General features: G+C 26.2%; 39 protein-coding genes. 25 read left to right on the top strand and 14 right to left on the bottom strand.

From position 1 onward, the window contains the following. Positions 1-920 precede the first annotated feature (920 nt). Entirely contained in the window at positions 921-2,762 is a 1,842-nt protein-coding gene (locus HF862_RS08200; protein WP_370456854.1) for a chromosomal replication initiator DnaA, read from the bottom strand. 868 nt (positions 2,763-3,630) lie between these two features. On the opposite strand from HF862_RS08200, the gene rpmH reads away from it, so the two are divergent. The 8 genes from rpmH (at position 3,631) to eis (ending at position 11,037) form a co-directional block, all read left to right on the top strand. Next, a complete protein-coding gene (gene rpmH / locus HF862_RS08195; protein ID WP_027128566.1) occupies positions 3,631-3,768 on the top strand; it encodes a 50S ribosomal protein L34 in 138 nt (45 codons plus the stop codon). Positions 3,769-3,815: 47 nt separating this feature from the next. Next, a complete protein-coding gene (gene rnpA / locus HF862_RS08190; protein ID WP_170187384.1) occupies positions 3,816-4,157 on the top strand; it encodes a ribonuclease P protein component in 342 nt (113 codons plus the stop codon). 7 nt (positions 4,158-4,164) lie between these two features. Further along, complete coding sequence (gene yidD / locus HF862_RS08185) at positions 4,165-4,401, top strand: membrane protein insertion efficiency factor YidD (protein WP_027128564.1); 237 nt, start codon at positions 4,165-4,167, stop codon at positions 4,399-4,401. Next, on the top strand, positions 4,402-5,007 hold the full coding sequence (locus HF862_RS08180) for a YidC/Oxa1 family membrane protein insertase (RefSeq protein ID WP_170187383.1): 606 nt from the start codon (positions 4,402-4,404) through the stop codon (positions 5,005-5,007). 6 nt (positions 5,008-5,013) lie between these two features. Continuing rightward, positions 5,014-5,874 (top strand): R3H domain-containing nucleic acid-binding protein, encoded by an 861-nt coding sequence (locus HF862_RS08175; protein WP_170187382.1) that lies wholly within the window; start codon positions 5,014-5,016, stop codon positions 5,872-5,874. Positions 5,875-5,885: 11 nt separating this feature from the next. Further along, positions 5,886-7,256, top strand: coding sequence for a tRNA uridine-5-carboxymethylaminomethyl(34) synthesis GTPase MnmE (gene mnmE / locus HF862_RS08170; RefSeq protein ID WP_170187386.1), 1,371 nt, complete (start codon positions 5,886-5,888; stop codon positions 7,254-7,256). 372 nt (positions 7,257-7,628) lie between these two features. Continuing rightward, entirely contained in the window at positions 7,629-9,488 is a 1,860-nt protein-coding gene (mnmG, locus tag HF862_RS08165) for a tRNA uridine-5-carboxymethylaminomethyl(34) synthesis enzyme MnmG (RefSeq protein WP_170187381.1), read from the top strand. A 397-nt stretch (positions 9,489-9,885) separates the two neighbouring features. Further along, on the top strand, positions 9,886-11,037 hold the full coding sequence (eis, locus tag HF862_RS08160; RefSeq protein ID WP_170187380.1) for an enhanced intracellular survival protein Eis: 1,152 nt from the start codon (positions 9,886-9,888) through the stop codon (positions 11,035-11,037). 198 nt (positions 11,038-11,235) lie between these two features. Here the strand turns inward: eis and HF862_RS08155 are convergent, their stop codons facing one another. The 6 genes from HF862_RS08155 to HF862_RS08130 all read right to left on the bottom strand — a co-directional run bounded on the left by HF862_RS08155 (position 11,236) and on the right by HF862_RS08130 (position 15,007). Continuing rightward, positions 11,236-11,955, bottom strand: coding sequence for an MBL fold metallo-hydrolase (locus HF862_RS08155; protein WP_170187379.1), 720 nt, complete (start codon positions 11,953-11,955; stop codon positions 11,236-11,238). Positions 11,956-11,966: 11 nt separating this feature from the next. Next, entirely contained in the window at positions 11,967-12,830 is an 864-nt protein-coding gene (locus tag HF862_RS08150; RefSeq protein ID WP_170187378.1) for a DUF2156 domain-containing protein, read from the bottom strand. Between the two features lie 177 nt (positions 12,831-13,007). Then, positions 13,008-13,355: a hypothetical protein gene (locus HF862_RS08145; RefSeq protein WP_170187377.1), complete on the bottom strand. Its 348-nt coding sequence runs from the start codon at positions 13,353-13,355 to the stop codon at positions 13,008-13,010. 169 nt (positions 13,356-13,524) lie between these two features. Next, entirely contained in the window at positions 13,525-13,704 is a 180-nt protein-coding gene (locus HF862_RS08140; protein ID WP_170187376.1) for a dihydrolipoamide acetyltransferase, read from the bottom strand. A gap of 119 nt (positions 13,705-13,823) precedes the next feature. Continuing rightward, positions 13,824-14,162: a hypothetical protein gene (locus tag HF862_RS08135; protein ID WP_170187375.1), complete on the bottom strand. Its 339-nt coding sequence runs from the start codon at positions 14,160-14,162 to the stop codon at positions 13,824-13,826. 23 nt (positions 14,163-14,185) lie between these two features. Then, on the bottom strand, positions 14,186-15,007 hold the full coding sequence (locus HF862_RS08130; protein ID WP_170187374.1) for a MerR family transcriptional regulator: 822 nt from the start codon (positions 15,005-15,007) through the stop codon (positions 14,186-14,188). A gap of 283 nt (positions 15,008-15,290) precedes the next feature. On the opposite strand from HF862_RS08130, the gene HF862_RS08125 reads away from it, so the two are divergent. From HF862_RS08125 to HF862_RS08095, 7 genes are all read left to right on the top strand, one after another. Beyond that, positions 15,291-16,619, top strand: coding sequence for an MATE family efflux transporter (locus tag HF862_RS08125; RefSeq protein ID WP_170187373.1), 1,329 nt, complete (start codon positions 15,291-15,293; stop codon positions 16,617-16,619). A gap of 162 nt (positions 16,620-16,781) precedes the next feature. After that, the gene (locus HF862_RS08120; protein ID WP_170187372.1) at positions 16,782-17,366 is read left to right on the top strand and encodes a hypothetical protein; all 585 of its coding nucleotides are present in this window, start codon (positions 16,782-16,784) and stop codon (positions 17,364-17,366) included. Between the two features lie 18 nt (positions 17,367-17,384). Next, positions 17,385-17,753: a hypothetical protein gene (locus HF862_RS08115; RefSeq protein ID WP_170187371.1), complete on the top strand. Its 369-nt coding sequence runs from the start codon at positions 17,385-17,387 to the stop codon at positions 17,751-17,753. Between the two features lie 286 nt (positions 17,754-18,039). Further along, entirely contained in the window at positions 18,040-18,468 is a 429-nt protein-coding gene (locus HF862_RS08110; protein WP_170187370.1) for an Hsp20/alpha crystallin family protein, read from the top strand. Between the two features lie 112 nt (positions 18,469-18,580). Further along, positions 18,581-18,865 carry a helix-turn-helix domain-containing protein gene (locus HF862_RS08105; protein ID WP_170187369.1) on the top strand — a complete coding sequence of 95 codons (285 nt, stop codon included), beginning with the start codon at positions 18,581-18,583 and terminating at the stop codon, positions 18,863-18,865. Continuing rightward, a complete protein-coding gene (locus HF862_RS08100; RefSeq protein WP_170187368.1) occupies positions 18,852-19,997 on the top strand; it encodes a type II toxin-antitoxin system HipA family toxin in 1,146 nt (381 codons plus the stop codon). The genes HF862_RS08105 and HF862_RS08100 overlap by 14 nt, the downstream gene beginning before the upstream one ends. Positions 19,998-20,429: 432 nt before the next feature. Further along, positions 20,430-22,535: an exo-alpha-sialidase gene (locus HF862_RS08095; protein WP_170187367.1), complete on the top strand. Its 2,106-nt coding sequence runs from the start codon at positions 20,430-20,432 to the stop codon at positions 22,533-22,535. A gap of 230 nt (positions 22,536-22,765) precedes the next feature. On the opposite strand, the gene HF862_RS08090 is transcribed toward HF862_RS08095, so the two are convergent. Both HF862_RS08090 and HF862_RS08085 read right to left on the bottom strand, forming a co-directional pair. Further along, a complete protein-coding gene (locus HF862_RS08090) occupies positions 22,766-24,130 on the bottom strand; it encodes a sodium:alanine symporter family protein (protein WP_170187366.1) in 1,365 nt (454 codons plus the stop codon). A 20-nt stretch (positions 24,131-24,150) separates the two neighbouring features. Continuing rightward, positions 24,151-24,879: a glycerophosphodiester phosphodiesterase gene (locus tag HF862_RS08085; RefSeq protein WP_170187365.1), complete on the bottom strand. Its 729-nt coding sequence runs from the start codon at positions 24,877-24,879 to the stop codon at positions 24,151-24,153. Between the two features lie 436 nt (positions 24,880-25,315). On the opposite strand from HF862_RS08085, the gene HF862_RS08080 reads away from it, so the two are divergent. Then, entirely contained in the window at positions 25,316-26,029 is a 714-nt protein-coding gene (locus HF862_RS08080) for an MgtC/SapB family protein (RefSeq protein WP_170187364.1), read from the top strand. Between the two features lie 79 nt (positions 26,030-26,108). On the opposite strand, the gene folP is transcribed toward HF862_RS08080, so the two are convergent. The 5 genes from folP to HF862_RS08055 form a co-directional block, all read right to left on the bottom strand. Next, positions 26,109-26,930 carry a dihydropteroate synthase gene (gene folP, locus HF862_RS08075; RefSeq protein ID WP_170187363.1) on the bottom strand — a complete coding sequence of 274 codons (822 nt, stop codon included), beginning with the start codon at positions 26,928-26,930 and terminating at the stop codon, positions 26,109-26,111. A gap of 237 nt (positions 26,931-27,167) precedes the next feature. Beyond that, positions 27,168-27,998: a 2-amino-4-hydroxy-6-hydroxymethyldihydropteridine diphosphokinase gene (folK, locus tag HF862_RS08070; protein WP_170187362.1), complete on the bottom strand. Its 831-nt coding sequence runs from the start codon at positions 27,996-27,998 to the stop codon at positions 27,168-27,170. A 60-nt stretch (positions 27,999-28,058) separates the two neighbouring features. Further along, positions 28,059-28,619 (bottom strand): GTP cyclohydrolase I FolE, encoded by a 561-nt coding sequence (folE, locus tag HF862_RS08065; protein ID WP_170187361.1) that lies wholly within the window; start codon positions 28,617-28,619, stop codon positions 28,059-28,061. Positions 28,620-28,633: 14 nt separating this feature from the next. After that, positions 28,634-29,032, bottom strand: coding sequence for an ImmA/IrrE family metallo-endopeptidase (locus tag HF862_RS08060; RefSeq protein WP_170187360.1), 399 nt, complete (start codon positions 29,030-29,032; stop codon positions 28,634-28,636). Positions 29,033-29,042: 10 nt separating this feature from the next. After that, a complete protein-coding gene (locus HF862_RS08055) occupies positions 29,043-29,459 on the bottom strand; it encodes a helix-turn-helix domain-containing protein (protein ID WP_170187359.1) in 417 nt (138 codons plus the stop codon). 199 nt (positions 29,460-29,658) lie between these two features. Here HF862_RS08055 and HF862_RS08050 point away from each other — a divergent pair, with 199 nt between their 5' ends. From HF862_RS08050 to HF862_RS08010, 9 genes are all read left to right on the top strand, one after another. Then, complete coding sequence (locus tag HF862_RS08050) at positions 29,659-29,919, top strand: hypothetical protein (protein WP_170187358.1); 261 nt, start codon at positions 29,659-29,661, stop codon at positions 29,917-29,919. Further along, positions 29,903-30,166 carry a hypothetical protein gene (locus tag HF862_RS08045; RefSeq protein ID WP_170187357.1) on the top strand — a complete coding sequence of 88 codons (264 nt, stop codon included), beginning with the start codon at positions 29,903-29,905 and terminating at the stop codon, positions 30,164-30,166. The genes HF862_RS08050 and HF862_RS08045 overlap by 17 nt, the downstream gene beginning before the upstream one ends. Before the next feature lie 70 nt (positions 30,167-30,236). After that, positions 30,237-30,533: a hypothetical protein gene (locus tag HF862_RS08040; RefSeq protein WP_170187356.1), complete on the top strand. Its 297-nt coding sequence runs from the start codon at positions 30,237-30,239 to the stop codon at positions 30,531-30,533. Between the two features lie 123 nt (positions 30,534-30,656). Next, the gene (locus tag HF862_RS08035) at positions 30,657-30,962 is read left to right on the top strand and encodes a hypothetical protein (protein ID WP_170187355.1); all 306 of its coding nucleotides are present in this window, start codon (positions 30,657-30,659) and stop codon (positions 30,960-30,962) included. Positions 30,963-31,052: 90 nt separating this feature from the next. Further along, positions 31,053-31,208 carry a hypothetical protein gene (locus tag HF862_RS08030; protein ID WP_170187354.1) on the top strand — a complete coding sequence of 52 codons (156 nt, stop codon included), beginning with the start codon at positions 31,053-31,055 and terminating at the stop codon, positions 31,206-31,208. Continuing rightward, positions 31,205-31,495, top strand: a complete 291-nt coding sequence (locus HF862_RS08025; RefSeq protein ID WP_170187353.1) for a hypothetical protein — start codon at positions 31,205-31,207, stop codon at positions 31,493-31,495. The genes HF862_RS08030 and HF862_RS08025 overlap by 4 nt, the downstream gene beginning before the upstream one ends. 314 nt (positions 31,496-31,809) lie before the next feature. Further along, on the top strand, positions 31,810-32,142 hold the full coding sequence (locus tag HF862_RS08020; RefSeq protein WP_170187352.1) for a hypothetical protein: 333 nt from the start codon (positions 31,810-31,812) through the stop codon (positions 32,140-32,142). Positions 32,143-32,181: 39 nt separating this feature from the next. Further along, positions 32,182-43,596, top strand: a complete 11,415-nt coding sequence (locus HF862_RS08015; RefSeq protein WP_170187351.1) for an OmpA family protein — start codon at positions 32,182-32,184, stop codon at positions 43,594-43,596. Between the two features lie 338 nt (positions 43,597-43,934). Beyond that, complete coding sequence (locus HF862_RS08010; protein WP_170187350.1) at positions 43,935-48,617, top strand: autotransporter outer membrane beta-barrel domain-containing protein; 4,683 nt, start codon at positions 43,935-43,937, stop codon at positions 48,615-48,617. Positions 48,618-48,791: the final 174 nt, after the last annotated feature.

The raw sequence follows: 48,791 nt of genomic DNA, 5'->3' as shown, positions 1-48,791 counted from the left end.
ATTAAATACTTTAATATTCTTTAATTCTCAAGATATTTATATTATCTATATTTAAATTATAATGGTTATTTTTTATTTGATATTTTTTTATAAAAGATTAACTTTTTATTTAGATACTGTCAGTATTTTATAATTTTAATCATTTAATAATTGATTAAATTATTATAATGATTAATTAGAAATTAAATACTTTTTCTATATTTTTTATTTAGAAGATTTATATGTAAACTTAAATAAAATAATTTCTAAAAAAAATCGAACTACTATATTAATCACTTTAAAAGTATTTAAAATAGGAAGTTAGACAGTATAATACAAATAATTACATTTTTATAATTTACAATTGAATAATATTATCACCAAATAAAATATTCTTTAGACTAGATTGAAAAAAACATTATATTTTAAAATTACTCGAATTTTTTTATATCTTAGAGTAGAGATAAAAAGGAAAAAATGAATAATCTTGAGATAAATAATTATTTATTAATGTATATATACATTAATATTTTAATTGATTTTTATAAACGTATCTATTTGTATTTATTATATTTAAATAAATTTTAATATGAATTTAAAATTGACTTTTATTTATATTTTTCTTAAAATTTGTTAGAATCTAGAAATTATTCTGTTTTTAATAGCTATTTTATCTGGAGGAAAAATTTATTTATTGGGAAGTTAATTTTGATGGTTATTTTTAAGAATTATTTTTTTGGAAGATTAGTAATAAAAAAAGTTGTTATATGTAATATTGTTGTAAAATAAAATTTTCTTTGCATAGATTTTTTATTTATTTTATTAAAAATAACAAAGTTCCTTAAAAACATTGATATTATTTTTTATAAACCATAAAATATCTTAAATTATAAAAATTCTATTTCATTAACAACTTTTAAAAATAACAACCTTTTTAATGATTATTTTCTTTCTAATATTTGACCTATATATTTTTTTATAGTATTTAAATATATAAGTTTAGAAGTATTTTTCATGAGAAGTAGGAAATTTTCATCTGTTCCTGTCTCATTAGAACAAAGTTTAATTGCTTCCTCTTCCACTTTTAATTTTTCATAGTCATCTAATTTTTCAAATTCTTTAATTATATCTTTAATATCATTTGGAATATCAACATCTTCTTTTAATGTGTTAATATCAGATATTACAGATTTTTTAATACTCTTTCTAGCTTGTTTTATTTTCTTTTTACTGATGATTGTTTTCTCTTTAACTTCGTTATTAAATAAAGTTAAGTTTTGTTTCTCTGTAAATTCACCCTTATCTATATTTTTTAGGATACCATTTATATATTGAACAAGGGTAGTTCTAACATTTTTATTTAAGTTTTTGTAAATAATTTTTAAAACTTCAGCAGCTAATTCCTCTCCATCTTCGTTATATATTTTCCTAATCTTAGTATCTGTTCTCTTATCCCAAGCTCTTGAAGCATAGATATTTCTCTTAGCTTTATGAATAAGTTCTACTAAAGAGATAGGTAAATCTTTATAAGGGTCTGATTTTGGTTTAGCTTTTTCTTTTTTAGGTTTATCTTTAATTTCTATAATTTCAGCTTCTTGAATATCCTCTGGATTGTATTCTATATCATCTATATCTAAATTTTCTAAAGATTTAGATTTAATTTTATCAGATTTAGAAGAAGTATTTTTATTTTTGTTTGTAATCATTTTTGTTTTATTAGATTCTATGAAAGTTGAGATATGACATTCACCATCTTTTTCAACATTGAACGTATAATTTATATAGTAAGTATCTTCTTTTTTAGATTCATCATAGGAGTATTCTAATATGTATCCCAATTCAACTAATATATCAAAGGCTTTTAAAACTCTTTTTAACACCTGTTTTGCTCTGTTTAAAACATAGATTTTAGTTTCTCCTGTTTTGGTAATTCTCTCTGTTTCTTGCTCCATTCTAAGAGGTATAATAGCAGCTAAGGTTCTTAAATTTATCCGTCCATCAGTTTCTTCATATCTCACTTTACTTATATATTTATAAATTCTACCAGCTATAGGGTCTTTTGTAATTATTTCCATAAGAGCTTTTGAGTTATATTTAATATATCTTTTATCTTTTATTTTTTGTCTTATATTTTTATTTAATAAAACCCTATAAAATACTTTTTTCCCTTTTTTTAGTTTTTGGTAAGTAAGGAGTTTAAACTCTTCATCTTCAAATCTATATTTACCAAACTTTGTATGATTTGAAACAACAAACTGATATTCAGTACTTTTTAAATTTTTAAGAGCTTGTTCTACTTTGGTGTAATAAACTCTATTCATTTTATTTCCTAAGAAGTTGACTATAAAATCTGAAATCTCAAATTCTATATACTCACCTTCCTCTGTAGGAGAATCTTTTTTCCCTTCATACATACAGATTAGAAAATTGTATATCTTTTCTTCAAACATAGATGGCTGATAAACCATATCATTATTGTCTTTAGCAACTAAAGTACAATACATAGTAACTCCTAAATCCTCAAAAGAGTATTGAAAGTTAATTCTCTTATTTTGTTTTTGAGGGGTAAAAAAAGGAAATACTATCATTTCAACAGGGATATTTATAATATTTCCCTGAAGGTTTAAAAAGTTTCCAGCCCCTTGAATAACAACCTCTTTTACTTCAATATCAGGAAGATTTTTCATCTTCATATCCATTTTGTTGATATCTTCTATAAGGGAATCAGATGAAACAATATTAAAACTTTCTAATGCATCTTCAACTTCTTGATTTTTTTTTATATTGCTCATATGATACAGCTCCTATTATTTTTGATTTTTATATGTATATCATCATTAATAATTTTTCTTAGGTATCATATTATAAATCTAAATATATTTTATTACAAGCTTTTTTTGAAAAATTTATAAAAATATGTTTATACTCAATAATAATTTATATGTTTGTTTTTTCTTATTTCAATAAAAAACTAATTTTAAATATAAAATAATAGGATTAAAAAATATATTTTTATTATGAATATTATCTATATAATCCTTGAAAATACAAAAAAATTTATTAAAATTTTTATGTATACTCTCAATAATAATTAATTTTTTTATGAAATTCTTTGATATCAATAAAAATCTTTAAAATATTTTTTTTCTTTCTTGTAAAATCAATATAAAAATTTTTGTATATACTCAATAATATTTTTGGGTATAAATAAATCTTTGAAATTACTAGATAAATATTTTTTTGAAAATAAAAACTACAATAAAACTAAGTTTCTTTTTTGTGTATATATTCAATAATAATTTTTTATAGTAAAAAATTATTGAAAATATTAGATTTTTTTATTAAAAATTTTATAATATCCTTAAAAATCCCTTATGAAAATCATTGTATATGAATAATAATAAAAAAATTTTTTTAATTGTTGAAAATCAATAACTAACTAAAATTTTTTTAATAACTTAGTCTTTACATTATACATATAAACATATAAACAAAAAACAACTAAAAGAGCTGTTGTTTTTTTAATTTTTATTTTTTTATTATTTTTTGAAAAATATAAAAATAATAATAAATCTACTTGACAAAATCAATTTTTTCTTTTAAAATAATATACTGTAATATAGAAAGTTTTTAGGAGGTGAATTTTTAGAGATGAAATTCCATACATATCAACCAAATAATAGAAAATACAAAAAAGACCACGGATTTAGAGCAAGAATGAAAACTAAAGGTGGAAGACAAGTATTAAAAAGAAGAAGAGCTAAAGGAAGAAAAAAATTATCAGCATAGAACCCGGTGTAGCAAATCACCGGGTTTTTTGAAATAATGGAGTTATTATGGAAAAATTAGTTAAGAATGCTGAATTTCAAAAAGTTTATAATTATGGAAAAAAAACTTATGGAATTTATTCCCTTGTATTTTTTTTGAAGAATAATTTAGAATATAATAGATGTGGATTTGTAGCTAGTAAAAAAATTGGAAATGCTGTTTGTAGAAATAGAATAAAAAGATTATTTAGAGAGTATTATAGAAATTCTGAAGATAGAATACAAAAAGGGTATGATATTATTTTTGTTGGTAAGAAAAACGCAGGAGAAAAATTTAAGGAACTAAAGTTTCAGGAGATGAAGGAAGACCTTGATAAAGTTTTTTATAAAGGAAAGCTTTTTAAAGATTAAATTAATTTTGAAAAAAATAGTTTTACTATTAATTAAGGGATATCAAAAATTTTTGTCCCCTTTTTTAGGTAAAAATTGTATATTTATTCCAACTTGTTCAGCTTATACCTATGAAGCGATTGAAAAATATGGTATAATAAGAGGAGGTTTTTTAGGGATAAAAAGAATATTAAGATGTCACCCTTACAGTCAAGGGGGATATGACCCAGTACCAGAATTAAAAAATAATAAGGAGAAAAGGTAGATGAATTTTTTATACGCAATTTTTGAAAAACTTTTAGTTATGTTTCATGGAATGACAGGAAATTTTGGAGTAGCAATTATATTACTTACAATATTTATTAAGATTGTATTATTACCTCTTACATTAAAACAAGATAAGTCAATGAAAGAGATGAAAAAATTACAACCAAAAATTGAGGAGATTAAAAAGAAATATGGTTCTGACCCTCAATTAATGAATCAAAAAACAATGGAACTTTATAAGGAACATAAAGTTAACCCAGCAGGTGGATGTCTACCTATTCTTATTCAATTACCTATTTTATGGGCTTTATTTGGTGTATTAAGAAAAGAGGGAGTTGTACCAGATGAGTCTTTCTTATGGTTCTCTCTAGTAACTCCAGACCCTTATTTTATTTTACCAATATTAAACGGGGTAGTATCATTTGTACAACAAAAAGTTATGGGTACTAGTGATAATCCTCAAATGAAAAATATGATGTATATGTTCCCTATTATGATGGTATTTATTTCTTATAAAATGCCTGGTGGATTACAATTATATTGGTTAGTATCAAGTTTAACAGGGGTTATACAACAATATTTCGTTATGAAAAAAGGAGAGTAGTTTTTTATGGCAGAAGTTATAGAAGTAAAAGCTATGAACAGCGAAGAAGCTAAAAAAAGAGCTGCAAGGGTTTTAAGTATATCAGAAGAGCAAATTGTAGATGTTGTAGAAAAAGTTAAAAGTAAATCTTTTTTAGGATTATTTTCTAAAGAAGGTGTGTATGATGTAACTTATGTAACTTCTTTAGATGAGTTAAAAAAAGAAGAAGTGAAAGAGGAAGTCGTTGAAGAAGTTAAAGTAGTAGAGGAAAAAATCATTGAGGTAGAACCAATTGATGAAAGACATACTGCTAGAGATTTAAGAAAAGAAAGAAATGAAAGAAAAGCTAAAAAAACTGTGGAGAAAAAAGAAAAACCAGTTAAAGTAGCTATAGTTAATGAAAAGAAAGAGGAAGAAGTTGAAAGAGTATTAGTTAATGTAGAGCCAAAAGAGGAGATTGTAGAAAAAATATTAACTTCTACAAGAGAGTTAATCGAAAATATGGGATTAAACTTAGACGTGGAATTTACAGGAACTATTGGAAGAAACTATGTAATTAATCTATCTGGAGAAGATAAAGGAATTATCATTGGTAAAAAAGGAAAAACTTTAAATAGTTTTGAATATCTATTAAACTCTCTTATAAAAGAGGTTAGAATAGAGATAGATGTAGAAGGATTTAAAGAAAAAAGAAATGAAACTTTAGTGGAACTAGCTAATAAAATGGCAATAAAAGCTATTAGAACTAGAAAAACTATAAGATTAAATCCTATGCCTCCTAGAGAAAGAAAGATAATTCACGAAATTATCAATCAATATCCAGAATTAGATACTTACAGTGAAGGAAAAGACCCAAAAAGATATATTATTATTAAAAGAAAAAGATAAGTAGGTGAGGTATAATGTTTGATACTATCGCTGCTATATCTACACCTCGTGGTGAAGGTGGAATAGGTATAGTTAGATTATCTGGAGATAAAGCTATTGAGATACTAGGGAAAGTTTTCAAACCTAAATCTCAAAAAAATGTTGAGGATATAAAAAGTTATACAATTAACTATGGGCATATTTATGACAATGAAACTTTAGTAGATGAAGTATTGGTATCTGTTATGAAAGCTCCTAATACTTATACTAGAGAGGATATTGTAGAGATAAACTGTCATGGGGGATATTTAATAACTGAAAAAGTATTGGAACTTGTATTAAAAAATGGATGTAAAATAGCTGAACCAGGTGAGTTTACAAGAAGAGCTTTTTTAAATGGAAGACTTGATTTGACTCAGGCTGAAGCTGTAATAGATTTAATCCATGGAAAAACAGAAAAAAGTATATCTCTTTCTTTAAATAATTTGAGAGGAGATTTAAAAGAACAAATAGCTCATCTTAAAAAGATACTTTTAGATGTGGCTGCTCATGTTAATGTGGTCTTAGATTATCCAGAGGAAGGTGTAGATGAACCAATCCCTGATAATCTTATAAGAGATTTACATAATGTACATGATACAATAACAAAACTTGTAGAATCATATGATAAAGGTAAGATGATAAAAGAGGGTATAAAAACAGCTATTGTTGGAAAGCCTAATGTTGGAAAATCTAGCCTTTTAAACTCAATTTTAAGAGAGGAAAGAGCAATCGTAACAAGTATTGCTGGTACTACAAGAGATACAATAGAGGAAATTATTAATATTAAAGGAATACCATTAGTAATGGTAGATACAGCTGGAATTCGAGAAACTCAAGATGAAGTTGAAAATATTGGGGTTCAAAAATCTAAAAAAGTTTTACAAGAAGCAGATTTAGTATTATTTGTAATGGATTCTTCAAGAGAGTTATCTGAAGAAGACAAAGAGATATATGAAAATATCCAAAGTGAAAAGGTAATAGGAATATTAAATAAGATAGATATTGAGAGAAAATTAGATATAACTTCTCTAACTAAAGTTAAGAAATGGATAGAGATATCAGCTCTTGAAAATATCGGTATAGAAAATCTTGAAAATGAAATTTATAATTTTATCCTATCTGAAAATATTGAGGATAGTTCTGAAAAGCTTATAATCACAAATATAAGACATAAATCAGCTCTTGAAAAAACAAAAAAAGCTATAGAAAATATTTTTGAAACAATAGATATGGGTTATCCAATGGATTTAATAGCTGTGGATTTAAATGATGCTATGGATTCATTATCAGAGGTAACTGGAGAGATATCTAGTGAAGATTTATTAGACCATATATTTAGTAATTTCTGTGTAGGTAAATAGAAAAATTAAGGGCTGTTATTATTAATAGTCCTTATTTTATTGTTTGTTAACTTTAAAATTATTAAGAAATAAAATTTTCGGAAATTAAAAATATATTATAAATAAAATTAAAAATTATTCCATATTCCAAAAAGTTGATTAACTAGAGTTCGTCTCACTAAAAACACAAAACTCGATTTGCTCAAACAGTTGTGTTTTTAAGCGTTCCATATCACTAAGTTAATCTAACTTTTCATCATAAATTACATAATTTTTAATTTAGATTTTTTTATTACAAAAATTTTATTTTGGAAGTATAGAAAAAGAATTTGGATATTAAGGGTAATTATTAATGTATATATACATTAATAAAATTTGTAAGGAGAAACATAAATGGAAAATTTATATGATGTTATAGTTGTTGGTGGAGGTCATGGAGGTGTTGAAGCAGCCCTTGCTTCTGCTAGACTTGGAAGAAAAACTTTACTTATAACTTTATCTTTAGATACAATTTCAATGATGTCTTGTAATCCATCAATCGGTGGTCCTGGAAAAAGTAACCTAGTGGCTGAACTTGATATTTTAGGTGGAGAGATGGGAAGACATATTGATAAATATAATCTTCAATTAAAAGACTTAAATACAAGTAAAGGTCCTGCTGCTAGAATAACTAGAGGACAGGCTGATAAATATCTTTATAGAATTAAAATGAAAGATTTAGTGGAGTCTACTGATAATTTAGATTCATTACAGGAAAGTGTAGATGAAATTATAGTAGAAGAAGGAAAAATAAAAGGGGTTGTAACCTCTTTAGGACTTAGATACTATTCTAAAGCTGTAGTTTTAGCTACAGGAACTTTTTTAAATGGTAGAATAGTTATAGGGGATATTGAATATATAGGTGGAAGACAAGGAGAAAAAGCAGCTGAAAAACTTTCTGATAGTATTATAAAAGCTGGAATTCACATGGAGAGATACCAAACAGCTACACCTCCTAGACTTGATAAAAAAACAGTAGATTTCTCTAAAATGGAGGAGTTAGAAGGAGAAAAACACCCTAGATATTTCTCATTATTTACTGAAAAAGAGGAGAATAATGTAGTACCAACTTGGCTTACTCATACAACTGAAAAAACTATTGAAGTTATACAAGAATTACTTAAATATTCTCCAATAGTATCTGGAATTATAGAAACTCACGGACCTAGACATTGTCCATCTATTGATAGAAAAGTTCTTAACTTTCCAGAAAAGAAAAATCATCAAATTTTCTTAGAGTTAGAATCAAGTGAATCAAATGAACTTTATGTAAATGGACTTACAACAGCTATGCCTCCTTTTGCTCAAGATGCTATATTAAAGACAATAGCTGGACTTGAAAATGCCAAAATAATGAGATATGGTTATGCTGTTGAATACGACTATATACCAGCTTATCAAATGTATCCAAGTCTTGAAAATAAAATTGTAGAAGGATTATTTACAGCTGGTCAAATAAATGGTACTTCTGGTTATGAAGAGGCAGCTGCCCAAGGATTTATAGCTGGTGTTAATGCTGCTAGAAAGACTATGGGAAAAGACCCTGTAATAATAGATAGAAGTGAAGGATATATTGGTGTTTTAATAGATGATATTATCCATAAGAAAACTCCAGAACCTTATAGAGCTTTACCATCTAGGTCTGAATATAGATTGACTTTAAGATTTGATAATGGATTTATGAGACTTTTGGATAAAGCTATTGAAATTGGACTTTTATCAGATGAGAAAATAGAAATATTAAAAGAGGCTAAAGCCAATGTTTTAAAAGAAGTAGAACATTTGAAAGAGGTAAAAGTACCTATGAGATTGGCCAATGAAATCTTAGAAAAATATGGTTCTGATAAAAAACTTACTAAGGGAATTACAGCCAATGAGTTACTTAAATTTAAAGAGTTAACTTATGAAGATATGGCAAAAGAGTTAGGTTTAGATATAGAAAATTATCCTAAGTTTGTAAGAAGTCAAATTGAAACCATAACTAAGTATGATATATTTATCAAAAGAGAGATGGAACAGATTGAAAAATTCAAAAGATTAGAGGGGATAATGATACCGAAAGATTTTGATTTTGAAACTGTACAAGGTATATCAAATATAGCTAGAGCTGGACTTTGTGAAGTAAGACCACTATCAATAGGTGAGGCTAGTAGAATAAGTGGAGTAACAGGAAATGATATAGCTATATTATTAGGAAATATAAATAAAAAATAATGTATATAGACAAAAATAAAAAAGTCTACCACACAATATAAGGTAGTCTTTTTTATTTTTTGATTAGAAAATTTTATTTATAAAAAGATATATTTTAATTTTTAAAATTTGAATTAATTTTATATAAAATGAATTAAATTGAAGGAATAAAATGTGTATATAAATAAAAATAAAAAATAGATTTTTATATAATTTTTCTCTAAAAGAATCTTTTAAAAAATAAAATTTAGATGTCAATGAAAAATAAGGAATAATATTAAATTCATATTAAAAACTTTTATGAAAATAATATGTATATGAATAAAAATAAAATTTATAATTAAAATAAAATAATTTATAATAGATTTTTTCTCTCACTTAAATTATAATATAGAAAAATATAAAAAGGAGAATATCAATGATAAGATATGGATTAGATAGAGATTTTGAAAAAGCCAAAGAGATTTGGAAAGAGTGTTTTTTAGATTCTTATGAGGAGAGAGAATTTTATTTTAGTAATCTATATAATAAAGATAAATTTTTGGTATTAGAAGAAGATAATGAGATTAAAGCTTCACTTCATGAAAATCCATATAAATTGAATATAAATGGAAATCTATTTAACTCTGTCTATATTGTAGGTGTAGGAGTTTTGCCAGAATATAGAGGAAAAGGTTATATGGATAGATTAATAAAAAGTTGTATTATTGATAATAGACATAAAGGAATGGAATTTTTCTATCTTTGTCCAATAAATCCAATGATATATAGAAAATACGGCTTTGAATATATAAGTAATTTAGTAGAATATTCTATGAAAATTGATGAAATTCCCTATAATAAAATAGATAGAGATTATAGTATAAAAAAAGTTGATATTGATAGAGATTATTTAGAATTGGATAAAATTTATAGGGAAAGAATGAAAAATTTTAATACCTATGTAGAAAGAGATAGAGAATATTATAAAAAATGGATAGGAGAGATTAGAAATGATGGTGGAGATATTTATTCTATTTATTTAGATAATGAGATAAAAGGTTATATAGCTCTTTATAGAAAAGAAAAGATTGAGATTAGAGAAATATTTGGAGTGGACAAAAAGGCTATAGAAAATCTACTTGCCTTTGTAAAAACTTTTAAGGAATATTATCAAGAAATCCTAATAAAAAACCCTGATGATAGTATATTAGATTATTGTTTTTTAAATCAAAATACTATAACTAAAGAAAAATATCCATTTATTATGGGTAGAATTTTAAACCCAATATCAGTATTTAGAATGGTAAAATATAGTCATATAAACATTAATATTTTTATAAATGATGATATAATAGAAGAAAATAATGGAGTTTATAAATTTAATAGTGAGGGAGAAATAAGTTTTGAAAAATCTAACTATTGGGATATTAAAATAAATATAGGTGATTTATCTTCACTTTTATTTGGACAACTTACTGTAGATGAATTGTTATTTTTGGAGAAAATTCAAGTAAAAAATATTGAAGCTTTGGAAGAATTGAAAAAAGTATTTGTGGTTGGAAAAAACTATATTCAAGATTATCAATAAAAAGTATTATAAAAAGGAGATATTGTAAATTTTTATTATAAAACAATAATCTCCTTTTTTATTAACTCTTTAGGTTTAATGCATCATACTATTATTTTCTGCCTCAAAATATAGTAAAATGAGGTAGAAAAAATTATTAAGAAATTGTATAACTTATATTAACTATACAAAAATACAAAGGTAAACAATAATTATTTCTTAATTTTCAGTTTCTAAGATTAAAGAGTTTTCCTCTTTAGTTTTGATGATAGATATATCTTTTAGTTTTAGCTCTAATTTATCTACAAAATTATATTTACGGAACATATGCATAGGTATAAGATTTTTTACTTTTAATTTTTCTAGGAAATATTCAACACCTAAAAAACCAAATTCTTCAAGTCTTGGGTCAACAGGATAGAAAAGATAGTCTATAGTTTCACCTTTTAAAGAGTTTTCAATAGCTTGAATTTTATCAAAATATAGATTTCTCATATATTCTTCTTCCTCTTTTGTGTCATCTGACCAATACCACCAGTTTAAATCTCCTGAATGGAAGAAAGTTTTATCTTTGTATTTTATGAAAAATGAAACTCCTAAATCAGTTGAACTAAAAACTTTTATCTCAATATCATCAATTTTTAATATATCCCCCTCTTTTACAAAGTGGCAATTAAAATTTTTTGAAATTAATTTAATATCATCACTTAGAATGTATTTAATATTTGGATTAACCTCTTTCCATTTAAGAATTTTCTCATCAAAATGGTCATTATGACTATGAGATGAAAAAACTAGAATATTCTTACTATCAATAATAAAATCTTCTATTTTAAATTTTCTATTTTCTTTTTTATATTTTGAGTAGTAATCAAAGATAAATTTGTAATTATCTAATTCTATAGCAAAACCACTGTGAAATATATAAAAAATTTTCATAATTCCTCCAACTATATCATAGTGTATTTTTCTAAAAGTTTTATGGGGTGGTAAGACATTTTTGCAGTTCTTAATCCCTCAACTCCAAAATCATCTTCTCTATTAAGATATTTTACATCTGAAAATTCTTCTTTCGCTACAAATTTATTTATCATTTGGTAAATTCCAGAATACTCAGTATTACCTTTTTCAATATGAATAACCCCCATATCTTCTGTTATTTTTTCTCCAATAGCATATCCAATAAGCTTATTATCAACCCTTATTAATCCTCCACGAAGATTTAAAGTAAAGTAATTTTTTAAAATTTCAATAATTCCTAAATTTTCTTCCTCTAAAATCTCTTTAGATTCAGGCTCTAAATTAATTTTATTTATAAGCCATTGATATTGAAATTCTATAATTTTATCAATATTTTCTTCGGAGATTTTTTCATAGGTAAAATTATATTTTTTTATAAATTGATTTATCTTATTTTTCTTTTGAGAGAATTTTCTTCCTTTTAACTCTCCTAAATCAACTTGATTATAGATGTAGTCGAAAGAATCTCTCGATTTTATAAGATTGAATTCATCTTTTAATATATCCCCATATTCACAAGGAATAAAAACAGTGTGAACTTTTTCATCAGCTATTTTTTTAAAAGCAACTTTTAATTTTTCGAAATCTAAATCTTTTCTAATAGGAGAAAAATAATAGTCCTCTCCCATATAATTTCCTTTGATAAAAAGAGTTTCATCTTCTATATAATATTTTATATTTTCACTTTTACTCCAAATTAATAAATTTGTAAAATTTAAATCAGATAATTGAAATCTATACTTTAGAAAAGAATCAATCTCACTTTTTGAATCAATAGTTAAATCTTTTAGCAATATTAACACCACCTTATTTATACAATATTAATAATATATACCAATAGTTTTAATATGTCAATTAAAATCATAACTATTTTTATATTTATTCAAAAAAGAAAAAATATTAATGTATATATACATTAATAAAAAATAAAATATCTAAAAAAATAAGGACTATTATAACTAATAGTCCTATTATATATCTATTTTTTTAAATCTATTTAAGATGTTTTCTATATTTTCAATAGATTCATTTATATTATCTTGTATTAATGAAAGTTCTGAGTATGATTCATTTATTAGTAATTGGTTTTTGTGCCAATTTTCTATATGGTCTAAAATATCTTGAGATATTTTATATGATTCCATAGATTTTTTTAAATATTTTATGTTACAATCATTAATTCCCTCTCTCTTAAAAAATTGAGCTACTTCTAAATTTAAGGTTAAATATTCCATATCTTCTTTAAGAGTTCCTTTACACTCATGATAACTAAAAGAAATAGAAAAAATTAAAATAAATATTAATGATATTTTTTTCATAAAACCTCCCCTTTTTTTATTTTTTGCTTTAAAATTAGGGGTAAAACAAGTATAATATATTTGTCAGAATGAATTATACTCATTCTACCCCATTTTCAACTGATATTCCCTACTGCCAATAGGGAAAATAGTTTTTTATATTGGTTGGAAATGGGAATAACTATTAATTTTACTTTTTCTTTTCTATAATGATTTGTTTTTTATTTTCATTATAGTAAAGTTCAATAAAGGGGTTATCAATATTAATTTCCATGTCATCTAACCATTTCTTAGGTAAGATAATTTTTCCTACTAAATTTCCTGCACCACTTTTTGTAAAATTAATAGACTTGAATTTTTTATTTTCCATTCAAGTCACCTCACTTCCATTATACGAACGTAAGTATCGTGTATCAACAATATACAACTTATTGAAAAATAAGTCAAGTAAAAAATAAAAAGAGCGTTATAACTTACAAAAAAAGAGGATTAATCCTCTTTTTCTAATTTTTTTATATCTTTTTCTAAATTTTCATAAGCTTTTGTTGTATCTTGTTTCATTTTTTCTAATAGTTCAATAGTATCATATGATAATGCTTCTTTATGGTCATTAAGTATATGGTCAATAATATTTAAAGGTTCTTTTAAATCTTTTTTATAAAGTTTTAAATTTGGGATATCTTTAGATTTTTTAGCTACCTGTATATTTGATATAGTACTATCTAGTGTCATAATAAGAAAAATAGAATCTTCCCTCCAACCACCGTTACATTGAGAGGCAAATATTAATGAATTAATCAGCAAAAAAAATACGATAGTTTTCTTCATACAAGTATTTCTCCTTTTTGTTTTTAATTTCTTTTAATTGGTATTTGAATTTCAGTTATAAACTCTTTTTCATCTTCTGTAATATGTTTTTCTATATGATATATTTCGTGGGCATCTCCTAAAATCTCAAGATTATTTTCTAAGATATAATCTTTTAAAATTTCATAGTACTTATTAATGTTTGTATAACTACCTTTGAAAACAATAGTAAGGAAATATCCCTCCTCTAAAATTTCTCCTCTTTCATCATTTATGATAAAAGTTTCAGAAAAAGTGTCGTATTTACCAGCTAAAAAATTTTCTTGTGTAATAGTAGCTCCCATTTCATTATTTGTCAGTATAAAATCATTGTCATATTCAGTTTTGGCATTTAAAATCTTATGCTCAAAATCAATCTCCCACTCTTTGTTAAAAAGTCCTTTAGAACGTAAAAACTTCCTTTTAGGAATATATTTAATAATAGGTTTATCAAAATCTTTAAAGTTTTTAAAAAATTCAATATTGGTTAGTTTATTTTCAATCTCCTCTTTTAATTCTTGAAGATTGGCTATATTTTCTTGAATTTTTTTTAATTGTAATTCTAAAATCTCTGTGGCAGAATTGATATTTCTCTCATCTAAAAAGTCTTGTATCTCTTTAAGTCCGAAACCTAGATTTCTCAAATTTCGTATATTATTTAATTTCCAAATCTGTTTTTTAGAATAATAGCGATAGCCGTTATCCCCTATAAAATCTGGTGAAACAAGTCCTATTTTATCATAGTGTCTAAGTATATCAGAACTTATATTATAAAGTTTGCTGATTTCTCCTATTTTATAAAATTTTTCTTTTTTATTTATCTCCATAAAAAGTCACCTTACATAAAAATTTAAAAAAATATTATTGATTATAAACATATAATTTTGACGAAAAATTATTTCTTTCAGTTTAAAAAAATATTTATTCTCCCCCTTGACCTTAGAATAGTTCTAAGGATTATAATATTAATACTAGGAGAGTGATAATTATGAAAAACATAATAAGAAATCTATTGCTCGACTTTTGTTTTAAATTTAGAGATAGGGAGACTTAAAGTATATCATTTCTAATTTTCTTACTTAATTGATGTTACAAAAGGAGATGATATATATGAGGACAAATTTAGGTAAAGACAATTTGGTAAAAACTATTTTTAAATTTAGTATTCCATCAATTCTTACAATGTGGATTTATTCTCTATACACCATAGTAGATGGTATGTTTATAGGGAAATTTTTAGGAAGTAAAGAGATTGCTGCTGTAAATATTGTAATGCCTTATGTAAATTTTTCGTTTGCTTTAGGTATAATGATAGCCATAGGTTCTGGTACAATGATAGCAGTAAAATTAGGAGAGGGTAAAGAAAAAGAGGTAGAAAGAATATATAGTATTGCCTTAGAAACTTTACTTTTACTAGGAATGGGATTGGGAGTTTTAGGGGTATTTTTCCCTGAAACTGTTGTAAAATTCTTAGGAGCTAACAATATTATTTTAACCCCAGCTAAAACTTATCTTTTCGTTATTTCATTTTTTACATTGTTCTATTTAATGGCTTATGGTTTTGAAATATTTATAAGGATAGATGGAAATCCAAGCTATTCAATGTTTTGTAACTTAGGTGGTGCAATAATGAATATTGTACTAGACTATGTTTTTATCGTTCATTTCCATTGGGGAATAGAAGGAGCAGCATTGGCTACAGGAATGGCTCAATTTACTACATCATTTATGTTGTGGTATTATTTAAGATTTAGAGCTACTAAATTTAAGTTTAGATTTATGAAACTTGATTTTAAAATGGTAAAATCAATATTATTTAAGGGTTCTCCAGAATTTCTTACAGAAGTGGCCACAGGTATAGTTATTATGGCTTTTAATATCAAGATTATGAATATTATAGGAGAAAAGGGAGTATCTACTTTTGGAATAATTGGATATATTTCAACTTTAGTTACAATGACAATGATTGGATTTTCTCAAGGGTTACAACCAATTATAAGTTACAATTATGGAGCTTGTGAATTTGAGAAAATTAAAAAAACTTTGAAAATCGGTATAGGTACAGTTTTTGTATTAGGAATAGGATTTTATAGTTTAGTTAATTTATTTGCTAGTGATATAATATCTGTATTTGTAAAAAATGATATTATCCTTTATGAGATTACAAAAGAAGCTATTACAATTTATAGTTTTACATATATTTTAATGGGACTTAATATAATTATAGGGGCTTATTTCACAGCTATTGAAAACCCTAAAGTATCTGTTGTTTTAAGTGTTTTAAGAGGTATTATAATTATAAATACCTTACTTTATATTTTCCCAACTATGTTTAATAGTAGAGGTATATGGATGAGTGCACCTGTAAATGAAATGGTGACTTTGGTGTTCTCTATAATATTCTTTAGTACTGTTGGTATGAGAGAGATAGAAGTATAAAATTTATTTTATAGTCCAGAGAGTTTTTCTCTGGGCTATTTTATTTTTTTAGAAATTAGAAATTTAATAGATATCTAAAATAAAAAATATATTGACTTATAGATTAAAAGATGATAATATAAAAATACAATAAGTAAAATATTTATAAAGGGGGATAAGATTATGAATAAAAACTATTTTTTACTTCGTCCTAATCCAAGTCAACACAATAGAATGAATGAGTTTTTAGAAGAAAGTATTATAGCAGTAGGTTGGAGTGATTCAGGTAATTTAAAACAATGTAATTTAAAAGAGAAATATGATGGAATGGCACATACAAATTTAAATATTTTTGTAAATGAAATGAAAGAAGGAGATATAGTAATTATTCCAAATGGAGATAATATATATTTTGCCCAAATAACTTCTGATTATTTTTATAATGATAATATTCCTTTAGAAGATGACTATAGAAATCAAAGAAAAGTAAAATTTTTAGATGTAAAACAAAGAAAAGATATGCCAATGGAAATGAGAAGTATTTTAAAAACTAGACATACATCAGCAAGATTAAATAAATATAGTGAATTGATTGAAAAAATTTTAAAAAATGAAGAAATAGAAGATAATTCAAATAAATTTGAAACCATCACTTTACCTTTAAGACCAGGAAAAGAAAGTGTAACAATAACTATTCCAAGAGATTTAACAAAACAAGAAGCTGAAAGATTAAGTAATATTATTAAAACTTTATATTTTAAAGATTAATATTTTAGGAGGTAAATTATGTTATATAATATTTATGGCCAAGAAATATCAAAAGTTTCTCATCAAGAAACATTTAATTGCTTTTATAAGTTAGATAAAATTGAAAGAGATAAGATCAATTCAAAATTACAAGAAATTATAAATGAAACTTCTTTAAAAGATAATAATAAAATATTAACTTCTAGTTTTATTCCTGGAAAAGATTGGACTAATACAGTTTTTCAACCAATATATGAAAAGGCTAGTGATTGTAATGAGGAATTAGCTGCTAAAATATTTGGATTAGTACTTATGCAAAATTTTATTGATAATGATAAAGAATGGGTTTTTATGAAACCTGAAAATACTGATATTAAAGGTTCTTATTATTTTATAAAAGAATATTAAATAAAAAGATAGCCTAGAGAATTTTTTCTCTAGACTTTTTTTTACAAAAAATAAAAAAATTTATAAAAAAATTCTAAAAAATTTCCTTTAAATCTCCTAAAAACTAGATACAGTCTTAATAGTTTCCTTATAAAAAAAATTTAAAAAAATTAGCACTCATCTATTGACAGTGCTAACAAAAAGTTGTATAATAAATTTGTAAATGAGGAAAAGGTATTTAGAACATATAAAAAGAAAATAATAAAAATTTAAAAATATTGTTTGTATTAATAAGGAGATGGTATATATGTTGATGCCAAGTATTTTTAGAAGAGGATTTATGAATGATGTTTTTGATGATGATTTCTTTATGGACGGTTTTAAAAATCAAAAATCAATAGGTAGCACAGATATTAAAGAGTTAGAAAACTCATATTTATTAGAAGTAGAACTTCCAGGATTTGCTAAAGAGGACATAAAAGCTGAAATTAACAATGGATATTTAGTTATCACAGCTTCTCACAATGAAAATAAAGATGAGAAAGATAACGAAGGAAGATATATAAGAAAAGAAAGATACACAGGACAATGTACTAGAAGTTTCTACATTGGTGAAAATCTAACTCAAGAAGATATAAAAGGTAAATTTGAAAATGGTATTTTAAAATTAGAAGTTCCAAAAAAAGAAATTCAAGAAAAAATACCTGAAAAAAGATATATTCAAATAGAAGGATAATATAAATCCTCTCTAAGTAAAAAAAGGTGGTGTATAATTACACCACCTTTTTTATATATAATATATTATCTAAATATTGACTTTTTTGTAGTTTTTAGATAATATATTATATATGGAATTTGATTTTTTGAAGAATACGACACCTAAAGAAATTCAATTAGAAATAGTAAAAAATGTTAGGAGAAAAAGAAAAGAATTAAAATTGACACAGGAGGAATTAGCCAAAAAGTCGGGGGTGAGTTTTGGTTCTATAAAAAGATTTGAAAATAAAGGCGAAATTTCTCTATTTTCTCTTATAAAAATTGCTATTGTATTGGGATGTGAGGAGGAATTTTTAGAATTATTTAAGAAAAAGGAGTATAGCTCTATAGAGGAGATTATTAATGGAAATTATTAAATCTTTACAGGTATTTTATCAAGGTATAAAAGTGGGGACTTTGGCTATGTTACCCAATAATCTTGTAGCTTTTGAATATGATAGTAAATGGTTAATAGAGGGATTTTCTATAAGTCCATTTAGTTTACCTTTAGTAAAAAAAGTTTTTATTCCAAAGATAGACCCTTTTGATGGCTTATTTGGAGTATTTTCTGATAGTTTACCAGATGGTTGGGGGAAACTTTTGGTAGATAGATTACTTATTAACAAAAAAATAAATCCAAGAGAGGTAAATTTATTAAATAGATTGGCAATAGTTGGAGACTCAGGAATGGGAGCTTTAACTTATAGACCTGAGTATGATTTTAAAATAAAGGAAAATGAAAAAGATTTAGATAAATTGGCTATAGCTTGTAGTGAAATGTTAAATACAAATTATTCAAAAGATTTGGATAAACTCTTTTTACTTGGAGGTTCTTCAGGGGGAGCAAGACCAAAAATCTTAACTAATATAGATAATGAAGAGTGGATAATAAAGTTTCCATCTTCTTATGATGTGAATGATATAGGAAAAATAGAGTATGAATATTCATTATGTGCTAGAAAATGTGGGATTGAACTTCCTGAAACAAGATTATTTCCCTCAAAAATTTCATCAGGATATTTTGGAGTAAAAAGATTTGATAGAAAATTAACTGATGATGGAAAAGAAAAAAGAATACATATGATTTCTGTAAGTGGATTATTAGAAACCTCTCATAGATTACCCAACCTTGATTATAATTTATTAATGCAACTTACTCTAAAACTTACAATGAGTTTTGAAGAAGTAAAAAAAATGTATAAGTTGATGTGTTTTAATGTTTTTGCTCATAATAGAGATGACCATTCTAAAAATTTTTCATTTATTTATGATGAAGATACAAAAGAATGGAAACTTTCTCCAGCTTATGACTTGACTTATAGTTATTCTATAAATGGGGAACACGCTACAACTATAAATGGAGAGGGTAAAAACCCAACTCTAAAGGATATATTAAAGGTTGCTGAAAATATAGGAATGAATATGGAAGAGGCTCAAAGTATAGCCAAGGATATAGAAAAAATAGTAAAAAAAGATTTAGGAAAGATATTAAAGAAGATGAATAGATAAAAATTGGTGGTGTATAATTACACCACCTTTTTTATAATAATTATATAAATAATTGTTATATTAATATTTATTTAATTTTAATGTTTAATTAAAATTAACACATATAAAAATAAAGAGATTTAGTAATTTAATAAAAAATATAATATTTTTTTGAAGAATAATTAGAATTTACAATATAAAAGAGAATAATTTTTATAAAATAACACCAAATATTTTTATAAAATAATTTTCTAGTTTTAAAGAATAAAGTAAAGTCTATGTTAATATTATAAAAAAAGTGTTTTATTTTATAAAAAAATGTATGTAATATAACAAAAAAAGATTGAAAAAATTTATTTTTTATAGTATACTCATTCCATGTTCTCGAGTACATAAAAATACACAATCAAAATTGAATACTTATTTAAAATTTTACTAGGAGGGATAATTCTGATGAAAAAACTGACACTACTTACATTATTTTGTGCTTTAGCAACAGGAGTTATGGCTGGAGATGGATGGAATGAAAAAATGGAGATTTATAAAGCTGATAAACCAGGACAAAACGAAGGAAATTACTATAGAATACCAGCTTTAACTTCAACTTCTCAAGGGACATTGATAGCTGTTGGAGACCATAGACCAAATGGATGGACTGACATAGGTTATCAAGATGGAATAGGTTTTGCTGTAAAAGTATCTCATGATGGTGGAAATACTTGGTCAGAAGAACAATTATTAATACCTGATAAAGAGATTAATAGACCAAATGGAAGTCATAAATTGGGAATATCTGACCCTGCTATTGTTCATGACCCAAACTCAGGAAATACTTTCTTATTTGGATATCAAAATGATAAATGGATAGGGGATAAAACAGGAAATTTTGATTTTATTATGTATACTTCAAAAGATGGAGGAAAAACATGGGATAAAGGTCAAAGTATGAAAGATTTATTACCTGATGGATATAAATTTATGTTACAAGGACCAGGAAGTGGAATGACATATAATGGAACTATTTATATGCCTGTTCAAGCTTGGCATCATGATACAGATAAACCAGATAAGAAAACTTGTACTTCAGGATATATTTATAGTGAAGATGGAGGAAAAACGTGGAAAGCTTCAGGAATGCTAAGACCAGAAAACTATCCTGAAGGTGAAGCTGGAAAACCAGATATTACAAGTGAATCAAATATTTTCCATCATAATGGAAAAATATATCTTGCTGCAAAAGCAGAAACAGGTAGAGAAAACAAAAAAAGAGTAGTTTATTGTACATCAGATAATGGAAAAACTTGGGAAAGAGTAGAGGAAGACTTTATCCCAAAGGATATAGCCCAATGTGAAAGTAATACTTTAGCATTAGATGACCAAGTATATTTAGTAAGTTATACAAAAGACAAACCACAAAGAAGACATGGACTATTTATTACAACAAATACAGGAAAAACAATTCAAATAGCTGAGGGAAAAGTAGATGGTTATACATCTATGACTCAAGATTTAGATAATTTATATATTCTATTTGAAGAAAGTGGTGGGATGTCACTAAAAAGATATGATATTTCTTCGAAAGAATATGCTAACCTTAATGCTCAAATTTTAGACAGAGGAACAAGTCTTCTTGATGCTCAAGAGAAATTACTTTCTAAACAATATATAAGTGGTGTATATACAAATCAAAGTGAAAGTGGAACAGAGGCAGTAGTGGAGTTAAATAATTTTAAATTAGGAGCTTTCTATAGAGATACTAAAGAAAATAGTGATGATGTTTATAGAACAATTCCATACAATTTAAAAGAAACAACATTAGTTTTATCTCAAGATAATTCTTTCATTCAAGGAGATAATATATTCATTGGGTATCAAGCTGGAAAAATAGAGTATTCAAATAAAAGTAAAAATGACTTAAATTCTTTTGTAATGGGATACACATTTAATAAAGAAATGGAAAATGATAAAACATATACACTAGCTTTAAATGGTGTATATAGTAATAATAAAGTTCAAAGAAATAGTGAAGAAGGAGTTGGAAGAACAGCAGACTTTGATTCATACAGTATCAGTATGAAAAACCAATTTTCAAAAGACATATCTTTTACAGATATGAGTAGTTTAAAATTAACAGCTGGACTAAATACAACTTTCTTTGGACATGATGAATTTGAAGAAAATGGTGGAATTAAAACTGTTGATGGTGGAAAATGGAATAATGCCAAAGTAGATGAAGGAAAAAATATTTCTAATGAAGTTTATGTAAAGGCTACATTAGGTCAAAAAGTAAAATTAACAGATAAATCAAATGTTAAATTTGCTTTAGATTTAGGATGGAAAAAAGAATTGATGAATGTAGATGATTGGAGAGATGAGTTTATAGTACTAGATGTAGAAAAAGAATTTTCTACACCAGTAAAAAAACATGAAGGTGGAGTAGGTATAGCTACAGTATCAGCAACATTTGATTTAGTAGATAAAGTAGAGGTTGGAGTAGGATATTCAATAGAAACAGATGGAGAATCAACAGCTACAGGAAAAATAACTTATAAATTATAATAAAAATTAAAAATAATTGAGTTAGAGGTTATTTGTAATAATTTACAATAACCTCTATTTTTTATAAAAAATTGGAATATAGATAGGAAAAATTTTAATTTTATTTAAATACAATATTTTTATATTTAGGAAATAAATAAAAAATGGTTACTAGAAATTTTTGTGATAAAGAAATAAAAAAATAGTGGTGTAAATTTACACCACCTTTTTTATAATAATTATTTTCTATCTTATTTTTTTGCTCCTGGATAGAATTTAGGGTCAGAGAAATATTCTTTAGTTTTTTCTCTAACTTGAGGATATAATATAATTAAAGCTATTAAGTTAGGGATGATAACAAGTCCCATAGCTAAGTCTTGAATAGTCCATACTAAATCTATTTTAGTAGTAGCTCCAACTATACATAAGAATGGGAATACATATTTAACTTTAGCTGTAATATCAGGTCCAAAAGCATAAGTGAAACTCTTAGCAGCATTAAACCATTGTCCCATTAAAGTAGTGAAACAGAATATTAATAGAGCAAAAGTAGCTATATGTTTTAGTGGTATCCAAATAGTTCCAAAAGATTCAATAGCCATAACAGTAGCACTAATACCACTTTCATACATTCCAGTAACTCCAACAACTAAAGCTGTTATTGTACAAATAATGATAGTATCAACGAAAACTTCTGTAACTCCAGCAATTCCTTCTTCACAAGGATGTTCAACGATAGCTGAACCATGGGCAAATGGAGCTGTACCTTCTCCAGCTTCGTTAGAGTACATTCCACGAGTAATTCCATATTGTAAAGCTCTAGTCATTACATAACCACCTGTACCACCAGCAACAGCTTCAAAAGAGAAAGCTTCAGAGAATATTTTAGCAAATACAGAAGGAACAGCTTGGATATTTAATAATATAACTAATAGTCCAACAACTATATAGAAAATTGACATCATAGGAACTAAAGATGTAGCAATGTTAGCCACTCTTTTTAATCCTCCAAGAGTGATAGCCATTAATAAACAAATTAAACAAGCTCCTGTAACAACAGTAGGTATATTATAGTTAGCTTTTAATATACCAGAAATTGTATTAGATTGAACAAGATTAGCTCCCATCATTTTAGTACACATTAAAACAGCTATAACAACTCCTAACCATGGAGCTTTTAAACCGTCTCTAATATAGTACATAGGTCCACTTAAAAGATTTCCTTCAGAGTCTTTTCCACGATACATTTGAGAAAGAACAATCTCTCCATATTTTAAAGCCATTCCAAAGAAAGCAGCAAACCACATCCAAAATACAGCTCCCATTCCTCCAGCAGCTATAGCTGTGGCTATACCAACTACATTTCCTCCTCCAACATTACCAGCTAGAGTAACCATCATAGCTTTGAAAGAAGAGATAGACCCATTCCCTTTTTCCTCATTTCTAGATTTGAAAGAGTCAATTAAAGTCTTTTTAATGATAAATTTAAAATATCTGATTTGAATAAAGTTATTTGTAATAGTGTATAGGATAGCAAGACCTAAAAGTACAAATACAAGCCATCTTCCCCATAACCACTTATTAGCAATAAGTAATATTTGTTCTAGTTGTTCCATAAAGTAAATCCCCCTTAATTTTATTTATATTCATTTATAATTTTTTTAGCTAAATCAGGATAGTTCCCTATAATAATATCAATACCTTTTTCAATTAAATCTCTCATATCTTCCTCTTTGTTGACTGTGAAAGTATTTATTTCAATACCATAAGATTTTATTTCTTCGACTATTTCTTTTGTCATATTAGGAAAATATGGGTGATAACATTGAACACCTAAATTATGAGTATATTTACCAGCATCAACAATCCAAGTTTCGCTTAGGAATCCATATTTTAATGTAGGTGCTATTTTTTTCATTCTCATTATAGAATAATGGTTAAAGCTAGAAATAATAACTTTTTCTTCTAACCTATATTCTTTAATTAAATCCCAAACTTTTTCCTCGATTCCTAAATATTCTTTGATACCTGTTTTTAATTCAATATTTGTAATTATATCAGTATCCTTTACAAGTTCAAAATATTCTCTTAAAGTTGGTATTTTATTAAATCCCATTTGACCTCTAAATTTGAAAGAAGCATCAAACTTTTGTAATTCTTCATAAGTATAAGAAGAAACCTCACCTTTTCCATCAGTAGTACGGTCAATTGTTTCATCATGGATAATTACAACTTCCCCATCTTTAGTAAGCTGAACATCTAATTCAATACCATCAGCTCCAACTTCAATGGCTTTTTCAAAAGCAAGCATAGTGTTTTCAGGATAACATCCACTAAATCCTCTATGAGCGAAATTTTTAGTCATTTTTATTTTGTAAGTTAAATAAATGAATATATTTACTTACAACCTCCCTTTCTTTAAGATATACTTAGCAACAAAAAAAGAGAAACCCAAAAAATAATAATTTTTAGCTTTCTCTCTTAATCACCAAAGCTTATTAAATTTAGACTACAACATTATATAGTAATTTTATTTTTTTGTCAAATTTTTTTATTTTTTGTTAAATAATTTAATTTTTTGTAAGGTTTTATTTTATTTTTGTGATTTTATTCCAGAATTAGTTAAAATAATTAATTAATTAGAGTGAAAATTGTATAATTTTTTTTATTATTAAAAAAAGTGTTTGACTATTTTGATATTTAGTGCTATAATAAAACTCAACAAGTTAATAAAAAGTGGAGATAGAGAGGACTTTTTCATATTTTAATGGGGGAGTCTGTTTTTTTTTGGGAGGTCTAAGATGAACGATTCATTTAATTTAGTATTGTCAAATAAAGAAATAATTATTAGAATAGTTGCATCTATCATAATAGGTGGAATGATTGGATATGAAAGAGGTGTTCATAATAGACCGGCAGGATTTAGAACACATATACTTGTATGTTTAGGAGCTTGTATAGTTTCTATGGTACAAGACCAATTAAGAGTTAATATTATGAATTTTGCTTTAATTTATCCAGAGGCTTCTCAAGTTATAAAGACAGATTTAGGACGAATAGGAGCTCAAGTGGTAAGTGGAATAGGATTTTTAGGAGCTGGAACTATAATGAGAGAAAAAGGGACAATAGGTGGACTTACAACAGCAGCTTCTATTTGGGCTACAGGATGTTTGGGGCTTGGAATTGGTTGGGGATTCTATTCTCTAGCTTTACCAGCTGGATTGGCTATTATAGTGGTCTTAGTAACATTAAAACAAATTGAGAGCTCACTTATTAATAAGAGATATACTGTTGATTTAGAAGTAATTTTTAATGAAAATGAATGTATAAATTCAAATGTGGCAGAGATTTATAATACTTTAAGAGAGATGAATATAAAAATAAAAAATATAAAGAAAATAGAAGAGGAAAAAATGTTCACTTGCTCTTTAATAGTGCCAAAACAATTTGATACATTTGAGTTGATATCTAATATTTCTCATAAAAGTTATATCAATAGTGTAAATATAAAATAAGCTAATACATATTCTCCCAAGGAATGTTTGTATATATAAAAATAGACTTAAGTATATTCTACTTAGGTCTATTTTTCTTTTATCCTCTTATTAATTTATCAGCCACAAGTAAAGCCTTTTTATGCTCTAATACATCATGGACTCTTATAATCTCCACACCTTTATCAATACTTAAAATATTGGTAGATATAGTTCCCTCACATCTCTCTTTAGGTGGAATATCTCCAAGTAAAGTACCTATAAATCTTTTACGAGAAGTACCAAGTAGTATAGGAGCAATATCTTTTAACTCTCCCAATCTTCTTAAAACTTCAATATTAAGGTTAATGTCTTTACCAAAACCAATTCCTGGGTCAATAAAAACATTTTCATGAGGAATATTATTATTGTCTATAAGCATAAAACTTTTTTCAAAAAACTTTCTCATAGATAGCATAATATCTTCTTTGTACTCTTTAGAATTTTGATTATGCATAACCACTAATATTGGTTTGTATTCTCCAACAATTTTAGCCATCTCTCCCTTATCATATTGAAGTCCCCATACATCATTTATAATATGAGCTCCAACTTTTAAAACTTCCAAAGCTACTTCCCATCTATAAGTATCTACAGAGATTAAACAATCTACCTCTTTTACAAGTCTTTTTACAACAGGTAATACTCTATTGATTTCTTCCTCAACAGATATTTCTTCATGTCCTGGACGGGTAGACATTCCACCTACATCTATAATATCGGCTCCATCTCTTACCATTTCTTTTGCATGATTTATAGCTTTATCAATATCATAATAATCTCCACCATCAGAAAAAGAATCTGGAGTTATATTAAGAATTCCCATAATCAATGTTCTTTTACCAATTTCTATCTCTTTATCTCTTACTTTTATAATTTTCATAAACTCTCCAATTTTTTAGTTGATATAATTTAATATATCATATTTTAGTAAAAAAATATATCTAAATAGAAAAGAGCTGTTACTAAGTTTTTGTTATAAAAATAAAATTTATCTTTATGAAAATATTTTTCCAATTTCCAAAATTTTCTTTTCTATTAACAATTCTATAAAATGTAACAACTTTATTTTAAAATAAATATAAAAATTCTAAAAATTTAATATTAATGTATATATACATTAATATTTTTTCTGTTTTTCTTCCAATGAATTTTTTAATTCCAATATAGAAGCTCTTTTAACAGGGTGTATTACATAAGGTGCTATTTCAAAAAGAGGCTCTAAAACAAACATTCTATCACACATATAAGGATGAGGAATAATTAAATTCTCAGTATTTATAACATCATTATCAAAAAGTAATATATCTAAATCAATAATTCTAGGTCCCCATTTTATAATTCTTTTTCTACCCATTAAAAGCTCTATTTCTAATAGTTTTTCAATTAATTCAGAGGCAGTTAAAAGAGTTTTAATCTCTATACAAGCATTTAAAAACATATCTTGTTGTGTATAACCATATGGTTCTGTTTCTAAAATTGTACTAACTTTTGTAACTTTAGTATCTTCCAATTTTTTGATATTTTCAATGGCATTTAAAAGGTTTCCCTTTTTATCTCCCATATTAGAACCAAGAGAAAGATAAGCAGTATGCCATTTTCTAGTAATTTCTACAGCTACAAAATCAAAATGTTTTTTAAGAGGTGCCCAAGGTTTTTTGATTGTAACTTTTACTTCATTAATAAGTTTATACTTAGTAAGTATCATTTGAGCCATTTTTTCAGCACAAGTTTCAATTAAATCAAAAGATTCATTAAGAAAAAGTTTTTCAATATCATCAGCCACAAAACCATAGTGAGTAGATGCATCTAAATCTCCTGTTTTTCCTGCTTTTCTAGTATTGGTAATCATTTCCACAGAGATTAAGAATTTTTGTCCTAAAACTTTTTCTTCCTTAAATACTCCATGATTACCAATAAGTTCTAGATTTTCAATAATAATTTTATCCATATTATATTTCTCCTTAAAAATATTAATGTATATATACATTAATATAAAAAATTTAATACTTTAATCATTTAATTTTAGTAATGTCATAACCTCTAGTTTTTTAGATGAGTTATCTTCAAAAATTCCTTTTTCACAAGAGGTGATAATTTTTGTGCCAGGCTTTCTAACTCCTCTCATAGTCATACAAAGATGTTCAGCCTCTATAATTACTAAAACTCCCAAAGTGCCTAACCCATTATAAATAACCTCAGCAATTTCTTCTGTAAGTCTTTCTTGTAGTTGTGGTCTTTTACATAAAACCTCAATAGCTTTTATAATATCTCCAAAACCTATGATTTTTTTATTTGGGATATAAGCAAGGGAGATTTTTCCAAAAAATGGTAAAAAATGGTGTTCACACATAGAGTAGAAGTTTAGATTTTTTTCAATTATTATATTATTATTATCACATTCAAAAGAGTTTTTAAAAAAGTCCATTGGATTAACTTTCATTCCTGAAAAGAAATCTATATAAAATTCCTCTATTCTATTAGGTGTATTTTCAAAAACTTCTTCATTAATATATTTTTTTTCACTATCTAACTCTAGTAAAATCTTATCAAAAGATTTGCTTATACTCATAAATAATATCCTTTCTATATATTTTTAATACCTTCTAAAACATCTAAAGATATTTTGGAATTGTACACATACTCATCAAAGTTTTTAAGAAGTTCTTTAGCAAAAATATTAGCTTCATTCTCCAATATACTTTTTTTAATAAGGTGTGTATGGTTTAATAAAAATGCCATATCTGATATATCATGGCAACAACAATGACCTAATTCGTGGGCACATACTATCATTTTATCAAAATCACTTAAATTTTCATTGATACATATAAGCTTTTTTCTAAGTCTTTTGATAGAATACCCTTTTATCTCTCCTAAATCAGCATAAATAATGATGATTTTTAAATATTCAGCAAGTTTGAATGGATTAGCCGTACCCCAAACTTTTATTAATGTTCTAGCCTTTCTTTTTATATTCTTCATATCCCCATACCTATTTTTTTCTTTTGTTTGCTAATTTTATAGTAAAAAATGCTTCTTGTAGAGAGTCAAAAAGTTTTTGCTTATCCTCATCAGAAACCTTTTCATCTTGGAAAAATAAAAGAGCATCTCTCATAAAATCATCGTGTTGAAGTCTTTCTCTCTTATTAAGATTTGTAACTCTAGGGTCGTCACTAGATATAACCTCTCTTCCTAAAAAAGCACTATCTAAAAGATTTCTTTCCTCTGGAGTAAGATTTAGCACCTTTGCTATTTTTCCAAGGCTTTTTCTACTTCCATGGCTTTTCCCTGTTTCCATATCTCCAATAGTTCCATTTCCAAGTCCTGTAAGTTCAGCTAACTTCTTTATAGTAAGTCCTCTACTTTCCCGAAGCTCCTTTAAAACAATGGACAATTTTTTTACTGGCATATTCACACTCCTAACTAAAGTTCAATAACTTTTTAGTTCGTCTATTTCGTATCTAGGCACTAATATTATACATTATTTTCTAAAAAAAATAAAATTTTTATTGACAAATACGATTTTAACGAATATAATTAAGAAAAATTTTTATGAATATTTTTTTAAAAATTATATACGAAAATAACGGATAAAAAAGGAGGAACTTATGCACAAATATCAATTTCCATTAACATTAAAACAGATGAGACATATTTTTTATTTATTGGGGTTGCTAAGTAAAAAATATGGAAAGGGTAAGGAGGAGTTAAAAGAAGAATTAAAAAAGGAGTATTGTAAAATCACAGAAAGAGAGATTTTTTCTTTTAGTCCTTATGAATACAACTCTCTTTCTTGGAAAGAGGCTAGTATTTTTATTGAATTTTTAAGATTAAAACTCTATGGAGGTTTATATGGAGGAAAAAAATAATTTTGAATTTTTAACAGATGAGGAGATTTTGGAAAAAGCTAAACCTAAAAATGAAGTAGGTAGATTGATATTAAAAAATATATTGATAAAATTTGGAGAGTTAGGAGAGCTAGCATCTGTAGCTAGATATTTAAAAGTTAGTAGACCTTTTTTATATAGAGCTTTAGAAGAAAGAAAAATTTTATCTGTAAAAATAGGAGTAAAAAGAATGATAGTAATAAGAAGTATATTGAATATAGTAGATTAAAAATGTATATGAATAATAATAAAAAATTTTTTAGATTTTAAAATCGAAATTTTCGTATCAAGGAGAGGATATGGACACTAGAACAGTATTAAGAAAAGAGATTAAAGATTTGGTTGCTAGAGAGGGAATTAATAGACAAAATATAAAACTTGATAGTATTGAAGCTTGTAGGGAGGTAATTGAGAAAATATATAGAGATAAGTTTAAGAAAGAATTTCAAATAGAGATTAATAAATTGAAAGATATTATTAAAAAGAAAGATAAAAAAATAGAAGGACTTATGGAATATAACAATTATCAAACTATGATTATGGAGGATATGGAAAAATATATCCAAGATTTAATAAAAAATACATATGAAGTTTAAAAAATTAAAAAAAATAAAATTTCATGTAAATAGGTGTAAACTGGCGATTTAACTTTTTAAAATAAACTTGTTACAATTTATGTACAAGGAAACAAAACAAAGAAATAAAAGGAGTGATGTGAAATGACAAATTCAGAAGCAAAAATCGTAGTACAGGAGTCTTTAGACAAACTAAAGGAATCAATTAAAAGGGAGGTAAATTACAATAAAGAATTAGCAGATGACAAACTTACTTTAAAAACTTTAGAACAGATGAAGTTAGATGGAGAACCATTACCAGAGTCTTGTCCTTATATATCTTATGATGAGTGGATTGAACAAATTAATAAGGAGATAAAATCTGGTGAAACATCTATTTCTAGAATAGGAAAGGAAAAAGCTGAAATAATAGCTTTTGAGTATTTTATATCTAATGCTCAAGATGCGTAATAATCTATCTTAAAAAAGGGGATATTAAATTTTCGTTATTAATAAATAGGGGGAAAAATAATATCCCCTTTTCTTTTAAAAGGGGGGCTTATGATATTAGGAGTGTTAAAAAAATTTTTTACTACATCTATAATAGAGAGAGTGGTAGTTATATTATTAAAAGAGTTGGTGAAAAGGACTGATAGTAAAATAGATGATAAAATTTTTAATGAGATTTTTGGACAGATTAAACCTAATGAAAAATGAATATTGAATTTATAAAATTTATAGCCACAATTTTTCTAGGCATATTCACAGGCTATAAATATATTGAAAGAGAATTAAATAAAAAAGCTAGTAAAATTCATGTCCAAAAAGAAATCGAAAGTATTTTAAAGGAGGTAGATAAAAAGGTTGATAAAATTCTCTATGATAGAGAGGTGGAATTTTTAAGAAGTAGTATTGAGGAAAATTCTAAAAATCTCTCTAGTAAATTGGAGGAAATGAGAGAAGATATGAAAATTATAAAAGAATATTTATTAAAAAAGGACTAATTTACATTGGTCTTTTTTTATATTATTACAATAAAAAAATATTTAATATTAATTAAATATTGAAATTTGTAAATAAAATATAACAACTAAAATACAAAAGTCATTTTAAAAATTTTTTTTGTTTTAAAATGAACTTATTTTATATTAAAATGGTTATAAAAATGCAATAAATGGATTGCATTTTTTTTTTTTGCAGTAAAATAGAATTACAGAATTTATACATTATAAAAATAACAAAAGTAATATATTAAAAATCTTTTGTAAGTTAATTTTAAAGAAAATATATGTGTAGTAGTTAAAATGGAGGACAGTTGATGAAAAAAATTTTTGTGTTTATTTTTACTTTCTTTGTTTTGTTGGGAGAAAGTATTTTAGCTGGGGAAAAAGTAGATAAAATATTAGAAAGTAAAGAGGTAGTTGTATCAAAATTTTTAGAGTTAAAAGATGCTGAAAAGCAAGTGGAAATTTTAAAAGGAAGTTACAATGAAAAAGTTGAGAAAAAATTAGATAAAAAATATGAGAAACTTATAAAAAAATATTCTAAGGAAAAAGAATACACTTTAAAGGAAAAACAACAGATATTAGAATTACAGAAAAAAGAGTATGAAAGAATATTTAATGAATTGGAAAAATTGGAAAATAAATAATTTTGTGTTTAGTTTTTATTGAAAGATAGGGGTAATATAATGATAAATAAAATTGAAACTGAAAAGGCTTTAAAGAAATATTTAAAGAAAAAAGGAGTATACTCTTTCTCTGTTTTAGTAGGATTCTTAATTACAGGAAATATTGTTTTAGGTGCTGAATTTTCTTTAGATGAAAGACAAGAATTATTAAAAAGTGAAAAAGAAAAAATTGCTGAAAAAATATTAGAGTTAAGAAAAGATTTATTTATAATAAAAAATGCACAGGATAAGAGTACACATATAATAACTTCTGTGGAGATAGGTAGAAGAAGTGCACATCATTCATCTGATAAAAAGATTAATGAAGAACCTAGTATTAATATACCTGATATTAGAGATGATGTGAAACCTAATGTACCAGATATAGATAATCCATTACCTAATGAAGATAGTATAGTAAAAGAGCCTGAATTTAAGTTTGATGAGGTTGGAGAAGTAGCTATTAATGATAAGTTGCCAGATATAGATTTAAATCTTGGAGATTTAACTATGCCTGTAGAGGATATAAAGGATGAAAATTTTAATACCTTAACAAATGGAATATCAACTCCAAAAGAAATAGAAGTTAATATAAATACAAATATGGGAAATATAACACAACAGGTGATAAAAACAAATACAACTGCACCTACAATAAATGAGGTTGTAGATTTATCTCTTTTTGAAGTGAAAACTATAACAGTTGGAAGTCCTAATGTAACTACTCCAGATAGTTTTTCTCTTGATACAGTAAAAATAAAAACAGGAAGTTTTTCTCAAGATACAAAAACAGATTATGCTAAAAGAAAAGAGAACCCTGATAATTTATATATTGTAAAAAATTATACTGAGTATAAAGCAGATGAAGAAGGATTTAATATTTGGGTTAATCAAGATTCACTTTTTTATGATAATAAAGCTTCAGGAGGAAATAAGCAACTTACTGTAATAAAAGATAATAAAACAGAAATACTTGGATATGAAGATGAAAATGGTCAAACAGGAAAGTATACAGATAAATATAAGCCATATAATACAAGTGATAAAGCAGGGCTAACAACAACTTTTATAAGTGATGCTATTGGAGAAAATGTTACAGTTAGTGGAAAATATCATTTAACATATGAAGGAAATAGATATGGAATAATCGATAATAATAATTTATATGTAAGAACATTTTTATCGTCTTCTTCATATGGTTTAAATAGTAGTAAAGAAAATATAAAATTAACAGAGTTTACGGGAGAACTAAATTTAGCAACAACTGATAATAATGCTAATATTATTGATTATCCTGATAAAGATACTAATGGTGATGGTGTTATTGATAATACTTATGATGATACTATTAATAAACTTAATGGAAATTTAATTGGTTTAGAACATCAAATATGGGATTATGATAATGATAAAAATTCTATTCTTTTAAATTCTGGTAAAATAAATATAGGAATGAATATAAATAGAACGGGAAATAATATTAATAAAGCAATAAATAAAAATATGATAGGAATTATGATAGATTCAGCCCAAAGTTCTTCAAATAAAAAGAAAAATAATCAAACTATAAATGCAGGTGAAATAAATATAATAAAACCAGAATATAATCTTCCTAATACAAGATTTACTCCTAGAAATAATATAGGAATATCTTTTGAAGAAAATGAATCTGGAAATAAGGCTGGAGCTATATTAAGAGATAATGTATATATAGGAAAAATTAATATAGGAGATAATACTACTCAAAACTATGGATTTAGAATGGGTAATATTTATAACAACTCAAATATATATTTTGATAAAACTAAAATAATAGGAAATTTAAATAATGATGAAACAACTATTACTATAAAAAATGATGATAGAACTGATAGAGTAATAAAAGACTATACAAGTGATATAGTTGTAGCAGGAAAACAAAATGCTGGAATGGTAGTAGGTAAAAGTTTAAGTTCTAATGCTAGTGACTACAAAGATATTTTTGGAGAAAAAAAAGTTAATCCTATTGCTAACTTTGAAAATATATCTATTAAAGTAGATGGGGACCAAACTATTGGTTTTGTAAGAGATAAAAATTATTCTGATAATAATACTAATGATATGGTTATTACTGATAACAATTTAAATAATGTAAGATTTGGTGCAAATGCTAAAAACTCAGTATTATTTAGAAGTGAGATGTATGGTATAACTAATGGAAGTACTATAGATGTAACTGTAAAAGAAAGAACAGTAAAAGAAAATTCTAATGATATTCCAACTTATAATGTAGCTATGCAAGCTATGGCACAGACTTGGGATGGAACTAAGGATATTAATTCTTCTGGAAGTGTAACTAATGGAATTGAAGTAGAAGAAAATGGAAAAATAGTAATAAAAGGTACTATTTCAGGAACTACTAATAATATGATAGGTATGATGGCTAGTGGGGAAATCACACTTGGAGACGGAGAAAATAATAGTAATTGGCAAAATGGAGATAAACTTAATGAAGGAAAAGCCCTAGCTACTAATAAGGGAGAAATTTCTCTTACTGGAAATAATAATATAGGTATGGCTATTATGGACGATAATAAAGGAAGTAATAGTGGAACTATAGAAATTATAGGAGAAAAAGGTGTAGGAATTTATAATACAGGTACTTTTGAAAATAATAGTGGAACTGTAACTGTAAATGGAAAAGATGGAATAGGAATATATAATGACAATAGTTTAACTTTAGCAGAAAGTACTATAAATATAGGTGGAGAAAATAGTGTAGGAGTATATTCAAAGGGTGGAACTATTGATTTTGGAAAAACTACAATCAAAGGAGATGGAAATGCTATTGTAGGTATATATACTACTAAAAATGAAACTTCTACAATGGAAAATAATCAAGATATTACACCTGATGTTACTTTAAAAGGGGAAGTTTCAATAGATGGAACAAAAGTAGGACTTGTATCTGATGGTGGAATTACAAAAGTCGATGCTAAAGGAAATATAGGGTATTCAGGAAATGGTTTTGCTCTTCAAACTATAAATAATGGAAAAATCGTATTTGATAAAGATTCTACTTTAACTTTAGGTGGAAGTGCTTATGGAATTAATATAAATGCTAAAGATAAAGGAGAGGTAGGAAAATATATTAATTTTAATGGAGCAAGGATAAAGATAACATCTAATAATGTAACATTATTTAATATTGATGGAAATAACGAAAATTATTCTAGTGAAAAAATAGAATCAGGAGATACAAATTTACCTGGAGAGCCATATCTAAAAGATTTCGTTGGAGAATTTATACTTGATAAAAATGGTTATGAAGGTTATAAAATAGCTTCTATTGAAAATGGAAATATTCTTCTTAATAGTTCAGAAGAAAACAATAATAATGAAGGATTTTTACGTCAGTATAAATTTCAAAGATCAAGAATAAATATGATTACTGATACTAATCATACTTTATCTAATGAAGATGCTAGTACTTATTTTAATGGAGAAGTAATTGGAATAGGTATTAGTTCTACTTCTAATATAAAACAAGATTATACAAAAGGACAAGATGGTAAAACAATAGGAGAACAACAAAGAGAGGAAACTCAGATTAATATTACAAATAATAGTACTTTAACAGCTAATAGAACTGATAAAGCTCCTGAAATATCTCAAGAAAATAAAAATACTAAATCTACAATAGGAGCTTATATTGATTATGGAGTAATTAATATAGGAGAAGAACAAGATAAAGCAGGTCATATAATAGTAGAAAATTCTGATTCTAATAATGGAGATGAAATAAATAATAATGGAATAGGAATTTTCTCTAAAAATGGCTCTAAAGTAACAGTCAATAAAGGTTCATCTATTACTGTTTATGGAAAAGATGGAATAGGAATCTATGGAGAAGCTACTAAAGAATTTTATAAAAATGAAGATGGTACAATAGATACAACTAAAAATAAATTTGGTGGAAATATTACTAAATTAGAAATTACCAATGCTGGTAAAATAGATGTTTCATCAGGAATAGGTGGAGTAGGAATATTTGCTGATGCTAGAGAAGAAAAAGAAAATAGAGGAACTGTTACAAACTTTGGAACTATTATAGTAGGAGAAGGAATAACAACAGATTCTAGTGTTGGTATCTATGGAAAAAATACTGAAATTACTAATACAGGAAGTATTACAGTAGGTTCTAATAAAAATAATAAAGATAATACAGGGGTAGGAATCTATGCTGAAAACTCAAATGTAATCTTAGGAGATAAAACTTCTACAGATAAAAAAGTAGAATTTACTTTAGGAGATGGAGCTACAGGAATATATTTAGATGGAGATAGTAATCTTACTTTAGAAAATGAATTAGTATTTAATAGTTTAAACCCTAAAGATTCTGTAAATACAACTAATAGAATAGGAATTTATGCTAAAGGGGAAGAGGGAAAAAATAATAGTGATATTAGTATAAATAAAAATATTGATATAAGTAATGTAATAGGTGGAAAAGCAGTTATAGTAGATAATAGAAATATTAATAATACCAGTGAAATAACAATTTCAGGAAATAACGGAAGAGGAATAAGAGTATTAAATAATGGAACTATTACAAATAATGGAAAAATAATAGTTGGAGAATCAATGTTATTATCTGAAACAACTGAAGAATTCAAAGGTTCATCAATAGGAATGGTAGCAGCTAATAAAAATGGAAAGATAGATAATGAAGGAACTATTGATATAAATTCTACAAGTGGTATAGGAATTTATGTAGATAATACCAATAATACAGAGGAAAAAGATAAAAACTCTATAAATTCAATAGGTAATATTAACCTAAATGGAGATAAAAATATTGGAGTAGTTGCTAAAGCAACTGATTTAGAATTTGGAAATGGTAAACTTACTACAAGTGGAATTACATTTGGAAATTCTAATGGAGTAGGAGTTTATGCTGAAAATTCTAATATTACTATTAATGAAGATATTTCAAGAAACTTTGAAGGAAATCAAACTAATAATATTCTTATAGCTAGTATTGGTAAAGATAATTCAAAAACAAAAGTAGTTACAAATAATGGAGATATTTCTTTAAATGGAAAGAATAATATAGGAATATATTTGTCAGGTAATACAAAATATACTAGTGATATTGATAATAATAGTATAAAAGGAAGTATAAAAGTTTCAGATGGTGCAATAGGGATTTATGCTAATAAAGGGGTTAAGGATTTAGAAAATATTAATATAAAATCTATTTCAACAGGAGAGCAAACTATAGGGGTAGTTTTACAAGGAACTACAGATAAAGAAAAGAAAAATATTAATGGAGACATTATTTTAGAAGGTATAGGGGAAGGAAAAAATATAGGAGTTTATGCTAATAGTTCTAATGTTGTTGTAGAAGAAGGTAAAATATTAACTCTTAGTAATAATGGAAGTAATGGTACAGGAATATATTTAAAAGATTCTACTTTATCAGGAAGTGGAACTGTAAAAATAACAGGAGAAGGAATAAATAATAAAAATAGTGTAGGAATTTATTATGCTTCTGAAAACGAAAACCCTATAATTTCAGATAATGCTGTTAAAGTAGAGATAGATAAATCAAATACTATAGGAGTATATGTTGCTAATGAAAGTATATTAACAAAACAAAGTAGTGGTGGAGTAACAATAGGAACAAGTAATACTCAAGTAGAAAATGTAACAGGATTATTAGCAAGTTCAGATTCTACAATAAATAATAAAGGTTTTGTAACATTAAATAATACTTCAAAAAGTATAGGTATAGCCTCTTTAGGTGGAATTATTAATAACTCTGGAACTATCACTTTAGGAGAAAATGCAAATAGAGGAACGGGAATATTCTTAACTGGAAATAGTAAACTAGAAAATACAGGAACTATTATCATCAATGAAAAAGCAGAAACTGATAAAGAAAATCCACAAAACTCTCATTTAGGAATAGGTATCTACACTAAAGGGGAAAATGTAGAGATTGGTTCTACAGGAAACTTTGAAATGGCTAGTGGAAATATAGCTATCTATTCTGATGGAACTAATATTTCTAGTGATATAATCCTTGCTGATAATTCTAATTTAGAAAAAAATAGTGGAACAACAGCTTTAGTAGTAAAATCTGATAAAGATTCAACAGATGCTAATGTAACTAAAGGAACTACTATTGGTGGAACTGATGAAAAGAGAATGAATATTACTTTAGCTAAAGGTTCTACAGGTATCTATGCACTAGATTCAGGAGTAAGTATTTCTAATGTTTCAATAGATGCTAAAGCCCATTATGAAGATAATGATAAATTATCTTATGGAATTTATTTAAAATCAGAAAAAGATGGAAATTATAACATTTCTAATACTGATATAGATTTAGTTAAAGGAGTAGGAATAGTAGTAGGAACTTCAACAGACAATTCAAATACTAAATTAACTTTATCAGGAAGTACAATAAATATTGATTCTTATTCAGAAGGTAATGACCCTGATACAGGAGTAAATAAAAAAGAAACAGGAATAGGTATTTACACTAATTCTGGAAAGATTGCCTTAACTGGAGGAAATACTATTAACACATCTTATGGAGTAGGAATTTATGGAGGAAATGGTTCTGAAATTACTACTTCAAATGGAGATACTTTAAATCTTCAAGGATATTCTGTAGGAGTATATTCTAAAGGTGGAAATGTAACTTTAGGAGAAGGAACAAAGATTTCATTTGATAATTCTATAGAAACTCCAGTAGTTTCTGGAAAATATCAAGGAGCAGGAGCTTATGTATTAGATGGGAATCTTACTTCGTCAGCAAATATTACAAATGAAAATTCTAAAGATGCAGATGGAATAATAGGACTTTTAGGAAAACAAAATGGAGCTATTAAAACAGAAGTAACAAATAATGGAGAAATTACTTTATCTGGAAAATCTGTAGTAGGAATGGCAGGACTTGGAAATAAAGGAAGAGTTCAAGGAGTATCTATAAAAAATAATAATAAAATAACTATAGAAGGTGTTATAGAAAATAAAGATACTGCAGAGGAAAAAATTTACTTGTCTACTGGAATTTATGGAGATAATGTAAATATTTTCAATAATAGAAACGGAAAAATAGAAGTTGGAGATTATGCTACAGGTATTTACTACATAGGTACAAAAACTAATGATATAACAAATAATGGAACTATAAATATTTCAGGAATAGAAAGCACAGGTATTGTTTTAAATGGAATAGCAGGAAATGTTTCTTTAGGAAATATCTCTGGAAATACAAATGGAAATAGAAATCTAGGAATATACCTAAATAATTATTCAGCTACATCTACAAATATAGGAAATATTACTTTAGGAGATGAAAGTTTAGGATTATATATTAATAACTCTAGTACAACTATTAATAGTTTAGGAGATATTACTACTGGTAAAGAGGGAATAGGTATAGCTTCTGTTGGAAAAATTGAAAATAATACAATAGATGATAAAACAATAATAAATTCTAATGGAAAAATTTCTGTAGGAGAAAAAGGAACTGCTATTTATGTAAAAGACAGTAACTTAACTATGAAAACTTTAGGAGAAATAGACGTATCTAAAAATGGAGCTTTATTGCATGTAAACAATGGAGTTCTTGATTTTACAAATAATACCCTTACATCTTTAGAAGTTAATAATGGGAATATTGGAATGATACTTGAAAATGGTGGAGATATTACATCTACTAATGGACAAAAAATTTCTAATATTGAGGTAACTGGTGGAGGAGCAGGAGTAGTTATTAAAGGTTCAACTACAAATACTCCAAATATATTGGATAAACAAACAACAATATCTTTAGGAAGTGGAGTATCTATTGGTAAAAAAGAAAATAATATAGAAGAATTTAATTATTCAGTAGGAGTTTATTACAAGGAATCAAATATTCTTTCTGAAAATCAAGAAAATCCAATTAATATTAATATAGTTCATAAAGAAAATTCTCATCATACAATAGGAACTATTTATGATAGAACTTATGGAACTATAGAGAATTTTAATTCTAGTATGTGTAAAACATCTTCTTATAGTATAGGTACTATTATTAGAAGAGAAAATTATAATGAGGCAACAGATAAAAATAATAATAATAGCGTAACTTTAAATGCTGGAGAAAATTTAGAATTCTCTCAAGGAAAAACTTTAGTAGAGGTAAATGGAAAATATAATATAGGTATTCTTGGTAAAAATTCTGTAATAGTGGCTAATGGAGATATAAAAGTTGGATTAGATGAAAATGTAGAAAAACCTAATGAAAATAAAAACTCTATAGGAGTATATTTAACAGCTAATAATAAAGGATGGAAACATTCATATACAGGAACAGGAGATATAGAGGTTGGAAGCCATAGTTATGGTATTTATTCTAAAAACTATAATGTAACTCATAATGGAAATGTAACAGCTAAAGGAAAAGAAAGTGTAGGAATAGCTGGAGTTATAGAGGATAAAAATAACCAAGCTCATGACCATATGCATACTGTTGCTGTAAAAGATGGAATAATTACAGTTTCTGATGGAGCTATTGGAGTATTTGGAAGAGATACTAATATTGAAGTTGCAAATGGAGATTTAGAAGTATCTGGAGAAAATACAACAGGAATAGCAAGTATCCATAATGGAAATATAACTTATAATGGTACTGCTAATGTTTTTGGAAAAGGAACTGCTGGAATCTATAAAAATACTGTATTAAATATTGAGGATTTAGGAAAAATTGAAACAAGAGAAGATTCAAATCAAGATTCTAAAAATACAATAACAGTAGGAGCTGGAGAATGGGAAGTTAATAATTTAGCTACAGGGATTATGGCTATTTCTAGAACTAAAAAAGATGATGGAACAATTGATAAAACAGGAGAATCAATTATCATAAATAATAGTTCTAATATGACTCTTGGTGATGGTTCTATAGGAATTTATTCAGTAGGAAAAAACATTGTGGATAATAAAGGAAATATTTCTGTAGGTGGAGCTCTTATGGATATTGATGATAAAACTTACGCTTCTATAGGAATCTATATGGCTAACGGTATTGGAGGAGAAAGACCAAGAACAACTGGAACAAACTCTGGAACAATAACTGTAGCTAATAATGGAGGAGTAGGAGTACAAGTAGTTGGATATGTAGACTTTACTAATAGTGGAAAAATAAATATAGAAAATGGTGGAGTAGGAATGCAAGCTTCTTATGGAGCAACAGTGGTAAATGCTGAAGGAGGAAATATTACTGTAACAGGTAAAGGAACTGGAATGATAGCCACAGGTACAGGTTCTCAAGCTATAAATAATGGAACTATTAATCTTGAAAAAGGTGAATATTCATATGGAAATAATGATAATCTTCCATATAATACTTTATTAATAGGTATGGGAGCTATTAATGGTGGTACTATTACAAATGGAGAAAAAGGTATTATAAATATAAATGATGGAATAGGAATGTATATAGATAGTTCTTCTGCCTTTGAAAATAACGGAGCACTTAATGTAAATAATGGTGTTGGAATTATGGGAGTTGGAGAATTAAAGAATACAGGTAAAATTAATATAACTTCTTCTAATGGAATAGGTACTGTAGAACTAGATAAAAATTTATCTGATAAAGGAAGTCTAGTAATAGATAAAAAAGAGGGAATACTAGAAGTAAATGATAACTTCTCAAATATTGGTGGAATATTAGAAACTGATTACAATATCAAGTTAAATAATCCTACAATAGATATTACTGCTGGTGGAGCTGGATTTATAGCCCCTGAAATGTCAGGAGATATTAAACTAGATTCTAACTTTGCTTTAGAAGGAGATGGCTTATCATATACAGTAGAGGACTTTATAGACCCAAGTGCTGACATCAATATTAATACATCACCTTTATTTGATACAGAATTAGTTGAGGGAGATTTAACTGTCAGCAAGGTAGATTACAAAGACATAAGTGTTGGAAGTAGATATGATAGCTTAGAAGATTCTTTAGATAATATCCTTGTTAATGGTGGAAAAGATAGTGAAGTATTGAAAAATCTAAACTACTACTTAGATAGCTTGGGAAATACTACTGTATTTAATTCTGAATACAATAGAATAATGGGTGAAATTTCAGGACTTAATACATACTCTAATCTTCAATCAAGAATGCAAGATATCAGTAGAGTATATGATAACTCATTTAAAGAGTTAATTGGCTCAGGTACCCCAACATATGAAAATTCTAAATTTAATATTATCTACACTGATAATGAATATACAAACAACAATGAAAATATAGCTGGATACAAATACTATACAAAAGGTGTCAACTATATGAAAGAGTTTGATGGATTAGATAGATATGGATATACATTAGGATTTACAGGAACAGAGTTTAAATTTGATGGTTCTGCTACTGAGGAAGATGTTTACTCATTAAGAGGAGGAATCCACAGAATTAAAGAGTATGACAATGGAATTACATTTACTACAAGAGGAGATATTGGTTATAACTATCATAGAATGGATAGAAATATAAATAATAACTCTATAAATAGAAAAGCCCATTATGGTTCTTACCAAATTGGTTTAGATAACCAATTAAGAAAATCTATATTTGTAAAAGACAATAGTAATGTTGGAATTTACACAGGTTTAAATCTTGAATATGGAATCTTTGAACATATTAAAGAAAAAGGAGATATAGGAATAGAAGTTAAATCTAACGACTACTTTAGCAGTAAAGCAATGTTAGGACTTAACGGAAATATTTCTAAAAACTTAGGAGAAAAATGGAGAGTAAGTCTTTTAGGAGATGTTAATTATTCTTATGATTTTGGAACTAACTATGATGAAAATAGAGTAAGAACAATAAATTCTTCTACAGGTTACTCATCATTAGAAGCTCTTGAAAAAACTAGAGGGGTTGTAGCAGGAGAAATAGGAGTTAACTTTGATAAGGAGGACTATTTAACAATAGGATTAAAAGGAAGAACAGAAAGAGATTTTGAAAGAGATGAGGACTATTGGTCTGTTGGATTGACTTTCACATTTAGATTTAATGATTATGGAATTCCTGAAAATCTATTAAATGTAAAATCTTTATTTGGATTTGATAAGGATAAAGCAGTTGATAAAGAGTTAGAAAGTGTTAAAGAAGTGGCTCAATATGTAAAAGATAATAATGTAGATGGAAAAATCTTAATAGAAGGTCATACAGATAGTATAGGAAAAGAAAAATATAATAAAGGACTTTCAGAAAGAAGAGTGAAATCTATAGAAAAAGAGGTAGTTAATATACTAGGAGATGCTTCTAAAATTGAAACTAGAATTATAGAAACAAAAGCCTATGGAGAAACAAAACCAGCTGTATCAAACTCAACTAGAGAGGGAAGAGCACAAAATAGAAGAGTAGAAGTAAGTATTATTGAAAAATAGTTAATATTTATAAAAAGTTTTTAGAATTAAAAAACTCGAGGGTAATACCTCGGGTTTTTATTATATATTTTAGAAAATAAAATAACAGTTAAAAATTTTAAATATAATTTGCAATGAAAAAAGAATAATAATTAAAAATTGATATTAAAAAAGAAATAAAAGTAAAAAAATCGAATAAAAATAACTAAAAATAGTTGATTTTTTTAAAAAGTTATGTTATTCTAAAAATAGAGAGAGTTTATTTAGTGAATGGACAAATTAAAAATTAGCATGTTAGGTAGGGTAGATAGACCTTTTTATTCTAAAGATTTCTATTTAGCAATAAGGAGGATACCCATATGCAACATTACAATGAAACAGAAAAAAATTTAAAAAGATTTCTAAAATCAAAAGTAAAAATTACAATGGCAACAGTAGTAGGATTTTTAATAGCTGGTACTGTTGTTTTTTGTGCAGATACTGATAAGGTAACTTGGAGTTCTGCAAAAGGAGTTTATGATAATAAAGCATTAAATGATTTGAAAACAAGCAAGCTTGTTGTTGGAAAAGATGGAAATCTAGTAATTAAAACAAAAGGTAGTGCTTATTTGTTTCTAGAAGATTTAAAAAGTGCTAAAAGTATAAAAGATGTGAGAAATGCCTTGTCTCAAAGTATAAAGCACAATAAAAATTATATAGATGAAAATAATCAAGGAAGTTATGTAATAACAGGTGCTTTAGCTGGTCAAGGAAAATATAGTTATGGAGTAAGTCGTCTTCAAAATTTAGGAAAATTAGCAGGTAATAAATTAGGACCAAATTCAAAGAAAATTTTGGAAATTTTAGATAGAACGAATACTAATTGGTTTAGTACAATTAAAGGGTCAACAAATACAGAAATTGGAGATTTAGAAAGAAAAACATCTCCTGTAGTAGTAGGGTTAATAGGTGGAGATATGGGAGTTGGAGTAGGTGAAATAAATGTTCCTTTTATACCTACTAAAATAACATCATACACTAGAGAAGAAAATTTAAAAATAACAAGAGAAGGAGACTCAGTTGTAACAGTTAATAGTGGAAATTTAATAGGTGGAAGTGTAGGAAGCACAGCTATATCTTTAGGAAATATAAAAGTAGAAGCAGAGAAAAAGGTTTCAAAAACAAAAGTTAATCTTGATTTAGATTTAAATGGAAATGCAACAACTACTATTAATGGAAATACAGAATTAAATATTAATGGAACATCAAACATAGCTGGAGTTACAGGAGGAGGATTATCTACAGCTATTGGTGGACAAGCAACTTCTATAGTAACAGGAGATACTAAAATCAGTATAAATTCAGTTGTAGAGGGAGAAAAACATATAGATGGTATTACAACTGGGTTATTTGGAGGAGGAATGTCAGTATCTACTCTTGGTGGACAAGCTCATTCTGAAACTAATGGAAAAACTAATATAGATATTAAACAAGGAGTTGTAGGAGGTATATTTGGAGGAGGAGCAGCTTTATCTACAGATGTTTCCCAATTTTTAAAAGATAAAACTTTAGGTGGAACCTTAAAAGATGATAAATTTACAATAGAAAAATCAGGAATTAAAGCTACTATTTCTGGATTAAATGATGGTGGAAATTCAACAGTAAAATCTAAAGATACAAATATTAATTTATCTGGAAATACATCAGCAGCTGTTATATTAGGAAGTGGATTAGCAGTATCTCACCAAAATTCTCCTCAAGGAAAAGCTCCTACTGAAAAAGATAAAATATCAACATCAACAGTAGAAGTTGGAGATACTAATATTGTAGTTAATGTAAATAAAAATTTAAGTGAAAATAAAAATGAAATTCCTAATATAATTTTAGGAATGAAAGGAATTCTAACTAAAAAAGATTTAGTAAAAAATCTTCAAACAATCATAATGAATACAAAAGATAAAGGAGTTGTAGTTGGAGTAGGTGGAAATGGAATTTCTATAGCTGCAGATAAAGGAATATCAACAGTTACTGCTAATAACACAAATATAGATTTACAAAAAGGCTATGTTGTGGGAATTTTAGGAAATGGAATTTCAACAGGGAATGGTTGGACAAAGTCAACTACAGAGGTAAAAGAAAAATCTACAATAAATATTAATGGAGCAGAAGTAATAGGAGTTTCAGGAAATGGACTGGCTCTTTATTACGGAAGTGGAAATTATGATGGAAGATTAAATTTTGAAGGAAAAGTAACCACAAAGGTAAAAGATAGTGAAATTAACTTAAATAGTGGTTCTATAGATGGATTATTTGGTGGAGGAATAGTTATAGATGATTCACAATCAAATAAAACTAATGCTGAGGCTATTATTTCAGGAACAAGTACAATAAATATAAAAGGTGGAGAAGTAACAGAATTTGGTTATAAACATCTAAATAGCTTAATGAAAACAGATAAACCATTGGGAACTCAAAATATAAAAACATACTACAAAGAAGTAACAGCTTTAGGAGAGGGAGTAGCCATATTTGGTGGAGGAGTAGCCACAGGAAATATGGGTAAAGCCTATGTAGAAAATTCAATAATTAATATTTTAGATGGAACAGTAAAAGGAGATATAGTAGCTGGAGGAATAGCCACAGCTGGAGCAACATCAACTGTTAAAAATTCTACAATAAATATTACTGGTGGAAAAATAATAGGAAGTCTTTATGGACAAGGAAAATCTACAAAGCTAGATGAAAAATCTGGAGTATCTACAGTAGAAAATTCTAATTTAATAATAGATGGATATAAAGGAGATATTAAATCTATTAAAGATTTCCATAATATAGAAGTAAAAGAAGGAACAGAAATAACAACTGATGAAATTTCAGTTATAGGAAAAGTTAATAAAACAACTACTCCTGTAACTATGGATTCTTCTGAAACAAGAGGAAAAATAGTTAATAGAGGTGTTATTAATATTTCTAATCCTAAAGATGATTCAAGTAGAACATTTATAACTTTAAAAGATTCTGATTTGGAAAACTATGGAACTATAGGAGTTTACTTAAAAGATAAAGTTTCAGCAGGAAATGGAGTAACAACAAATATAGGAAAAATTAAGATTGAAGATAAAACAGCAGAGAAATTAGAAAGTATAGATGTCTCAACTTTATTTGGAAATGAATTTAATAGTACAGGAATGTTAATAGACAAAGAAAATAAGGTTGCTATTGATAAAGATGATAAAGTAATTGGAAATAAAGAAATTGAAATAAGTGAAATAAATCAAAATGAGGGAGTTTATTTAGCTGGTAGAGTAATAATCAAAGGTGGAGAAAAACCAATAGATTTAAAATCATTAAATATTATTGGAGCAGTAAAAACTGAAGATGAAACAACTATAAATGATACCACTCTTAACTTTGGTAATGGTGGAAATTTAACAGTAACAGATTTAAAAATTTCTTCTGGTTCTATAAATGGAAATGGAGATAATACAGCTGATATTTTATTTAAAGAACAAGTTTCTAAATTAACATTAAATAATAATACAAGAGTTAATGGAAATATAGGTAATAACTCTTCTAATGGACAATTAATATTAGAAAATTCTAGTATATATGGAGATACAAAGGTTAATTCTTTAGAAGCTAGAGGAAATAGTTTGTTGTCAGGAAACTTAAATATAGGAACTACTGACATTAAAGGTAACTTAACATTAACTTCTAATTCTAAGTTAGAGAATGGAAATACTGTTAATATAGATAAAGATGGAAAACTAGTATTACAAGTTTCTAATAGTGATGGAAAAACTAATGCTCTAGGAAATTCTAATGGAGTAATAGTAAAAGGAACACAAGATAATAAAGAAGATATAGTGTTAGATACTACTTATATTTATGGAAAAGATACAGAAATTTCTTTAGGAAAAAATACTTTTAAAGATATAGGTGTTGGAGTAATTAACAATAATAATGGAGTATATGTTTTAAAGAAATCTGATTTATCAACTGATGGAAGTACAGAAAGTAAACTGTTAATAGGATATAATGATAAGTTATTTGAAGGAAATAGTATCTTAAATAATATTAATAATGCTGCTGCAAATGTTAGTGATTATTTTGAAGGTGGAGAAATATCTCTAAGAGAAAAACAGCTAGATACAATATATTCTTCTAATATTTATTCTGAAACTGTAAAGGCTTCTTATGAAAATATTAAATTGTCAGAAGATACTTTATTAGGAATAGATAGAACAGTTAAAACAGGAGATTGGGGAGCTTCAGGAAAAGTCCTATATGATAAAAATCAATATGATAGAAAAGGAACATTAGGAAAAGATTATGATTCTACATTAGAAACATCTGGATTATTAGCTAATTTAGAATATGGAATAGATGATAATACATCAATGGGATTTGTTTTCTCTGGCTCAAAACAAAATTTAGATTCTAATGGTGGAACTTCTAAAGGAGATGTATTCTATTTAGGAACTTACTCAAGAAAAACAATAGGAAATTATAATTTAACTGCTGGAGCTGGATATCAATTAGGAAAATATGATACTGATAACAAAGCTGGTAGATTATTATCAAAAACTTCATATAAAACAAATTCATTATCAGCATATGGACAAGTAAAATATATAGCTAAATTTGAAGGAGTATCTTTTGAACCAAAAGTAAGATTGGGATATACTTATATAGAGCAAGATGATATAAAGGATTCTTACTTTAAATTAAAAGATGCTGATATATCTACTTTTGATACAACAATAGGATTGGATATATCAAAAGAAATTGTACTAAATAGAAATACTTTGAGATTTGTAGCAGGTGTAAATTATACAAAATTATTTGGTGATATTGATAAAGAATTTAAGGGAAGTTTTATAAATGGTGGAACCTTTAATATATTAGGTGCTAATTTAACAGAAAATTCTGTAAACTTTACATTAGGTACTGAGATAGAAAATGAATTTGGATTATTCTATAATTTAGGAGCTTCATATACAATTGGAAGTAATAAAACAGAAAATTATGGAGCAAACTTAGGAATAGGATATAGATTTTAATAAAAGTAATATGTAAATGCTAATAAAATATAATTTTAATATTGAATCCTTATTATAATATAGAAAACTCGAGGGTAATACCTCGGGTTTTTTATTGTTATTTCTAAGGAAATTATAAATTGATTTTATATAAAAATTTTTTAATTTTTTATATGAAAATAGACAAAAATAAGT

It is taken from the genome of Fusobacterium sp. FSA-380-WT-3A, from assembly GCF_012843705.1.
Taxonomy (GTDB): domain Bacteria; phylum Fusobacteriota; class Fusobacteriia; order Fusobacteriales; family Fusobacteriaceae; genus Fusobacterium_B.
The sequence above is the reverse complement of the archived record's forward strand: the minus strand, read 5'-3'. Positions and strand labels throughout refer to the sequence as shown.

Excerpts from the sequence above, each read along its gene's own strand:
- HF862_RS08035 (WP_170187355.1), top strand. The coding sequence starts at position 30,657 with ATGACAAATTCAGAAGCAAAAATCGTAGTACAGGAGTCTTTAGACAAA.
- rpmH (WP_027128566.1), top strand. The coding sequence starts at position 3,631 with ATGAAATTCCATACATATCAACCAAATAATAGAAAATACAAAAAAGAC.
- HF862_RS08140 (WP_170187376.1), bottom strand. The coding sequence starts at position 13,704 with ATGGAAAATAAAAAATTCAAGTCTATTAATTTTACAAAAAGTGGTGCA.
- HF862_RS08180 (WP_170187383.1), top strand. The coding sequence starts at position 4,402 with ATGAATTTTTTATACGCAATTTTTGAAAAACTTTTAGTTATGTTTCAT.
- HF862_RS08135 (WP_170187375.1), bottom strand. The coding sequence starts at position 14,162 with ATGAAGAAAACTATCGTATTTTTTTTGCTGATTAATTCATTAATATTT.
- HF862_RS08155 (WP_170187379.1), bottom strand. The coding sequence starts at position 11,955 with ATGAAAATTTTTTATATATTTCACAGTGGTTTTGCTATAGAATTAGAT.
- HF862_RS08045 (WP_170187357.1), top strand. The coding sequence starts at position 29,903 with ATGGAGGAAAAAAATAATTTTGAATTTTTAACAGATGAGGAGATTTTG.
- HF862_RS08145 (WP_170187377.1), bottom strand. The coding sequence starts at position 13,355 with ATGAAAAAAATATCATTAATATTTATTTTAATTTTTTCTATTTCTTTT.
- rnpA (WP_170187384.1), top strand. The coding sequence starts at position 3,816 with ATGGAAAAATTAGTTAAGAATGCTGAATTTCAAAAAGTTTATAATTAT.
- HF862_RS08030 (WP_170187354.1), top strand. The coding sequence starts at position 31,053 with ATGATATTAGGAGTGTTAAAAAAATTTTTTACTACATCTATAATAGAG.
- HF862_RS08130 (WP_170187374.1), bottom strand. The coding sequence starts at position 15,007 with ATGGAGATAAATAAAAAAGAAAAATTTTATAAAATAGGAGAAATCAGC.
- HF862_RS08010 (WP_170187350.1), top strand. The coding sequence starts at position 43,935 with ATGCAACATTACAATGAAACAGAAAAAAATTTAAAAAGATTTCTAAAA.
- HF862_RS08025 (WP_170187353.1), top strand. The coding sequence starts at position 31,205 with ATGAATATTGAATTTATAAAATTTATAGCCACAATTTTTCTAGGCATA.
- folE (WP_170187361.1), bottom strand. The coding sequence starts at position 28,619 with ATGAGTATAAGCAAATCTTTTGATAAGATTTTACTAGAGTTAGATAGT.
- HF862_RS08060 (WP_170187360.1), bottom strand. The coding sequence starts at position 29,032 with ATGAAGAATATAAAAAGAAAGGCTAGAACATTAATAAAAGTTTGGGGT.
- eis (WP_170187380.1), top strand. The coding sequence starts at position 9,886 with ATGATAAGATATGGATTAGATAGAGATTTTGAAAAAGCCAAAGAGATT.
- HF862_RS08175 (WP_170187382.1), top strand. The coding sequence starts at position 5,014 with ATGGCAGAAGTTATAGAAGTAAAAGCTATGAACAGCGAAGAAGCTAAA.
- HF862_RS08020 (WP_170187352.1), top strand. The coding sequence starts at position 31,810 with ATGAAAAAAATTTTTGTGTTTATTTTTACTTTCTTTGTTTTGTTGGGA.
- HF862_RS08100 (WP_170187368.1), top strand. The coding sequence starts at position 18,852 with ATGGAAATTATTAAATCTTTACAGGTATTTTATCAAGGTATAAAAGTG.
- HF862_RS08015 (WP_170187351.1), top strand. The coding sequence starts at position 32,182 with ATGATAAATAAAATTGAAACTGAAAAGGCTTTAAAGAAATATTTAAAG.
- HF862_RS08095 (WP_170187367.1), top strand. The coding sequence starts at position 20,430 with ATGAAAAAACTGACACTACTTACATTATTTTGTGCTTTAGCAACAGGA.
- mnmG (WP_170187381.1), top strand. The coding sequence starts at position 7,629 with ATGGAAAATTTATATGATGTTATAGTTGTTGGTGGAGGTCATGGAGGT.
- folP (WP_170187363.1), bottom strand. The coding sequence starts at position 26,930 with ATGAAAATTATAAAAGTAAGAGATAAAGAGATAGAAATTGGTAAAAGA.
- HF862_RS08050 (WP_170187358.1), top strand. The coding sequence starts at position 29,659 with ATGCACAAATATCAATTTCCATTAACATTAAAACAGATGAGACATATT.
- HF862_RS08120 (WP_170187372.1), top strand. The coding sequence starts at position 16,782 with ATGAATAAAAACTATTTTTTACTTCGTCCTAATCCAAGTCAACACAAT.
- HF862_RS08090 (WP_170187366.1), bottom strand. The coding sequence starts at position 24,130 with ATGGAACAACTAGAACAAATATTACTTATTGCTAATAAGTGGTTATGG.
- HF862_RS08080 (WP_170187364.1), top strand. The coding sequence starts at position 25,316 with ATGAACGATTCATTTAATTTAGTATTGTCAAATAAAGAAATAATTATT.
- HF862_RS08055 (WP_170187359.1), bottom strand. The coding sequence starts at position 29,459 with ATGCCAGTAAAAAAATTGTCCATTGTTTTAAAGGAGCTTCGGGAAAGT.
- folK (WP_170187362.1), bottom strand. The coding sequence starts at position 27,998 with ATGGATAAAATTATTATTGAAAATCTAGAACTTATTGGTAATCATGGA.
- HF862_RS08125 (WP_170187373.1), top strand. The coding sequence starts at position 15,291 with ATGAGGACAAATTTAGGTAAAGACAATTTGGTAAAAACTATTTTTAAA.
- HF862_RS08040 (WP_170187356.1), top strand. The coding sequence starts at position 30,237 with ATGGACACTAGAACAGTATTAAGAAAAGAGATTAAAGATTTGGTTGCT.
- HF862_RS08115 (WP_170187371.1), top strand. The coding sequence starts at position 17,385 with ATGTTATATAATATTTATGGCCAAGAAATATCAAAAGTTTCTCATCAA.
- HF862_RS08085 (WP_170187365.1), bottom strand. The coding sequence starts at position 24,879 with ATGACTAAAAATTTCGCTCATAGAGGATTTAGTGGATGTTATCCTGAA.
- HF862_RS08105 (WP_170187369.1), top strand. The coding sequence starts at position 18,581 with ATGGAATTTGATTTTTTGAAGAATACGACACCTAAAGAAATTCAATTA.
- HF862_RS08110 (WP_170187370.1), top strand. The coding sequence starts at position 18,040 with ATGTTGATGCCAAGTATTTTTAGAAGAGGATTTATGAATGATGTTTTT.